The organism is Streptomyces sp. NPDC007084 (genome assembly GCF_040703595.1).
In the GTDB taxonomy this organism is placed as follows: domain Bacteria; phylum Actinomycetota; class Actinomycetes; order Streptomycetales; family Streptomycetaceae; genus Streptomyces.
In genome coordinates this window covers 1-57,289 of sequence record NZ_JBEYFY010000034.1, presented here as the reverse complement: position 1 = coordinate 57,289, position 57,289 = coordinate 1, and the positions used below count along the sequence as shown (strand labels likewise).

Annotated in this window: 50 protein-coding genes, 2 tRNA genes and 1 pseudogene (1 of these 53 cut by a window edge); 13 read left to right on the top strand and 40 right to left on the bottom strand. The window is 72.4% G+C overall.

Annotated features, from left to right (window positions below; genetic code table 11):
- From AB0912_RS24535 to hrcA, 10 genes are all read right to left on the bottom strand, one after another.
- A protein-coding gene (locus tag AB0912_RS24535; protein ID WP_366703210.1) for an adenosine deaminase crosses the window boundary here: on the bottom strand, positions 1-61 show its 5' end (the start). The gene continues 932 nt to the left of window position 1, outside the view; 61 of the gene's 993 nt are visible here — the first part of the coding sequence; its start codon is at positions 59-61; the stop codon falls past the left edge of the window.
- A 253-nt stretch (positions 62-314) separates the two neighbouring features.
- On the bottom strand, positions 315-1,220 hold the full coding sequence (locus AB0912_RS24530; RefSeq protein ID WP_366703208.1) for a ribonuclease Z: 906 nt from the start codon (positions 1,218-1,220) through the stop codon (positions 315-317).
- A gap of 6 nt (positions 1,221-1,226) precedes the next feature.
- Positions 1,227-1,580, bottom strand: a complete 354-nt coding sequence (locus AB0912_RS24525) for a histidine triad nucleotide-binding protein (protein WP_366703240.1) — start codon at positions 1,578-1,580, stop codon at positions 1,227-1,229.
- A gap of 184 nt (positions 1,581-1,764) precedes the next feature.
- The gene (locus AB0912_RS24520; protein ID WP_366703206.1) at positions 1,765-4,977 is read right to left on the bottom strand and encodes a S41 family peptidase; all 3,213 of its coding nucleotides are present in this window, start codon (positions 4,975-4,977) and stop codon (positions 1,765-1,767) included.
- A gap of 73 nt (positions 4,978-5,050) precedes the next feature.
- Positions 5,051-5,617 (bottom strand): hypothetical protein, encoded by a 567-nt coding sequence (locus tag AB0912_RS24515; protein WP_366703204.1) that lies wholly within the window; start codon positions 5,615-5,617, stop codon positions 5,051-5,053.
- Between the two features lie 94 nt (positions 5,618-5,711).
- A complete protein-coding gene (locus tag AB0912_RS24510) occupies positions 5,712-6,104 on the bottom strand; it encodes a VOC family protein (RefSeq protein ID WP_366703202.1) in 393 nt (130 codons plus the stop codon).
- Between the two features lie 74 nt (positions 6,105-6,178).
- Entirely contained in the window at positions 6,179-6,928 is a 750-nt protein-coding gene (locus AB0912_RS24505) for a 16S rRNA (uracil(1498)-N(3))-methyltransferase (protein ID WP_366703200.1), read from the bottom strand.
- A complete protein-coding gene (locus tag AB0912_RS24500; RefSeq protein WP_366703198.1) occupies positions 6,925-8,019 on the bottom strand; it encodes a nitronate monooxygenase in 1,095 nt (364 codons plus the stop codon). The genes AB0912_RS24505 and AB0912_RS24500 overlap by 4 nt, the downstream gene beginning before the upstream one ends.
- A 111-nt stretch (positions 8,020-8,130) precedes the next feature.
- Positions 8,131-9,267, bottom strand: a complete 1,137-nt coding sequence (gene dnaJ, locus AB0912_RS24495; RefSeq protein WP_366703196.1) for a molecular chaperone DnaJ — start codon at positions 9,265-9,267, stop codon at positions 8,131-8,133.
- Positions 9,268-10,284: a heat-inducible transcriptional repressor HrcA gene (gene hrcA, locus AB0912_RS24490; protein ID WP_366703194.1), complete on the bottom strand. Its 1,017-nt coding sequence runs from the start codon at positions 10,282-10,284 to the stop codon at positions 9,268-9,270.
- Positions 10,285-10,464: 180 nt separating this feature from the next.
- On the opposite strand from hrcA, the gene AB0912_RS24485 reads away from it, so the two are divergent.
- Together AB0912_RS24485 and AB0912_RS24480 are read left to right on the top strand one after the other, a co-directional pair.
- Positions 10,465-11,226 carry an MBL fold metallo-hydrolase gene (locus AB0912_RS24485; protein WP_366703192.1) on the top strand — a complete coding sequence of 254 codons (762 nt, stop codon included), beginning with the start codon at positions 10,465-10,467 and terminating at the stop codon, positions 11,224-11,226.
- A gap of 31 nt (positions 11,227-11,257) precedes the next feature.
- A complete protein-coding gene (locus AB0912_RS24480) occupies positions 11,258-12,064 on the top strand; it encodes a DUF3097 domain-containing protein (protein ID WP_366703190.1) in 807 nt (268 codons plus the stop codon).
- Positions 12,065-12,108: 44 nt separating this feature from the next.
- On the opposite strand, the gene hemW is transcribed toward AB0912_RS24480, so the two are convergent.
- Positions 12,109-13,350, bottom strand: coding sequence for a radical SAM family heme chaperone HemW (hemW, locus tag AB0912_RS24475; RefSeq protein WP_366703188.1), 1,242 nt, complete (start codon positions 13,348-13,350; stop codon positions 12,109-12,111).
- Positions 13,351-13,547: 197 nt separating this feature from the next.
- The gene (locus AB0912_RS24470) at positions 13,548-15,725 is read right to left on the bottom strand and encodes a SpoIIE family protein phosphatase (protein ID WP_366703186.1); all 2,178 of its coding nucleotides are present in this window, start codon (positions 15,723-15,725) and stop codon (positions 13,548-13,550) included.
- Positions 15,726-15,959: 234 nt separating this feature from the next.
- Here AB0912_RS24470 and AB0912_RS24465 point away from each other — a divergent pair, with 234 nt between their 5' ends.
- Positions 15,960-16,541: a response regulator gene (locus AB0912_RS24465; RefSeq protein ID WP_366703184.1), complete on the top strand. Its 582-nt coding sequence runs from the start codon at positions 15,960-15,962 to the stop codon at positions 16,539-16,541.
- 192 nt (positions 16,542-16,733) lie between these two features.
- On the opposite strand, the gene AB0912_RS24460 is transcribed toward AB0912_RS24465, so the two are convergent.
- Together AB0912_RS24460 and lepA are read right to left on the bottom strand one after the other, a co-directional pair.
- The gene (locus AB0912_RS24460; RefSeq protein WP_366703182.1) at positions 16,734-18,605 is read right to left on the bottom strand and encodes an AMP-dependent synthetase/ligase; all 1,872 of its coding nucleotides are present in this window, start codon (positions 18,603-18,605) and stop codon (positions 16,734-16,736) included.
- Positions 18,606-18,817: 212 nt separating this feature from the next.
- Complete coding sequence (gene lepA, locus AB0912_RS24455) at positions 18,818-20,686, bottom strand: translation elongation factor 4 (protein ID WP_366703180.1); 1,869 nt, start codon at positions 20,684-20,686, stop codon at positions 18,818-18,820.
- Between the two features lie 223 nt (positions 20,687-20,909).
- Here lepA and rpsT point away from each other — a divergent pair, with 223 nt between their 5' ends.
- Positions 20,910-21,176 carry a 30S ribosomal protein S20 gene (gene rpsT, locus AB0912_RS24450; protein WP_081217227.1) on the top strand — a complete coding sequence of 89 codons (267 nt, stop codon included), beginning with the start codon at positions 20,910-20,912 and terminating at the stop codon, positions 21,174-21,176.
- A 537-nt stretch (positions 21,177-21,713) separates the two neighbouring features.
- Here the strand turns inward: rpsT and holA are convergent.
- The 3 genes from holA to AB0912_RS24435 form a co-directional block, all read right to left on the bottom strand.
- Positions 21,714-22,700 (bottom strand): DNA polymerase III subunit delta, encoded by a 987-nt coding sequence (holA, locus tag AB0912_RS24445; protein ID WP_366703178.1) that lies wholly within the window; start codon positions 22,698-22,700, stop codon positions 21,714-21,716.
- A 71-nt stretch (positions 22,701-22,771) separates the two neighbouring features.
- Positions 22,772-23,017, bottom strand: coding sequence for a hypothetical protein (locus tag AB0912_RS24440; protein ID WP_366703176.1), 246 nt, complete (start codon positions 23,015-23,017; stop codon positions 22,772-22,774).
- A gap of 126 nt (positions 23,018-23,143) precedes the next feature.
- Positions 23,144-23,974 carry an arylamine N-acetyltransferase gene (locus AB0912_RS24435; protein ID WP_366703174.1) on the bottom strand — a complete coding sequence of 277 codons (831 nt, stop codon included), beginning with the start codon at positions 23,972-23,974 and terminating at the stop codon, positions 23,144-23,146.
- Positions 23,975-24,241: 267 nt separating this feature from the next.
- Between AB0912_RS24435 and AB0912_RS24430 the strand changes: the two genes are divergently transcribed.
- The 5 genes from AB0912_RS24430 to AB0912_RS24410 all read left to right on the top strand — a co-directional run bounded on the left by AB0912_RS24430 (position 24,242) and on the right by AB0912_RS24410 (position 26,613).
- Positions 24,242-24,475, top strand: a complete 234-nt coding sequence (locus AB0912_RS24430) for a hypothetical protein (protein ID WP_200677416.1) — start codon at positions 24,242-24,244, stop codon at positions 24,473-24,475.
- A gap of 43 nt (positions 24,476-24,518) precedes the next feature.
- Positions 24,519-24,965: a DUF6879 family protein gene (locus AB0912_RS24425; RefSeq protein ID WP_366703238.1), complete on the top strand. Its 447-nt coding sequence runs from the start codon at positions 24,519-24,521 to the stop codon at positions 24,963-24,965.
- Positions 24,966-24,984: 19 nt separating this feature from the next.
- Positions 24,985-25,833 carry a helix-turn-helix transcriptional regulator gene (locus AB0912_RS24420; protein WP_366703172.1) on the top strand — a complete coding sequence of 283 codons (849 nt, stop codon included), beginning with the start codon at positions 24,985-24,987 and terminating at the stop codon, positions 25,831-25,833.
- A 145-nt stretch (positions 25,834-25,978) separates the two neighbouring features.
- A complete protein-coding gene (locus AB0912_RS24415; RefSeq protein ID WP_366703170.1) occupies positions 25,979-26,401 on the top strand; it encodes an ATP-binding protein in 423 nt (140 codons plus the stop codon).
- A complete protein-coding gene (locus AB0912_RS24410) occupies positions 26,398-26,613 on the top strand; it encodes a hypothetical protein (protein WP_366703168.1) in 216 nt (71 codons plus the stop codon). The genes AB0912_RS24415 and AB0912_RS24410 overlap by 4 nt, the downstream gene beginning before the upstream one ends.
- A gap of 37 nt (positions 26,614-26,650) precedes the next feature.
- Here the strand turns inward: AB0912_RS24410 and AB0912_RS24405 are convergent, their stop codons facing one another.
- The 5 genes from AB0912_RS24405 to leuS form a co-directional block, all read right to left on the bottom strand.
- Positions 26,651-29,443, bottom strand: coding sequence for a ComEC/Rec2 family competence protein (locus tag AB0912_RS24405; RefSeq protein ID WP_366703236.1), 2,793 nt, complete (start codon positions 29,441-29,443; stop codon positions 26,651-26,653).
- 182 nt (positions 29,444-29,625) lie between these two features.
- Positions 29,626-30,453, bottom strand: coding sequence for a ComEA family DNA-binding protein (locus tag AB0912_RS24400; RefSeq protein ID WP_366703166.1), 828 nt, complete (start codon positions 30,451-30,453; stop codon positions 29,626-29,628).
- A 750-nt stretch (positions 30,454-31,203) separates the two neighbouring features.
- Complete coding sequence (locus tag AB0912_RS24395) at positions 31,204-32,049, bottom strand: DegV family protein (RefSeq protein ID WP_366703164.1); 846 nt, start codon at positions 32,047-32,049, stop codon at positions 31,204-31,206.
- Positions 32,050-32,121: 72 nt separating this feature from the next.
- Complete coding sequence (locus AB0912_RS24390) at positions 32,122-32,850, bottom strand: hypothetical protein (protein ID WP_366703162.1); 729 nt, start codon at positions 32,848-32,850, stop codon at positions 32,122-32,124.
- 247 nt (positions 32,851-33,097) lie between these two features.
- Positions 33,098-35,983 carry a leucine--tRNA ligase gene (gene leuS / locus AB0912_RS24385; RefSeq protein ID WP_366703160.1) on the bottom strand — a complete coding sequence of 962 codons (2,886 nt, stop codon included), beginning with the start codon at positions 35,981-35,983 and terminating at the stop codon, positions 33,098-33,100.
- A gap of 424 nt (positions 35,984-36,407) precedes the next feature.
- Between leuS and AB0912_RS24380 the strand changes: the two genes are divergently transcribed.
- Positions 36,408-37,715 (top strand): cytochrome b/b6 domain-containing protein, encoded by a 1,308-nt coding sequence (locus AB0912_RS24380; protein WP_366703158.1) that lies wholly within the window; start codon positions 36,408-36,410, stop codon positions 37,713-37,715.
- Positions 37,712-39,331, top strand: coding sequence for an NADH-ubiquinone oxidoreductase-F iron-sulfur binding region domain-containing protein (locus AB0912_RS24375; protein WP_366703156.1), 1,620 nt, complete (start codon positions 37,712-37,714; stop codon positions 39,329-39,331). Before AB0912_RS24380 ends, AB0912_RS24375 begins: the two co-directional genes overlap by 4 nt.
- A 100-nt stretch (positions 39,332-39,431) precedes the next feature.
- Here the strand turns inward: AB0912_RS24375 and AB0912_RS24370 are convergent.
- The 9 genes from AB0912_RS24370 to AB0912_RS24330 form a co-directional block, all read right to left on the bottom strand.
- Positions 39,432-39,504: transfer RNA gene (locus AB0912_RS24370), tRNA-Ala, on the bottom strand.
- A gap of 162 nt (positions 39,505-39,666) precedes the next feature.
- Positions 39,667-39,900: a hypothetical protein gene (locus AB0912_RS24365; protein ID WP_010986886.1), complete on the bottom strand. Its 234-nt coding sequence runs from the start codon at positions 39,898-39,900 to the stop codon at positions 39,667-39,669.
- Positions 39,901-40,255: 355 nt separating this feature from the next.
- Positions 40,256-40,328: transfer RNA gene (locus AB0912_RS24360), tRNA-Ala, on the bottom strand.
- Positions 40,329-40,481: 153 nt separating this feature from the next.
- The gene (locus AB0912_RS24355; RefSeq protein ID WP_366703154.1) at positions 40,482-41,171 is read right to left on the bottom strand and encodes a histidine phosphatase family protein; all 690 of its coding nucleotides are present in this window, start codon (positions 41,169-41,171) and stop codon (positions 40,482-40,484) included.
- Positions 41,168-41,611 (bottom strand): ribosome silencing factor, encoded by a 444-nt coding sequence (gene rsfS / locus AB0912_RS24350; RefSeq protein ID WP_366703152.1) that lies wholly within the window; start codon positions 41,609-41,611, stop codon positions 41,168-41,170. Before rsfS ends, AB0912_RS24355 begins: the two co-directional genes overlap by 4 nt.
- 112 nt (positions 41,612-41,723) lie before the next feature.
- Positions 41,724-43,574 carry a LytR C-terminal domain-containing protein gene (locus tag AB0912_RS24345; RefSeq protein ID WP_366703150.1) on the bottom strand — a complete coding sequence of 617 codons (1,851 nt, stop codon included), beginning with the start codon at positions 43,572-43,574 and terminating at the stop codon, positions 41,724-41,726.
- A gap of 16 nt (positions 43,575-43,590) precedes the next feature.
- Complete coding sequence (nadD, locus tag AB0912_RS24340; protein ID WP_366703148.1) at positions 43,591-44,322, bottom strand: nicotinate-nucleotide adenylyltransferase; 732 nt, start codon at positions 44,320-44,322, stop codon at positions 43,591-43,593.
- Positions 44,323-44,392: 70 nt separating this feature from the next.
- Positions 44,393-44,554: a hypothetical protein gene (locus AB0912_RS24335; RefSeq protein WP_366703146.1), complete on the bottom strand. Its 162-nt coding sequence runs from the start codon at positions 44,552-44,554 to the stop codon at positions 44,393-44,395.
- A 217-nt stretch (positions 44,555-44,771) separates the two neighbouring features.
- Positions 44,772-44,927 carry a hypothetical protein gene (locus tag AB0912_RS24330; protein ID WP_366703144.1) on the bottom strand — a complete coding sequence of 52 codons (156 nt, stop codon included), beginning with the start codon at positions 44,925-44,927 and terminating at the stop codon, positions 44,772-44,774.
- Positions 44,928-45,041: 114 nt separating this feature from the next.
- On the opposite strand from AB0912_RS24330, the gene AB0912_RS24325 reads away from it, so the two are divergent.
- Positions 45,042-46,202, top strand: a complete 1,161-nt coding sequence (locus AB0912_RS24325) for a M48 family metallopeptidase (RefSeq protein ID WP_366703142.1) — start codon at positions 45,042-45,044, stop codon at positions 46,200-46,202.
- A gap of 12 nt (positions 46,203-46,214) precedes the next feature.
- Here AB0912_RS24325 and AB0912_RS24320 read toward each other — a convergent pair whose 3' ends face one another.
- From AB0912_RS24320 to proB, 5 genes are all read right to left on the bottom strand, one after another.
- The gene (locus tag AB0912_RS24320; protein ID WP_366703140.1) at positions 46,215-47,282 is read right to left on the bottom strand and encodes a hypothetical protein; all 1,068 of its coding nucleotides are present in this window, start codon (positions 47,280-47,282) and stop codon (positions 46,215-46,217) included.
- Positions 47,283-47,360: 78 nt separating this feature from the next.
- Positions 47,361-47,993, bottom strand: coding sequence for a hypothetical protein (locus tag AB0912_RS24315; RefSeq protein WP_366703138.1), 633 nt, complete (start codon positions 47,991-47,993; stop codon positions 47,361-47,363).
- Between the two features lie 230 nt (positions 47,994-48,223).
- Complete coding sequence (locus tag AB0912_RS24310; protein ID WP_366703136.1) at positions 48,224-49,510, bottom strand: glutamate-5-semialdehyde dehydrogenase; 1,287 nt, start codon at positions 49,508-49,510, stop codon at positions 48,224-48,226.
- 61 nt (positions 49,511-49,571) lie between these two features.
- Positions 49,572-50,030, bottom strand: coding sequence for a hypothetical protein (locus AB0912_RS24305; RefSeq protein ID WP_366703234.1), 459 nt, complete (start codon positions 50,028-50,030; stop codon positions 49,572-49,574).
- Positions 50,031-50,225: 195 nt separating this feature from the next.
- Positions 50,226-51,332 carry a glutamate 5-kinase gene (gene proB / locus AB0912_RS24300; RefSeq protein WP_366703134.1) on the bottom strand — a complete coding sequence of 369 codons (1,107 nt, stop codon included), beginning with the start codon at positions 51,330-51,332 and terminating at the stop codon, positions 50,226-50,228.
- 513 nt (positions 51,333-51,845) lie between these two features.
- Between proB and AB0912_RS24295 the strand changes: the two genes are divergently transcribed.
- A complete protein-coding gene (locus tag AB0912_RS24295) occupies positions 51,846-53,963 on the top strand; it encodes a hypothetical protein (protein ID WP_366703132.1) in 2,118 nt (705 codons plus the stop codon).
- Between the two features lie 348 nt (positions 53,964-54,311).
- Here the strand turns inward: AB0912_RS24295 and obgE are convergent, their stop codons facing one another.
- The 4 genes and pseudogenes from obgE to AB0912_RS24275 all read right to left on the bottom strand — a co-directional run.
- Complete coding sequence (gene obgE, locus AB0912_RS24290) at positions 54,312-55,748, bottom strand: GTPase ObgE (RefSeq protein ID WP_366703130.1); 1,437 nt, start codon at positions 55,746-55,748, stop codon at positions 54,312-54,314.
- A 188-nt stretch (positions 55,749-55,936) separates the two neighbouring features.
- Positions 55,937-56,191, bottom strand: coding sequence for a 50S ribosomal protein L27 (rpmA, locus tag AB0912_RS24285; RefSeq protein ID WP_030362615.1), 255 nt, complete (start codon positions 56,189-56,191; stop codon positions 55,937-55,939).
- Between the two features lie 16 nt (positions 56,192-56,207).
- Entirely contained in the window at positions 56,208-56,528 is a 321-nt protein-coding gene (rplU, locus tag AB0912_RS24280; protein WP_030601628.1) for a 50S ribosomal protein L21, read from the bottom strand.
- 335 nt (positions 56,529-56,863) lie between these two features.
- Positions 56,864-57,289: pseudogene (locus tag AB0912_RS24275) on the bottom strand (ribonuclease E/G); the annotation flags it as partial.

Genomic DNA, 57,289 nt, shown 5'->3' with positions numbered 1-57,289 from the left:
CCAGCTCGGGTTCGAGGGTGCCTTCGATGTGGAGGTGCAGTTCAGCCTTGGGGAGGGACATCGAAGCATCGTACGGTCGGATACCGGACAGTCCGAAACCGGGACCTTCCCGGCGCTCCCCGCACGAGGCCCGGCACCTGACGGGTCCGGCACCCGCGCCTCGCCCGTCCGGCACCGGCACCTCGCCCGTCCGGCACCGGCACCTCGCCCATCCGGGACCGGCGCCTGACGGGTCCGGGCCCGGCGCCTCGCCCGTCCGGGACCGGCATCTCGCGCGTCCCGGTCCGTCGGGGCGGCCGGCGAGGGCCGTCCCTTCAACGACGCTTGGGAACCGGCACCCTCACCAGGTCGTGCGCCACGGTCAGTTCGCCGTCGAAGCCGGCCGCGCGAGCCTCCTGTTCGAAGGCGGCGGGGTCGGAGTAGCGCTGGCTGAAGTGGGTGAGCACGAGGTGGCGTACACCCGCCTCCTTGGCGACCCGGCCCGCCTGGCCGGCGGTGAGGTGGCCGTGGTCGGAGGCGAGCCGGTGGTCGCCGTCGAGGAACGTCGACTCGATGACGAGCAGGTCGCAGCCCTCGGCCAGCGCGTCCACGCCCTCGCACAGCCGGGTGTCCATGACGAACGCGAACCGCTGGCCGCGCCGCACCTCGCTGACGTCGTCGAGGGTGACCCTGCGCAGGGTGCCCTCGCGGTGCAGCACTCCGACGTCGGGTCCCTGGATGCCGTGGGCGGCCAGCCGCTCGGGCAGCATGCGCCGCCCGTCGGGTTCGACCAGCCGGTAGCCGAAGGACTCGACGGGGTGGGAGAGCCGGCGGGCCTCCAGCGTGTAAGCGGGGGTCGTGGCGATGACGCCGTCGGCGGAGACCGGCGCCTCGGTGATCGGAACGGTCTCCCGGTAGGCGGTGGAGTGGCGCAGCCGCTCGAAGAAGTGCTGCCCGGACAGCGGGTAATGGGCGGTCACCTCGTGCGGGACGCGGTCCAGGTTGACGCGCTGGATCACGCCGGGCAGGCCGAGCGCGTGGTCGCCGTGGAAGTGGGTGACCAGGAGGCGGTTGAGGTCGTGCGCGGCGATTCCGGCCCGCAGCATCTGACGCTGGGTGCCCTCGCCGGGGTCGAAGAGCAGGCCCTCGCCGTCCCAGCGGAGCAGATAGCCGTTGTGGTTGCGGTGCCGGGTCGGGACCTGGCTCGCGGTCCCGAGGACGACCAGTTCACGTGCGGACAAGGCGGGCTATCCGGGCGGCCACTGGAGTCCGCGGCCGCCCAGCAGGTGGGCGTGCGCGTGGAAGACGGTCTGTCCGGCGCCGCTGCCCGTGTTGAACACGATGCGGTAGCTGTCGAGCTTCTCCTCGGCCGCGATCTCGCCGGCGTCGCGCAGCACGTCCGCGGCGACCGTGGGTTCGGCGGCGGCGAGGGAGGCGGCGTCCGGGTAGTGCAGCTTGGGGATGACCAGGATGTGCGTCGGCGCCTGCGGGCTGATGTCGCGGAACGCCACGGTCGTGTCGGTCTCGCGTACCACCGTCGCCGGGATCTGTCCCGCCACGATCTTGCAGAACAGGCAGTCGTCCTGCGCCTCGCCCACCATGCGTGTGCTCCTCACGCCAGCCGATCATTACCCTGCGCATGCTAGGGCATGTCGTTTGGATCATGTGGCGGGTCGCGGGGCTCGGCCCAACCGACAAGGCGCCGCACTCGGGCGCCACCCGATCCGAACGGCACGCCCTGGCGGCCCGCGCGAGTGGGCGGCTCGCGGCCGCCCACTCCGCCGGTCACAGCGGGGGCAGCGCCGGCGCCGTCTTCGCCGGGTTCTCCTCCAGGGCCGCGAGCGCGATACGGACCGCCTCGTCGAGCTGGGTGTCGCGGCCGGCCGCGTGGTCCTGCGGTGCCTGGACGACCTCGACGTCCGGGTCTACGCCGTGGTTCTCCACGTTCCACTCGTAACCCTCCAGCCAGAAGGCGTACTTGGGCTGGGTGACCAGGGTGCCGTCGACGAGGCGGTAGCGGCTGTCGATGCCGATGACGCCGCCCCAGGTGCGGGTGCCGACCACGGGGCCGATGCCGAGCGCCTTGATCGCCGCGTTGACGATGTCGCCGTCGGAGCCGGAGAACTCGTTGGCGACACAGACGACGGGGCCGCGCGGGGCGTCCTCGGGGTAGCTGTAGGGGCGCAGGCCGCGGGGCAGGTCCCAGCCGACGATCCGGCGGGCGAGTTTCTCCACGACGAGCTGGGAGGTGTGGCCGCCGCGGTTCTCCCGGACGTCCACGACGAGGCCTTCGCGGGCCACCTCGATGCGCAGGTCGCGGTGGAGCTGCGCCCAGCCGGAGCCGACCATGTCGGGGACGTGCAGGTAGCCGAGGCGTCCGCCGGACTTCTCGTGGACGTAGGCGCGCCGGTCGGCGACCCAGGCGTGGTAGCGCAGCGGTTCCTCGTCGGCGAGGGGGACGACGACGGCGTGCCGGGGGTCGCCGCCGCCGGCCGGCGAGACGGTCAGCTCCACGGGTTTGCCGGCGGTGCCGACGAGGAGGGGGCCTGGGCCGGTGACCGGGTCGACGGGCCGGCCGCCGACGGCGACGACGGCGTCCCCGGCGCGCACCGCGACGCCGGGTGCGGCGAGCGGGGCGCGGGCGTCGGGGTCGGAGGTCTCCGAGGGGAGGATCCGGTCGATGCGCCAACTGCCGTCCTCGTGGCGGGAGATGTCCGCGCCGAGGAGTCCCTGTGCGAGGTCGGCGCCGCGGTGGACGCCGTGCGGGGTGACGTAGGCGTGGGAGGTGCCGAGTTCCCCCTGGACCTCCCAGAGCAGGTCCACGAGGTCGTCGTGGGTGGCGACGCGGTCGAGGACGGGCCGGTAGCGGTCGAGGACGGCGTCCCAGTCGACGCCGCCGAGGTCGGGCCGCCAGAAGTTGTCCCGCATGAGGCGGCCGGTCTCGTCGTACATCTGGCGCCACTCGGCGGCCGGGTCGACGGTCTGGCGGACGCGGGAGAGGTCGACGGTGATGTTGCTGTCGCTCTCGTCGTCGTTCGAGGCGCGCCGGTCGCTGGGGACGACCTTGAGCTTTCCGTCGGTCCACAGCAGGACCCGTTTGCCGTCGCCGGTGACGGTGAAGTGGTCGGCGTCGGCGGCGAGGTGTTCGATGCGCTGCTGGGCGAGGTCGTACCGCTCCAGTTCGGTCCTCGGGTCCGGGTCGTCCGGGGTGGCGCGGGAGGCGCCGAGCACGCCCCGGACGGGGTGGCGCAGCCAGAGCACGCCGTCCTTGGCGGCGCGCAGGGTGGAGTAGCGGGCGGCCTCGACGGGGAAGGGGACGATCCGGTCGGCGAGTCCGTCGAGGTCGATCCGGGTGCTGGGGGCGCCCTCGCTGTCGGGGGTCTCGTCCTTGTCGGGTGCCTCGAAGGGGCGGCCGTGCCGCTGCGGTCCGAAGGGGGACGGCGTGGTGGCGGCGAGGGTGATGAGGTAGGGGCGGGAGCCGCCGACGAAGGCCAGGTCGAAGACGTGCTCGTCGTAGACGGGGTCGAAGGCGCGGGCCGACAGGAACGCAAGGTGCTTGCCGTCGAGGGTGAAGGCGGGCGAGTAGTCGCGGAAGCGCAGCGGGGTCGCCTCGGTGACGGACAGGTCGGTGGTGTTGGCGACGCGGAGCTGGCGCAGCGGGCGCGGGCCGGGGTGGGACCAGGCGAGCCAGGCGGAGTCGGGTGAGAAGACCAGGCCGCTCGCCTCGCCGTCCTCGCTGCGGTCGACCTCGCGGACCTCGCCGGTCTCCCGTTCCACGAGCAGGACGCGTCCGTCGTGCGAGGCGACGGCGGCGCGGCTGCCGTCGGGTGAGACGGCGAGGCCGAGGACGCGGCCGAGGGCGCCGGCGGCGAGCCGGCGCGGGGTGGCTCCGGGGGCGACGCCGGTGGCGGGCGCGAACTCCAGGGCGTCGTCGCCCTCGGCGTCCGTCACCCACACGACGTACTCCTCGCCGTCGGCGCGGAAGGCGCGGGGCAGCCGGGCGCGGACGCCGGGTTCGGCGGCGAGCGCGCGGGCCGGTCCTGAGCGGTGGGTGATCCAGTGGACGGCGCCGCGTACGTTGACGGCGCTGCCGCGTCCGGTGTGGTCGGGGGCGGCGGCGGAGAACCAGCGGGCGGCGCTGACGGGGTGCGGCTGCTGGTCGGCGCGCTGGCCGCCGAGGCGGATGTCGAGGCGGCGCGGTTCGGCGCCGTCGAGGTCGTCCAGGAGCCAGAGTTCGCCCGCCGAGGAGTACACGACGCGGGTGCCGTCGGTGGAGGCGTGCCGGGCGTAGAACCCGTCGAGGGGGGTGTGGCGGCGCAGGTCGGTGCCGTCGGCGAGGGAGGAGTACAGGGCGCCGACGCCTTCGTGGTCGGAGAGGAAGGCGATGCGCTCGCCGGCCCAGAAGGGGTACTCGATGTTCCCGTCGAGGTCGTCGTGGAGGCGGACGAAGTCGCCCTCGCCTCCGCGGTCGATCCACAGCTTGCCGGCGGTGCCGCCGCGGTAGCGCTTCCACCAGGCGGCCTCGCGGCCCATCGGGGCGGACAGCAGGACGACGCCGGGCCCGCCGTGGGCGACGTCGCCGACGGGGCCGTAGGGCAGCAGGGTGGCGGGGCCGCCGTCGAGCGGGACGGCGCGGGCCCAGCTCCGGCGCAGGCTGGCCTGGCCCTGGGTGCTGAGGGCGAGGATGTGTCCCTCGGGGGTCCAGCCGCGGACCTGGGTGCGTGAACTGCCCCAGTAGGTCAGGCGTCTGGTGGGTCCGCCGGCCAGGGAGGCGGCGTGGACCTCGGGGGCGCCGTCGCGGGTGGACGTCCAGGCGACGGTGGTGCCGTCCGGGGAGACGCGGGGGTGGTTCACCGGGGCGTTGTCGGCGCTGACGCGCCAGGCCCGGCCGCCGCCGTCCAGGGGGGCGGCCCAGATGTCGTCCTCGGCCGTGAAGACGGCCAACTCGCCGTGCAGGTGCGGAAAGCGGAGATACGCGGGGGGTACGGACTCTGTCACCAGGTCACCCTACGCAGCCGGGGCGCGGCCCGGCAGGGGTTTGCGATCACTTGGCCGGCGGACGGCGGCCGGGTCACTTGCCCTGGGTGGGCCAGCAGGTGGGGTCGCCCTTGCACCACATGGTCTTCGTGACGGTGACCGTGACGGTGGGGGCCGGACCGTTCGGCGGGCGGTAGGTGGCGGGCGGGGTGGGGTTGCCGGCGGTGTCGCAGTTGCCGAGGCCGCTCACGTGGAACTTCTGCCGGCCGCCGACGGTGCCGGTCAGGTCGCCGCGTACACAGGCGCCGTTGACGGCGCGGGTGACCTTGCCCTTGACGACGATGTCCCGTCCGTCGCCGGTCTGGCCCCGGCAGTCGACGGAGGCGACGGTGTTCTCGGTCGGCGCGGGTGACTTGCCGGGGGTGTAGCCCTTGCCGGCGTTGCCGTAGTTGGCGGTGCAGGTGAGCCACCGCACGTCCACGTTCTGCCGTTCGAGCTGTCTGGTCGCCGTCTGGTCGGTGGTGTAGGCCACGGTGGCGGGGCTGAGTCCGCCGCCGGGTTCGCAGGCGGTCGCGCCGAACACGCCGGCCGCGCCCAGTGTGAGGGCGGCCAGTGTCCGCCCGCGTGCCGTCCGGCTCCTGATCCGTCTCAAAGCCCCCATGGACGGCAGCGTGCCACCGCCGGGCGCGGTGCGGTAGACCGCATGCGGCCATGAGCGGGACTTCCACCCGAAGGAGTCGTGGCCGGGGGCAGGTTCAGCCGCGCAGGAGCAGCCACTCCTGGAGTTCCACGAGGTTGCCCTCGGGGTCCTTGAGGTGGGCGACGCGCATCCGGTCGGTCAGGGGGGCGGGTCCGTGCAGCACGGTGGCGCCGCGGGCGGCGAGCTGTTCGCAGTAGGTGTCGAGGTCGTCCACCCGCAGGACGACCAGGGAGCGGTGTCCGGTGACGTCCTCGCGGATCTCGCCCAGGATCTCGGCCATCATCGCCCGGTCCTGGAGGGCGATGCCCGCGGAGCCGGTGACGGGGCTGAACTTCTCGTACGGGCCCTCGGTGGCGCCCGACTGGGGCTTGAGGCCGAGGACTTCGGAGTAGAAGCGGTAGCAGGCGGCGAAGTCGGAGACGAGCAGCCGTACCTGGGCGAGTTCCACGCGGATCTCCCGTGGGTGGCGGGCGGTTGGGTCGGGACCTGCGGGCGGCCGGGCGAGGGCCTGGTGCGGTCGGGTCAGGACCAGCGGCCGGTGCGGGCCAGCAGGAGGGCCGCGGCGACGGTTCCGGCCGTCGACGTACGCAGCACCGTACGCCCGAGGTGGTACGTCCTCGCGCCCGCCTCCGTGAAGAGGGCGACCTCCTCGGGGGAGATGCCGCCCTCGGGGCCGACGACCAGGACGATCTCGCCGGTGGCGGGCAGTTCGGCGGTCGCGAAGGGTTCGGTGCCCAGCTCGGGGTCCTCGTGCAGGACGGCGGCGAGGTCGGCGCCCGCGAGGAGCGCGGCGACCTGCTTGGTGGTCATGGCGTCCGCGACCTCGGGGAAGCGCACCCGGCGGGACTGCTTGCCGGACTCGCGGGCGGTGGCACGCCACTTGGCGAGCGCCTTGAGGCCCCGGTCGCCCTTCCACTGGGTGATGCAGCGGGAGGCGGCCCAGGGGACGATCGCGTCGACGCCGGTCTCCGTCATGGTCTCGACGGCCAGTTCGCCCCGGTCTCCCTTGGGGAGTGCCTGGACGACGGTGATCCGGGGCTGCTCGGCGGGCTCCTCGCTCACCGAGTCCATCCGGACGATCAGCCGGTCCTTGCCCTCGGTGTCGAGGACGACGCAGTCGGCCCAGCGGCCGGCCCCGTCGGTGAGGACGACGTCCTCGCCGGCGCGCAGCCGCTTCACGGAGACGGCGTGCCGCCCCTCGGGCCCGTCGAGGACGTAGCGTCCGCCGCCGCCCGCGTCGAAGTGCTCGACCAGGAACACGGGTGCCGTCATCGGGCCGTGCCCCCGTCCTCGGTGCCGTCGGACGACGACAACGCTGTCCTGGCGGCGGCGAGTTCGGCGGCCAGCACCTCCACGAGCCGCCCGGCGGGCAGGTCGCGGGCCATCCGGTGGCCCTGGCCCGCCCACAGCGCCATGCCCTGCGCGTCGGCGGCCTTCGCGGCGGCCTTGCGCAGCGGTGAGGTCAGGTGGTGGACGTCGGGGTACGCGGCGGGGGCATAGGGGCCGTGCTCGCGCAGGAACCGGTTGACCAGGCCGCGGGCCGGGCGCCCGGAGAAGGCGCGGGTCAGCTCGGTGCGCGCGAACAGCGGGTTGGTGAGCGCTTCCTTGTGGACGGCGTTGGCGCCGGACTCGGGGGTGGCGAGGAAGGCGGTGCCGAGCTGGGCGGCGTCCGCGCCGGCGGCGAGGACGGCGGCGATCTGGCTGCCGCGCATGATGCCTCCGGCGGCGACGACCGGGATGTCCACGCTCTCGCGGACCTGGGCGACCAGGGAGAGCAGTCCGACGCCCGCGCCGTCGGTCTCCGGGTTGTCGCGGTGGGTGCCCTGGTGTCCGCCCGCCTCGACGCCCTGCGCGACGACCGCGGCGGCGCCCGCCCGCTGTACGGCGAGGGCCTCCTCGGCGGTGGTCGCGGTGACCAGGGTGAGGGTGCCCGCGCGGTGCAGGGACTCCAGCACGTCCGGCGCCGGGACGCCGAAGTGGAAGGAGACCACCGGCACCGGGTTGTCGAGGAGGACGGCGAGTTTGGCGTCGTAGCCGTCGTCCCGGCCGCTGTCCGGGTCGCCGAGTTCGGTCTCGTACCAGGCCGCCTCGCCGGCGAGCTGGTTGGCGTAGACCTCGACGGCGGCGGGGTCCGCGTACTCGGGCTGCGGCATGAAGAGGTTGACGCCGAAGGGACGGCCGGTCAGCCCGCGCAGTTGTTTGATCTCCTGGTACATGCCGTCGGCGGTCTTGTACCCGGCGGCGAGGAAGCCGAGCCCGCCGGCCTCGGACACGGCGGCCGCGAGCTGGGGGACGGAGACGCCGCCCGCCATGGGGGCCTGCACGATCGGGTGAGGGAGGAGATCGGTCAGCGCGGAGGACATGACGGCATGTTGTCACGTCCTCCGTACAAGTCCGAATCCGGCCGTCCGCCGGTTCAGGGACCGCGCGGCGGGCCGGCACGGGGTGGCGGGCCACCCCGTGCCGCGCTTGGCTCAGCGGCCGTTGAAGGCGTCCTTCAGCCGGGAGAAGAGGCCCTGCTGACCGGGCTGGAACTGGCCGGTGGGCCGCTCCTCGCCGCGCAACTGGGCCAGCTCGCGCACCAGCCGCTCCTGCTCGGGGTCGAGCTTGGTCGGCGTGGTCACCTCGACGTGCACGATGAGGTCGCCGCGCCCGCCGCCGCGCAGATGCGTGACGCCCCGGCCGTGCAGCGGGATCGACTGGCCGGACTGGGTGCCCGGGCGGATGTCGACCTCCTCCATGCCGTCGAGGGTCTCCAGCGGCACCTTGGTGCCGAGGGCCGCGGCGGTCATCGGGATGGTGACCGTGCAGTGCAGGTCGTCGCCGCGGCGCTGGAAGGTGGAGTGCGGCAGCTCGTGGATCTCGACGTACAGGTCGCCGGCGGGGCCGCCGCCGGGGCCGACCTCGCCCTCGCCCGCGAGCTGGATGCGCGTGCCGTTGTCCACACCGGCCGGGATCTTGACCGTGAGGGTGCGGCGGGAGCGGACCCGGCCGTCGCCCGCGCACTCGGGGCACGGGGTGGGGACGACGGTGCCGAAGCCCTGGCACTGCGGGCAGGGCCGCGAGGTCATGACCTGGCCGAGGAAGGACCGCGTCACCTGGGACACCTCGCCGCGGCCGCGGCACATGTCACAGGTCTGCGCTGAGGTGCCGGGGGCGGCGCCCTCGCCGTTGCAGGTGGCGCAGACGACGGCCGTGTCGACCTGGATGTCCTTCGTGGTGCCGAAGGCCGCCTCGTCCAGCTCGATCTCCAGCCGGATCATGGCGTCCTGGCCGCGGCGGGTGCGCGAGCGCGGTCCGCGCTGCGACGCCGTGCCGAAGAACGCGTCCATGATGTCCGAGAAGTTCCCGAAGCCGCCCGCGCCGAAGCCGCCGGCCCCTCCGCCGCCCTGCTGGGACAGCGGGTCGCCGCCGAGGTCGTAGACCTGCTTCTTCTGCGGGTCCGACAGCACCTCGTAGGCGGCGTTGATCTCCTTGAAGCGCTCCTGCGTCTTCGGATCGGGATTGACGTCCGGGTGCAGCTCGCGCGCGAGCCTCCGGAACGCCTTCTTGATCTCGTCCTGGGACGCGTCGCGGCGCACGCCGAGTACGGCGTAGTAGTCCGTGGCCACTTACGACTCCGCCAGGATCTGTCCGACGTACCGTGCCACCGCTCGTACCGCTCCCATCGTTCCCGGGTAATCCATGCGGGTCGGGCCGACCACGCCGAGTTTGGCTACTGCCTCGCCGCCCGAACCGTAACCGACGGAGACCACGGACGTGGAGTTGAGTCCCTCATACGCGTTCTCGTGACCGATTCGCACGGTCATGCTCGAATCCCCGGCCTCCCCGAGCAGCTTGAGGAGCACGACCTGCTCCTCCAGCGCTTCGAGCACCGGCCGGATGGTGAGAGGGAAGTCATGTCCGAAACGGGTGAGATTGGCGGTCCCGCCGATCATCAGCCGCTCCTCGGTCTCCTCGACAAGCGTCTCCAGCAGGGTGGAGAGCACGGTCGAGACCGTACCCCGGTCCTCCGCCTCGAAGGCGTCCGGGAGGTCCTGCACGAGCTGCGGGACGTCCGCGAAGGGGCGGCCCGCGACCCGGCTGTTGAGCCGGGCCCGCAGATCGGCGAGCGATGCCTCACCGAACGGCGCGGGGCAGTTGATCATGCGTTGCTCGACCCGGCCGGTGTCCGTGATCAGCACGAGCATCACGCGCGCGGGGGCGAGTGACAGCAGCTCCACATGCCGCACGGTCGAGCGGGTCAGCGAGGGGTACTGCACGACGGCGACCTGCCGGGTGAGCTGCGCGAGCAGCCGCACGGTCCGGCCCACGACGTCGTCCAGGTCGACGGCGCCGTCCAGGAAGTTCTGGATGGCGCGGCGCTCGGGCGCGGTCATCGGCTTGACGCCCGCGAGCTTGTCGACGAAGAGCCGGTATCCCTTGTCGGTCGGGATGCGCCCGGCGCTGGTGTGCGGCTGGGCGATGTAGCCCTCGTCCTCCAGGACCGCCATGTCGTTGCGGACGGTCGCCGGCGAGACGCCGAGCCGGTGCCGCTCGGTGAGCGCCTTGGAGCCGACCGGCTCCTCGGTGCCCACGTAGTCCTGGACGATGGCACGGAGCACCTCAAGCCTGCGTTCACTGAGCATCGCGCACACCTCCAGAAGTCGGCTCCGTGGTCTTCGTGGCCTTCGTGGCTTTTCGCCTGGCACTCAACGCGCCCGAGTGCCAGCGTTCCCCGGGTCAGTGTACGGCGGTGAGGCACGGCCCCGGCAAGGGCGGGGCCCGCGATGTCGTGTGCGACACGCGGTGACGGTTAGCGTCGCCGTATGAGGGTGACTTGGGAAGAGCCGGGGTGGGAGCGGGTCGCGCCCGGGATCGGCCGGCGGCGGCTGCCGGGCTGGGACTGCACCGTCGGGCTGGTCGTCGGCGCGAGCGCGGCGCTGCTGGTCGACGCGGGCTCGCACCTGGCGGAGGGGGCGGCGCTGCGTGCCGGGGCGGGGCGGCTGCTCGGGCCGGGACGGCGGGTGACGCACCTCGCACTCACCCACCCGCATTTCGACCATGTCTTCGGCGCCGCCGCGTTCGCGGGGGCGGAGGTGTTCGGCGCGGCCGGGCTGGACGCGGCGCTCGCGGACGGGCGCGAGGAGCTGCGCGCGGACGCGGTGCGCAACGGTCTCGGCGCGGACGCGGCGGCCGAGGCGGCGGACCGGCTCGTGCGGCCCGGGCACCTCGTGCCGCCCGGGGGCGAGGTGGGCCTCGACCTGGGCGGCGGGGTGCGCGCGGTGCTGGCGAACGTGGGGCCCGGCCACACGGCCCACGATCTGGCGGTGCTGGTCCCGGGCGCGCCCGGGTCCGAGGGGGCAGAGGGGCCCGCGACGGTGTTCTGCGGCGATCTGGTGGAGGAGTCGGGCGAGCCCCAGGCGGGCCCCGACGCCGTGCCGTCCCGCTGGCCGGCCGCCCTCGACCGGCTGCTGGCGCTCGGCGGGCAGGACGCTGTGTACGTGCCCGGCCACGGAGCGCTGGTGGACGCGGCGTTCGTCCGGTCGCAGCGGGACGCGCTGGCCGCGCGTTTCGGCGTGTCGCGGTGAGCCCCGGCGGGCTTCTCCTATCGTCATGCGAATGCGCCAGTACTCTCCGGATCTGACCCCGCCGTGGAAGAAGCCCAAGCCCGTGCCCGAGGTCCCGGCGGACCCCGGTCTGGTGGTCGAGGAGCCAGGGACGGGTTTCTGCGGCGCGGTGATCGGCTGCGAGGCGGGCACGGTCACCCTGGAGGACCGCTTCGGCAAGCACCGGGTGTTCCCGATGGAGCCGCGCGGCTTCCTGCTGGAGGGCAGGGTGGTGACCCTGGTCCGCCCGACGGCGGCGGCGCCGGTACGTCCGAGCCGTACCGCGTCCGGCTCGGTGGCGGTGCCCGGCGCGCGTGCCCGGGTCGCGCGGGCCGGCCGTATCTATGTGGAGGGCCGGCACGACGCCGAGCTGGTCGAGCGGGTCTGGGGTGACGACCTGCGCGTCGAGGGGGTCGTCGTGGAGTACCTGGAGGGCGTGGACGACCTGCCCGCCATCGTCGAGGAGTTCGCGCCGGGCCCGGACGCCCGGCTCGGTGTGCTCGTCGACCACCTGGTGCCGGGCTCGAAGGAGTCCCGGATCGCGGCGGCGGTGACGAGCGAACACGCCCTGGTGCTCGGCCATCCCTACATCGACATCTGGGAGGCCGTGAAGCCGTCCTCGGTGGGCATCCCCGGCTGGCCCCGGGTCCCGCGCGGCCAGGACTGGAAGACGGGCGTGTGCCGGGCGCTGGGCTGGCCGGACAACACCGGCGCCGCCTGGCAGCACATCCTGTCCCGCGTCCGCTCCTACAAGGACCTTCAGCCCGAACTCCTGGGCCGGGTCGAGGAACTGATCGATTTCGTGACCGCCCCGGAGTAGCCCGGCCGGCCGGTCGGCCGGTCGGCCGGGGCCGGGCGCGGGGGTCAGTCGACCAGGTCCCGGACGACCGCGTCCGCGAGGAGCCGCCCGCGCAGGGTCAGGACGGCTCTTCCCTCGGCGTACGGCTCCGGGGCGAGGAGGCCGTCGGACAGGGCGCGGCGGGAAGCGGCGAGGCCGTCGGGGCGGAGCAGGGAGAGCGGGCAGCCCTCGCGCAGCCGCAGTTCGAGCAGGACGCGCTCGACGCGGCGGTCCTCGTCGGAGAGCAGTTCACGTCCGGCGCCCGGGGTGCGGCCGGAGGCCAGCGCCGCCGCGTACGCCCCGGGGTGCTTCACGTTCCACCAGCGCACCCCGCCGACGTGACTGTGGGCGCCGGGTCCGGCGCCCCACCAGTCGGCGCCGCGCCAGTACAGCTCGTTGTGCAGACAGCGGGCCGCCTCGGAGGTGGCCCAGTTCGACACCTCGTACCAGTCGAAGCCCGCCTTGGCCATCACCTCGTCGGCGATCAGGTAGCGGTCGGCGTGCACGTCGTCGTCGGTCATCGGGACCTCGCCGCGGCGGATCCGGCGGGCGAGCTGGGTCCCCTCCTCGACGATGAGCGCGTAGGCGGAGACATGGTCGGGGCCGGCGCCTAGGGCGGCTTCCAGGGAGGCCCGCCAGTCGTCGTCCGACTCCCCCGGGGTGCCGTAGATCAGGTCGAGGTTCACATGCTCGAAGCCGGCGGCGCGGGCCTCGGCGACACAGGCCTCGGGGCGGCCGGGGGTGTGCGTGCGGTCCAGCACCTTCAGCACGTGCTGCCGGGCGCTCTGCATGCCGAAGGAGACACGGTTGAAGCCGCCGGCGCGGAGCGTCGCGAGGTAGCCGGGGTCCACCGACTCCGGGTTCGCCTCCGTGGTGATCTCCGCGTCGTCCGCGAGCCCGAACTCGTCACGGACCGCTCCCAGCATCCGTACGAGATCGTCGGCGGCCAGCAGCGTGGGGGTGCCGCCGCCGACGAAGACCGTGCGGACGGGGCGCGGGTCGTCGCCGAGGACCTTGCGGGCGAGGCGGATCTCGTCGATCAGGGTGTCCGCGTAGTTGTCCCGGGAGGCGAGCACGCCGCCGGTGCCGCGCAGCTCGGTCGCCGTGTAGGTGTTGAAGTCGCAGTAGCCGCAGCGGGTCGCGCAGTACGGGACGTGCAGATAGAACCCGAGGGGGCGCTCGGCGGACCCGGCCAGGGCGTGCGCGGGCAGCGCCCCGTCGTCGGGGACGGGCTCGCCGTCGGGGAGTGCGGAAGGCATGCGTTCCATTGTCCAGCACCGGCGGAGTCCGCGTTCCCGGCCTGTGGACAACCGGGTTTCTTCGGGCCGTCGGGGTCCCGCGCGCCGTCGGGGTCCCGCGGGCCGTCGGGGTCCCGCGGGCCGTCGGGGTCCCGCGGGCCGTCGGGTTCCTGTGGACAACCGGGTGGCGTCCGCCGGAGGGCGGCGCGGTTGGCGCCGGGGGGCGGCTACTCGGCCTGGAGCACCAGCAGCGCCATGTCGTCCTCCGGCGGCCGGGCCCCGAACTCGTGGACGAGTCTGCGGATGCGTTCCGCGACCAGCTCGGCGTTCAGCCCCGTACAGCCGGCGAGGGCCTGGGCGAGACCGTCCTCGTCGTCGAACTGCCGGCTCCCGTCGCGCCGCTCCGTCACCCCGTCCGTGACGCACAGCAGGGTGTCGCCGGGGTGCAGGTCGAAGGACTCGGAGGTGTAGCCGGGGTCCTCGAAGACCCCGAGCAGGGTCTGCGGCCGGGCCGTCTCCCGTACCGCGCCGTCGGGGGCCAGCAGCAGCGGCAGCGGGTGCCCGGCCGAGGCGAGGGTGCAGCGGACGCCGCCCTCGAACGGCACCAGCTCGCCGTACAGCATGGAGAGGAAGCGGTTCTGCGGGCCGAGGTCGGTGCCGAGGCCGGGCCCGCCGGCCGCCACGAGGGCGCGGGCCGCCGCGTCGGCGGCCTCGGTGGCGTCGTCGAGGAGGAGCTGGTTGAGCCGGTCGAGGACGTCCGCGACGTCGTAGCCCTCGCGGGCGAGCAGCCGCAGCCAGGGCCGCGCGAGGCCGATCACGACGGCCGCCTCGGGCCCCTTGCCCTGGACGTCGCCGACGGCGAAGCACCAGCGGCCGTCCCCGGCCGGGAACACGTCGTAGAAGTCGCCGCTGGGGCCGCCTTTGTCGAGCGGCTCGTAGACGAGGGCGCTGCGCACCCCGGGGATCTCCGCGACGGCGCCGGGCAGCAGCCCGCGTTGCAGGATCCGGCTGATGGTGGCCTGCCGGGCGTACTGGCGGGCCGCGCCGATGGCGAGGGCGATCCGGCGGCTGAGGTCCTCGACCAGCCCGGTCACCTCGTCGGCGAAACCGGCGGGTCCGGCGCGCCCGATGACGAGCGTGCCGAGCGGCCGGCCGCCCGCGATCAGCCGGTACGCCAGTGCCGCGCCGCTCGCCCCGCGCGCGCCCAGCGCCCGGCCGGGCCAGGGCACGGGGACGGCGCGGGACCGGACGGCGTCCGGCAGCCGCGGCGGGTCGTTCTCCAGGGCGGCGCGCAGGTCCTCCACCAGGTGCTCGTTGCCGTGCCAGACGCGGGCCAGCCGGGGCCCGAGGGCGAGGCCGAGGCCGCCCGCCCGGTCGGTGGCCTCGTCCTCCAGCCAGACCGCGCACCAGTCGGCGAGCCGCGGCACGAGGAGTTGTCCGGCGAGCGCGGCGACCAGGTCCTCGTCGAGCTGACCGGCCAGCAGGTCGGAGGCCTCGGCGAGGAAGGACAGGGCCCCGCGGTTGAGCCAGTCCCGCCCCTCGGAGGCGTTCCGCGCACCTCCGGAGGGCACGCTTGGGGAGGGCGGCACGCTTCCGGAGGGCGCGCTTGCGTGGGTGGCGGTCGTACGGGGGCCGTGACTGTCGTTTCCGTCGTCAGCGCCGTCGCTCTGGTCACCGTCGCCGGTGTCGGAGCCGTACGGCCAGGAGGTGCCGCCCGCGTGGCCGGAACCGCCGGGGACGGCGAACGCGGGCCCGCCGGGCACGGCGAAGGCGGACCCGCCCGGGAGCGGCCCGTCCGGCGCATCCGGGACGCCCGAGGCACCGGGCACGCCCGCGACCGGGTCGTCGCCGTCCGCGAGACGGGTGCCCGGCATGACGCCGGGCAGGGCGTCGGCGCCCCCGTCGACCAGCAGCCGCGCCCAGACCGTCTTGACGCCCGGCCGGTAGGTGATCCCCCAGGCCTCGGAGAAAGCGGAGACGAGACGCAGGCCCCGCCCGTACTCCGGTGTCCCGTACGGGCGTTCGGGGCTGTCGTCGCGTATCCCGCGAGCCGGATGGTGGTCGGTCACCTCGACCACCAGCGGGCCCGGCGGTCCGTCGGGGGCGTTCTCCAGCCGGCACAGCAGCTCGATGTCGGTGCCGGCGTGCACGACGGCGTTGGTGACGAGTTCGCTCACCACGAGCGCGGCGTCGTCGGTGAGCCGCTGGTCGATGATCTCGGCGCCGGGCAGCGCCAGTTCGGACCAGCTCGCCAAGGTGTCGCGGAGATAGCGGCGGGCGGCGGCGGGAGCCGGCGGAGTGCCCGGCAGCGTCGTACGGGCCACGGCGTCCTGGCCGGCGCGGTGGTGCGCGGGCGCACCGGGGGCGCACGCCATGGACTCGCGTTGCGTCGGAATGGCCCCCACGGTGCGGCTCCCTGAACAGTTCGGACGAATACACCTCAGCCGATGCGGACAGGGTGACAGACTGACCGCGCCCATAAGCGCCGAGTCACCGAAGTGGGCCGCCATGAGTGAGAACAGTGGTATGCATGTGCTCGAAGCCGGACAGATCCGAGCAGCGGACCCGGCTCCGCTGCCCGCCGCGCGGACGCCGGGCGGGACGGTGACGTCCGCCGGTGCCGGTGGTGAGCCCCGGACATGAGTGAGGCGACGAACCGCGAGCGCGCGAGCATCCTCCTGGTGGACGACATGGAGGACAATCTGCTCGCGCTGGAAGCCGTGCTCGGTTCCCTCAACGAGCCGCTCGTGCGGGCGCGTTCGGGCGAGGAGGCGATGCGGGCGCTGCTGCGGCAGCGGTTCGCCGTGGTGCTGCTCGACATCGGGATGCCGGGCATGGACGGCTTCGAGACGGCCGCGCACATCAAGCGGCTCGACCAGACCAAGGACGTCCCCATCATCTTCCTGACCGGCGCGGACTCCGACGAGGGCTACGCCTTCCGCGGCTACGCGACCGGCGCCGCCGACTATCTGACGAAACCGTTCGACCCGTGGGTGCTGCGCGCCAAGGTCACCGTGTTCCTCGAACTGCACCGCAAGAACCGGCAGTTGGAGCGGCTGCTCGCGCGCGAGGAGGAACGGTTCGACGAACTCGCCGACCAGCTGCGCGCCATCGAGACCGGCATCACCTCCGGAGACCTCCGGGACGCCCCCGAACTCCGGGAACAGCTAAGCCAGTTGGAGACCCTGCTGCGGGACATGCGCGGGGACCGGGGCGCCTGACACCGGGAAGACGCGCGACACCCGCAAGGGCGGCCCACGACGGGGCGCTCACCCAAGTACGCGCACATGCCCACACGCCGCCGCCCCCGGCGGACCGAGGGCGGCGGCATACAGGCGGAGACGGAGACGGAGACGGGGGCGGGGGCGGGGACGGCTCCGGAGAAGCGACCCGGTGCGACCAGTCCGGGGTACTTACGCCTCGCGGGTGCCCGCATACATGTCGTCGATCAGGTGGCGGTACTCCCGCTCCACGACCGGCCGCTTGAGCTTGAGGCTCGGGGTGATCTCGCCGTGCTCGACGTCGAGGTCGCGGGGCAGCAGACGGAACTTCTTGATGGTCTGCCAGCGCTGGAGCCCCTCGTTCAGCTCCTTCACATAGCCCTCGACCATGGCGACCGTCGCGGGCGCGGCGACGACCTCGGCGTACGACCTGCCCTCCAGGCCGTTGTCCTTCGCCCACTCCAGGATCGACGGCTCGTCGAGCGCGATCAGGGCGGTGCAGAAGTTCCGGTCGGCGCCGTGCACGAGGATGTTGGAGACGTAGGGGCAGACCGCCTTGAACTGGCCCTCGACCTCGGCGGGCGCGATGTACTTGCCGCCCGAGGTCTTGATGAGGTCCTTCTTGCGGTCGGTGATCCGCAGATAGCCGTCCGGGGACAGCTCGCCGATGTCACCGGTGTGGAACCAGCCGTCGGCCTCCAGCACCTCGGCGGTCGTCTCGGGCAGCCCGTGGTAGCCCTCCATGATGCCGGGGCCGCGCAGCAGGATCTCGCCGTCGTCCGCGATGCGCACCTCGGTGCCGGGCAGCGGCTTGCCGACGGTGCCGGTGCGGTAGGCCTCGCCCGGGTTCACGAAGGAAGCGGCGGAGGACTCGGTGAGCCCGTAGCCCTCCAGGATGTGGATGCCGGCTCCGGCGAAGAAGTAGCCGATCTCGGGGGCGAGGGCGGCGGAGCCGGAGATGCAGGCGCGCAGGTTGCCGCCGAAGGCCTCGCGGATCTTGGCGAAGACGAGCGTGTCGGCGACCTTGTGCTTGGCGCCGAGCGCGAAGGGCACGGAGGCGGAGCCGGTGCGGCGGAAGTTGTCCTGGCTGACCTTCGCGTACTCGCGGGAGACCTCGGCGGCCCACTGGAAGATCTTGTACTTGGCGCCGCCGCCGGCCCGCGCCTTGGCCGCGACCCCGTTGTAGACCTTCTCGAAGATGCGCGGGACGGCCGCCATGTACGTCGGCTGCACGACCGGCAGGTTCTCGATGATCTTGTCGACGCGGCCGTCGACGGCGGTGACGTGCCCGACCTCGATCTGGCCGGAGGTGAGGACCTTGCCGAAGACGTGCGCGAGCGGCAGCCACAGGTACTGGACGTCGTCCTGGCCGACCAGTCCGGTCGCGGCGATCGCCTTGGCCATGTACGACCAGTTGTCGTGCGGCAGGCGGACGCCCTTGGGGCGGCCGGTGGTGCCGGAGGTGTAGATGAGCGTGGCGAGCTGGTCCGCGGTGATCGCGCCGACCCGCTCCTTGATCAGCTCGGGGTGCGTCTCCAGGTAGGCCGCGCCACGCCGCTCCAGCTCGGCGAGCGTGATGACCCAGTCGTCGCTCTCCACGCCCTCGGCATCGATGACCACGACATGGGACAGCTCGGGGAGGTCGGCCCGGCTGTCCCGGGCCTTGGCGAGCTGCGCCGCGTCCTCGGCGACGAGCACCTTGCTCTCGGAGTCGGAGAGGATGAACGCCGACTCCTCGGCGTTGGTCTGCGGGTAGACCGTCGTGGTGGCGGCGCCGGCGCACAGGATGCCGAGGTCGACGAGGATCCACTCGACGCGGGTGGAGGAGGCGAGCGCGACGCGCTGCTCGGGCCGCACGCCGAGTTCGATGAGACCGGCGGCGATGGCGAAGACCCGCTCGGCGGCCTGGCCCCAGCTCAGCGACTTCCAGTCGTCGGGTCCCTCGCCCTCGGCCGGTACCGGGTAGCGGTAGGCCTCGGCGTCCGGTGTCGCCGCCACGCGCTCCAGGAAGAGGGCCGCGACGGACGGCGGACGGTTCTCGATCAGGGTCTGTGTGTCGCTCACGACATCCTCCGGGCCCGCGGCGTTGCGGCTGGCTCAATTGCGGCTGTTGTTTAACTCGCGAGTAACTACCGAGCAGGGATCAGAGTAGAACGCGCCCGGCCGGTGCGTAAGAGGCGGTGGCCCCCCACTTCCACCAGGACACATCCAGCAGACAAGCACAGGGCCCGCCGCACCGAAGCGCGACGGGCCCTGAAATCCGGCATCCGGGGTGACTACTTCTTGCCCTTGGCGGAGCCGCCGCCGTCGTCGCTGGACAGCACGGCGATGAAGGCCTCTTGCGGAACCTCCACAGAGCCCACCATCTTCATCCGCTTCTTGCCTTCCTTCTGCTTCTCCAGCAGCTTCCGCTTACGGGAGATGTCACCGCCGTAGCACTTGGCGAGGACGTCCTTGCGGATGGCGCGGATGGTCTCGCGGGCGATGACCCGGGAGCCGATGGCCGCCTGGATGGGCACCTCGAAGGCCTGCCGGGGGATCAGCTCGCGCAGCTTGGCGACCAGCCGGACACCGTAGGCGTACGCCTGGTCCTTGTGCGTGATCGCCGAGAAGGCGTCGACCTTGTCGCCGTGCAGCAGGATGTCGACCTTGACCAGGCTGGAGGTCTGCTCGCCGGTGGGCTCGTAGTCCAGCGAGGCGTAGCCGCGGGTCTTGGACTTGAGCTGGTCGAAGAAGTCGAAGACGATCTCGGCGAGCGGCAGGGTGTAGCGGATCTCGACGCGGTCCTCGGAGAGGTAGTCCATGCCGAGCAGGGTGCCGCGCCGGGTCTGGCACAGCTCCATGATCGAGCCGATGAACTCCGAGGGCGCGAGGATGGTCGCGCGCACGACGGGCTCGTAGACCTTGTCGATCTTGCCCTCGGGGAACTCGCTCGGGTTGGTGACGATGTGCTCGCTGCGGTCCTCCATCTCGACGCGGTAGACCACGTTCGGGGCGGTGGCGATCAGGTCGAGGCCGAACTCGCGCTCCAGCCGCTCGCGGATCACGTCGAGGTGCAGCAGGCCGAGGAAGCCGACGCGGAAGCCGAAGCCGAGCGCCGCCGAGGTCTCCGGCTCGTAGACCAGCGCCGCGTCGTTGAGCTGGAGCTTGTCCAGCGCGTCGCGCAGCTCGGGGTAGTCGGAGCCGTCCAGCGGATACAGGCCCGAGAAGACCATCGGCTTGGGGTCCTTGTACCCGCCGAGGGCCTCGGTCGCGCCCTTGTTCAGGGTGGTGATGGTGTCACCGACCTTGGACTGGCGGACGTCCTTCACGCCGGTGATCAGATAGCCGACCTCGCCGACGCCGAGCCCGTCGGCGGGCAGCATCTCCGGGGAGTTGGTACCGATCTCCAGCAGCTCGTGGGTGGCGCCCGTGGACATCATCCGGATGCGCTCACGCTTGTTGAGCTGCCCGTCGATGACACGCACGTACGTCACGACGCCACGGTACGAGTCGTACACCGAGTCGAAGATCATCGCGCGGGCCGGGGCGTCCTGGACGCCGACCGGGGCGGGGATCTCGGCGACGACCTTGTCGAGCAGCGCCTCGACACCCAGGCCCGTCTTGGCGGAGACCTTGAGGACGTCCTCGGGGTCGCAGCCGATGAGGTTGGCCAGCTCCTCGGAGAACTTCTCCGGCTGGGCGGCCGGCAGGTCGATCTTGTTCAGTACGGGGATGATCTTGAGGTCGTTCTCCATCGCCAGGTAGAGGTTGGCGAGGGTCTGGGCCTCGATCCCCTGGGCGGCGTCGACGAGCAGGACCGTGCCCTCGCAGGCCGCCAGGGACCGCGACACCTCGTAGGTGAAGTCGACGTGTCCGGGGGTGTCGATCATGTTGAGGATGTGGGTGCGGCCCGGATCCTCGGACGGGGCCCAGGGCAGCCGGACCGCCTGGGACTTGATCGTGATCCCACGCTCGCGCTCGATGTCCATGCGGTCGAGGTACTGAGCGCGCATCTGCCGCTGCTCGACCACCCCGGTGAGCTGGAGCATCCGGTCGGCGAGAGTGGACTTGCCGTGGTCGATGTGCGCGATGATGCAGAAATTGCGGATCAGAGCCGGGTCGGTACGGCTCGGCTCGGGCGCGGTGTTAGGGGTCGCGGGCACGCAGGGTCCTGTCTCTTGAGGCGCCTGTCGCCTCGGGTCGGATCGATACGTAGGCTCCATGGTCCCACGCGCGGCGGACTGCGACCGGATTGGGCCGGTCGCAGGGGGGCTGGTAGCCTGGGTGGCTGTGTCTCGTGCCCTCTCAGCGGGAGACGCACCCAAGAAAATCAAACGGCGGGTGAGACGTGCTGTCTCGCCTGCCTGAACCTGTAGAGGCTCATTCGTGGCGAACATCAAGTCCCAGATCAAGCGGATCAAGACCAACGAGAAGGCCCGGCTGCGCAACAAGGCCGTCAAGTCTTCCCTGAAGACCGCGATCCGCAAGGCCCGCGAGGCTTCGGCCGCGGGTGACGTCGAGAAGGCCACCGAGTACACGCGCGCCGCGTCGCGCCAGCTCGACAAGGCCGTCTCGAAGGGCGTCATCCACAAGAACCAGGCCGCCAACAAGAAGTCGGCGCTTGCTTCGAAGGTCGCCGCCCTCAAGGGCTGAGTCGGCTGGGCCCCTCGGGCTCACCCTCTGACTTACTTGACGTGACCGTCGGCCGGACCCGAGCGGGCCCTCTCTCTCCGCTCCCGACCGACACCCCCGGACCCGCGCACGATCTGCGTTCGCCACGCGGGCGTGGGTCCACCCAGCACCAACCGAAGGCCCCGCTTGCTCCCCTGTCGGGAGACGAGCGGGGCCTTCGGCATGTACCGGCGTGTACCGGCGTGGGGGCCGGCCCTGGGTGGGGTGGGCCTGGGTGGGGGCTCTGGGTGGGGGTGGGGCCCTGGGTGGGGGTGGGACCCGGCTGGGGGCCCTGGGTGGAGGGCTGCCGGCCCTGGCTGGAGCCGGGGCCGGTGGTGAGCTGGCCGGGACCGGGAGTTTGCTGGCCGGGGCCGGGGGTGCGCTGGCCGGGACCGGGAGTTTGCTGGCCGGGGCCGGGGGTGCGCTGGCCGGGACCGAGGGTGTGCTAGCCGGACCGGGGGTGTGCTGGCCGGACCGGGGGTGTGTGCGTGCCGGCCGCGGCCAGGGCGGGCCGCGTCTCTAGCCGCGGCCGGAGCGGGCCGCGCGGGCGATGGTCACGACCGCCTTCTCCAACGCGTACTCCGGATCGTCGCCGCCGCCCTTGACGCCGGCGTCCGCCTCCGCGACGGCCCGCAGGGCCACGGAGACCCCGTCCGGTGTCCACCCGCGCATCTGCTGGCGCACACGGTCGATCTTCCAGGGCGGCATCCCCAGCTCACGGGCCAGGTCGGCGGGCCGGCCGCCGCGCGCCGAGGACAGCTTGCCGATCGCCCGGACGCCCTGCGCGAGCGCGCTGGTGATCAGGACGGGAGCCACCCCGGTCGACAGCGACCAGCGCAACGCCTCCAGCGCCTCCGCGGCCCGCCCCTCCACGGCCCGGTCGGCCACGGTGAAGCTGGAGGCCTCGGCGCGCCCGGTGTAGTAGCGGCCGACGATCGCCTCGTCGATGGTCCCCTCGACGTCCGCGGTGAGCTGCGCCACCGCCGACGCCAGCTCCCGCAGGTCGCTCCCGATGGAGTCCACCAGCGCCTGGCAGGCCTCCGGCGTGGCCGAACGCCCCACCGTCCGGAACTCTCCCCGCACGAACCCCAGCCGGTCCGCCGGCTTCGTCATCTTGGGGCACGCGACCTCCCGCGCCCCCGCCTTGCGCGCGGCGTCGAGCAGCCCCTTGCCCTTGGCGCCGCCCGCGTGCAGCAGCACGAGGGTGATCTCCTCGGCGGGCGCGTCGAGATACTTCTTGACGTCCTTGATCGTGTCCGCCGAGAGGTCCTGCGCGTTGCGTACGATCACGACCTTGCGCTCGGCGAAGAGCGACGGGCTCGTCAGCTCGTCCAGCGTGCCGGGCTGCAACTGGTCCGAGGCGAGGTCGCGCACGTCCGTGTCGGCGTCGGCGGCCCGAGCCGCGGCCACCACCTCGTGCACGGCACGGTCGAGCAGGAGATCCTCCTGGCCCACGGCGAGCGTGAGGGGGGCGAGGAAGTCGTCTTGAGCGGTCTTCTTGGCCATCCCCGAAAGCATCCCACGCCCTACTGACAACGCCCGCCCACCCGGGGTCGGTATCGGCGGCCAGCCCGGGGTCAGGGCTCCTCGCGCCAGCCGTCCCACTCCGCCGCGAACTCGTCCAGTTCCTTCGGGTCGAGGCGTTCGCCGGTGTCGGTCAGGACGACCAGCCACTGGGCGTCCTCGGCATCGTCCTCGCCGGCCAGCGCGTCCCGGACGAGCTGCGGCTCCTCGTGCAGCCCGAACCTGTCCCCGACGGCCTCCGCCACCTCTTCCGCGGCGTCACGGTCGGGCAGCACCAGCACATGTCTCACGTCACTCACGCGGCCATTTTGCGGTACGCCGCCGGGAGCCGTTCCCCAGGGCCACCTTCCGCGTGGGCCGACCCCCGGCCGACGGCCCCGTACCCGGCCCAGCCCGCCCCGCCCCGCCCCGCCCCGGAGGAGACGTCACCCCGCCGCCCTCACCTCGGGCACCCGGTCCAGCTCGATCCCGAAGCGCTCCCGGTACACCGCGAGCACCTCCTCGTCCGTGGCGACCTCCACCACGTCCTTCGTCCCGTCGGGGTCCGTCACCGTGAACTTCCTGCCGCTGAGCGTGATCCGGCCCCCGTCCTTGGTGACCCGCGAGCAGACCAGCGACCGGGCGAAGTGCGAGAGCGGCGACGTGCTGTGCCACCAGGCCCCGACCACGAAGTCCCCGAGGACGCGCGGCCGTTCCTCCAGCCGGTACTGGCGTTTGCCGCCCAGGAGGACGTCCAGGTCCTCGCTCTCCCGGCCGCCGCCGGCACCCCGGACGCCCGCCGCGTCGGGCCCGGACTCGACGACCCGGAACACCCCGCCGGGGTCGCGCTGTTCGCCCCGCTCGCCGAAGGCCAGCGGATAGTGGCTGTGCGCCCCGAACCCGACGTCGGTGAGCCAGTCGCCCCCGTCCACCGTCCGCACCCGCAGCGCGAGATGGTCGTACGGAATCCCGAGCTTCCCGTCCTCCCCGTACACCCGCGCCGCGAGCAGCGTCACGTCGAAGCCGAGCGAGCCCAGCAACGCCCCGAACGCGCCGTTCAGTTCGTAGCAGAAGCCCCCTCTGCGGGCGCCCACCAGTTTGTCGAGCAGCCTCTTCTCGTCCAGCACGATCTCCTCGCCGAGGTGGATCGACAGGTTCTCGAACGGCACCGTCCTCAGATGACGCGACTGAAGCTCGCGCAGCACGTCGGACGTGGGCCACGCGGGGTGCTGGGCCCCGATACGGCGGAGGTAGGCGTCGGCCTGTGCGGAATTCATGCCCTCAGTGTCCCGCCCCACTCCCCCCGACGCCCGCACCCACGACAAGGAGCACCCGCCTTCGCCGCCCGACAGCCAAGTGCTGGGCCTACGGGAAGGGTTGGAGCGGCCCTCATGGAGATCGGGGCTCTTCCGTACGTTCAGCCTACGGGTCACCAGGAGGCCGGGCCCTCATCCCGTGCAAGTTCGTGCAAGGCAGTGGGTTGGACGGCTGACGTGGAGCATGCTTGTGGAGACAGTTCGTACACGAACTCCGTGGAGGGGCTCATGACGCTGCACAAGCTGGGCAAGGACCCGGACAGCCCGGAGGGCAAGTCCCCCACCGTCTACTACGACGACGCGACGGACAACTACCTGTTGCAGGGATGGAAGGTGTTGGACGACGACCGCCTCGGACAGATGGACATCCCCGAGCATGAGACCGTGATCGAATTCCCGAAGCGCATGATGCAGTTCTTCCCGGAGGTCAACGGCAGTGGCGGCACCGGCACCGACTCTTGAGGATCGTCTCCGCGCCTGCACCCGCACCGCCGTGCATCTGGAGATGCGGGACGGGTACATGCGATCCGATCCCCGTTTCGTGGCCTGGCGGAAGGGAGTCCGGGAGGGCTTGGACGTGGCTGGTTCGTGGCTGACCCTGATCTCGGACGTCACCTCACGAGGCGTTCTCGTACGCCGGGCACGCATCGTGTCCGAGCCCGTGAGCGACTACGTCAGGTTTGAGCACCACCTGACCGGTGCCAACGTCGCTGCGGGCGAGGAGGTCCGCTGGCTGCCCCGGCGAAGGGCATCGGATCTGGCGTTGCCGGGGAACGACTTCTGGCTCTTCGACGACGAAGTTGCCGTCTTCCACCACTTCGACGGGGACGGAGAGCCGGCCCCCGACGACGAGGAAGTACGTACGGACAGCGCGGCCGTGAGGCTGTGTGCGGAAGCGTTCGCCGCCGTGTGGGCGCGCGCAGTCGCCCACGGCGACTACAAGGTCGCCTGAGAGGGCGAGTTCAAGGACAGTGGCGTCCCCGTCCTCCAGCATCCAGGAAGCACGTCGTGCGCTTGGCCTGCGTCTCCGTGAGATCCGGAAGGACTCGGGTCTCACCGGCAGGGAGCTGGCCAAGCGCGCCGGCTGGCACGAGTCGAAGACCTCGCGCCTGGAGCACGGCAGAACGCCTCCCTCCGACGCGGACATCCGCGCGTGGACGCTGATCTGCGGCACGGCCGATCAGGCGCCGGACCTCATCGCCACCGCGCGGGGCATCGAGGGGCAGTACGTCGAGTGGCGGCGCATGGAACAGGCCGGGCTCAAGCGCGCACAGGAGTCGGTGCGTCCCCTGTTCGATCGCACGCGCCGCTTCCGCACCTACCAGTCGTGGGTGATTCCCGGCCTGCTCCAGACAAGCGCCTACACACGTGCGGTGCTCAGCACAGTCAGCGAACTCCGCGACGTGCCGGACGACATCGACGAGGCCGTGGCGGTGCGGATGGACCGTCAGCGGATCCTTCATTCAGGCAACCACCGCTTCGCCATGCTGATCGAGGAGTGGGTACTCCGTACCGTCATCGGTGACGCGGAGACCACGGCCGGGCAACTGGGGCACCTCATCGCCGTCGCCTCACTGCCGTCGGTAAGTCTGGGGATCATCCCGCTGGGTCTGCCTCGCGGCGTCGGGTGGCCTGTCGAGTCCTTCACCATGTACGACGAGACACAGGTGAATGTGGAACTTGTGTCGGCCCATCTGACCGTGACGCAGCCACGGGAGATCGAGGAGTACGCGCGGGCCTTCACCGAACTGTCCGCTATCGCGGTGTACGGCGCTCCCGCGAGATCCCTCATCACCGCCGCCGTCGACGCACTCGGGTGAATCCGCGCAAGTCCGCGCAAGCTCGTTGAGCGGTTCACTGGCGCCTCCCTACGGTCAACAGGCATCGCCACGCGTTGACGCGCAAGCACGAACAGCGACAGCGCGGAGGTGCCGCCCAGCCCGACCAACACCGACCGAGGTCCTGATGCCTGTGAGCAGCGTCGTACGCCCTACAGGGCACCCCGGATACTCCGAGACCCTCCCCCGCGAGGCCGAGAGCGCGGCCACGGCCCGCAGGCTCGTCCGGACCGCTCTGGCCGTCTGGGGTCTGGAGGACCGGACAGAGGACGCCATGGTCGTCATCACTGAGCTGGTCTCCAACGCCGTCGACCACGGCCGCCTCCCCCACATCCGCGTGATCGTCTCCCGGCCCACGGAGAACCGGGTCCGCATCGGGGTCGTCGACCGCTCGAAGACCATCCCGATGCCGCGTACGGACTCCAACGGCGACCAGATCCGTGGCCGGGGTCTCCTGATCGTGGACTCCCTCACGGACCGCTGGGGCACCGACCTGTACCGGTGGGGCAAGCAGGTCTGGGGCGAGCTGAAGTGCGAGCCGGCCCCATGACCGCCGAGGAGCGCTCCGCGTGGGTCGGGGACCAGGTCTTCGACGAGGACGCGGGCAAGGAGGGCATCGTCTCCGACGTGAAGGCCGGGACCTTCGTCATCCGCGAGCTGTACGCCAGGCCCCTCACCTGGACCGCCCCCGGCCCCGAGCGCCTGCGGATCACGGTCACCCGCGAGGAGAGGATCAAGCAGCGCCAGGAACTAGGCTGGTGACCCAAGCCAAGCCCCTCACGGCGTAGAGGCCACCCCCTCAGTGTCCCGCCACACTCAACCCCGCTCCCGCACCCACGACGGCGAGCGACCCGTCCTGGTCGGTTCGCAGCACCACCGCGCCCCCGGCCCGCAGCGCCGCCACCGTGCTCGGAGCCGGGTGACCATAGACGTTGTCTCTGCCGCACGAGATGAGCGCGAGCCGCGGCGCCGCCAGGCGTATCAGCTCGGGATCCTGATAGGCGGACCCGTGGTGGGCGACCTTGAGTACGTCCACACCGGTCACCTCGGCCGCCGCCGGCGATCTCAACAAGGCCCGCTGCGCGGGTGGTTCCAGGTCTCCGAGCAACAGCAGCCGCAGCCCAGCCGAGCGGGCGAGCAGCGCGATGCTCGCGTCGTTGGGACCGTCCGGCGCCGGGGCCGGATCGGGCGGCGGCCACAGCACCTCCCAGTCGACGCTTCCGGTGCGCCGCCGCTCCCCCGCCACGGCCCGGGTCACCGGAATGTGCCGCGCCGCCGCCTCCCTCCGTACGAACTCGGCCTGGTCGTGCGGCTCTTCGAACCCCGTCGTCTCGATCGCCCCCACCGACCGCCCGTCGAGCACGCCGGTCAGTCCCGCCACATGGTCGGCGTGGAAGTGCGTCAGCAGGACGAGCGGAATCCTGGTGACGCCGAGCGCGCTCAGACAGCGGTCGACCAGGACCGGGTCCGGCCCCGCGTCCACCACCACCGCGCTGCCCTCGCCCGCCGCCAGCACCGTAGCGTCGCCCTGCCCCACGTCACACATCGCGAACCGCCAGCCCGGCGGCGGCCAGCCCGTGATCACCCGGGTCAACGGCGCCGGCTGCACCACGACCAGCAGGAACAGCACCCCGCAGGCAGTACTCAGCCAGGGATGCCGCAGCAGTCTCCGCCCGACGAGGACGACCACCAGCGTGACCAGGGCCAGCAGTCCCGCGCCCGCCCAACTGCCCGGCCAGTCCACTCCCGCGCCGGGCAGCGCCGCGCCGGTGCGCGCGATGTCCGCGATCCACCGGGCGGGCCAACTGGCGCACCACGCGCACACCTTGGCCACCGGCATCGCCACGCTCGCCGTCGCCAGCGTCCCGAAACCGAGCACGGTGGCCGGCGCGACCGCGAACTCCGCGAGCAGATTGCACGGCACCGCCACCAGACTGACCCGCGCCGACAGCACGGCGACCACGGGCGCGCAGAGTGCCTGCGCCGCGGCGGCCGCGGCGAGCGCCTCCGCGAGCCGGGGAGGAACCCGGCGCCGTCGCAGCGCCGCGCTCCAGCGCGGTGCGAGCGTCAGCAGCGCGCCGGTGGCCAGCACCGAGAGCAGGAACCCGTAACTACGGGACAGCCAGGGGTCGTACAGCACCAGCAGCAGCACCGCCGCGGCCAGCGCCGGGATCAGCGACCGGCGGCGCCCGGTCGCGATGGCGAGCAGCGCGATTGATCCGCAGGCCGCCGCCCGCAGCACGCTCGGGTCGGGCCGGCAGACGATCACGAACGCGAGCGTGAGCGCCCCGCCGAGCAGCGCGGTCGCTCGCAGCGGGACACCGAGCCGGGGTGCGAGGCCGCGCCGCTCCACCCGTTGCGCGAGTCCCGCCGGGCCGATGAACAGGGCCAGCAGCAGCGTGAAGTTGCCCCCGCTGACGGCCAGGAGATGAGTGAGGTCGGTCGCCTTGAACGCCTCGTCCAGCTCCGGCGTGACCCGCGCGGTGTCCCCGACGACCAGGCCCGGCAGCAGCGCCCGCGCGTCCGGCACCAGACCGTCGGTCGCCTCGCGCAGCCCCTCGCGGAGCCGCCCGGCGAACCGTTGCGCCCCCGACGGCTCCCCCACCACCTCCGGGCGCGCGCTCCCCCGCACCCGCAGCACCGCCGCGATGCCGTCCCCGCCCGACAGCGCCGGCACGACCCGCGCCGAGACCCGCACCCTGGTCGACGGCAACAGCGCCAACCAGGGCGAGCGCTCCCCCGCCCCCGCACCCACCCCCGGCGCCGCTCCTCGCCGCGAGCGCGCGTCGACGATCACGAGCACCGGTGTCCGGGTGGCGAGCACGCTCCCGTCGCGCTGCTCGATCCTCCGGACCCGTGCCTCGAAGAGCAACGCCGTCGGCGCCATGTGGTCCCCGGTGATCCGGGGCCGGGTGAACCGTGGATCGGAGGTGACCTCCACCTCCGCCGTCACCTGGGCGAACTCCCTGGCAAGCGCCGGTACAGGCCCGCGCCGCAGATCCGCCCCGTGCAACCCCGCGGAGGCGGCAGCCGCGGCGACACAGAGCAACACGGCCCCAACGGCCACCCGAGACCACCCGCGCCCCCGCGACCCCGGCCACCCAGGCCCTCTCGACTCCGGCGCAGCATTCGCCGTCGCCTCCGGCCACACGGGCACCCTCGACTCCGGCGCAGAATTCGCCGGCACCTCCGACGACACGGGCACCCTCGTCTCGGACCCAGCATCCGCCCGCGACCCCGGTAGCCGACTCGGCCCCACGGACCCCGGTCGCGCATCCGGCACAACAGCCGCTCGCGAGCCCGGTCGCATACCCGGCGGTGAGTCCGGCCCCACACCAGCCTCCCGCCTGCCCGCAGAAACCCGGCGCGCCCCTCTCCCCTCGCCCCACCCGTCACGCCGCCCGGCCGGCAACAGCACGCCCGCCGCGACCAGGGACACCACGACCACTGCCGTGACCCACCCCGGTGACGCCCCCACCGTCACCGCCGCCGTCGTCCAGACCGCGAGGGCGGGCGGGACGAGCCGGAGGTCCGCCGGGCCCTCGACCCGAGGGTGCGCGGCGCCCAGCCGCTTGCCGGAGTCGGCGTGCACGGCCGTACGGCTCACCGAACCGGGGTGAGCGGACCGCCCTCCCCCTGCCTCCTCCGCCGATCCCGAAGATCCCGACGTCCCCGGTGTTCCCGACGTCCCGAATGCTCCCGGCGTACCCCGGGGTCCTCGCCCGCCCGGCCGGGCGTCCCGCCCGCTGTCGGCGGCCCTCCCTCCGGAACCCCTCATGGCCGCACCAGGTCCCGGAGGTCGGAGAAGCGGCGGTCGCCGATGCCGTTCACCTCGCGGAGTTCGTCCACCGAGCGGAAACCGCCGTGTGCCGTGCGGTAGTCGATGATGTGCCGGGCCAGCACGGGCCCGACGCCGGGCAGAGTGTCCAGCTGGTCGACCGTGGCCGTGTTGAGGGAGACGGGGGCCGAGGCCCCGACACCGGCCGCACCCCCTACCACCCCTGCCCCTGCCCCCGCCGATCCCGCCCCGGCGAACGCCGCTCCACCCGCCCCCGCGCCCTCCGGCGGCGCCGACGCTCCGACCACGATCTGCTCACCGTCCACCAGCAGCCGCGCCCGGTTGAGCCCGTCGGTGTCCGTGCCGGGCCGCACACCACCGGCGGCCCGCAGCGCGTCCTCCACCCGGGACCCGGCCGGCAACCGTTGCAGGCCGGGGTCCCGCACCTTCCCGCCGACGTCCACGACAACCCGGCCCCCGGCGGCTCCGGCGGGACCGGCGGCACCCACGGAACCGGCGGCACCCGTCGAGGCACCCGATCCCCGTGCCGCGCCCGCCTGTTCCTGTTCCGCCTCCGCGCCCTTGCCTCCGAACGGCACCCCGGCCCGTACGACTTCGGGTGCCCGCACGGGCTGTGTCCTGCCGGCCCAGAAGTGCTGGACGGCGAAGAGGGCCGCCGCCACCAGGAGCACGGTCAGCGCGACCACGCTCCTGCGTTCAAGACCGCACCGCGCCTGAAGCCACAACGGCAACCTCTCCCGCACGGCGAGCCCGGCCCGCTCCCGCCAGGCCCCGACGCCCGAACCGGCCCGGGGCACCGGCACCGGCTCGGGCTCGGGCCCGACGCCGGCATCAACACCGGGCTCGGCCCCAGACCGGACACCAGCGCCAACACCGGCACCAACGCCAACACCGCCACCGGCACCGCCACCGGCACCGGCACCGGCACCGGCACCCTTCCCACGCCAAAGACCCAGAAGCAGCCCAGACCCCCCATCAGCAGCCCGACCAGAAACCCCACCGGAACCCCGACCAGACCCCCCGTTCCCCCCAAGCACCCCCGCCCCCCACACAGTGCTCCCCCGCAACCCCTGCGGCCCCCGCAACCCCTGCGGCTCGCACAACCCTTGCGGACCCGGCACGCCCAACGGCACGCCCAGCCCCTGCACCCCCCGCAGCCCCTGCGACTCCCCCGCTTCCTCCCCCACATCCCGATCCACCGCCGGCGGATCGCTCCCCAACTCCCCCCGCCCGGACCGGCGTTCCGTGCCGCGCTCGCCCAAGAGCGCCTCCGCCCGGAGACGAAGCGCCGCCGCCGATTCCTCATGGCGGCGGGGCCGGCCGCGTGGATGGAGACGGCGGTGGCGGCTGCGCCCGTCGGAGAGGGGGCCGCGGCCCGGGCCGCTGGTCGGTGTCGCTGTGCGTGAACTCGATCGAAGTGCCATGCGACGAGGATCAGGCACCCCGCCACTCTCGCGATGATCTTGCTCAATTCCCGTGGATGACGGCCCACTTGTGGATAACCCCGTCACCCGCCCGGGCGGCGCGGGCCACGAAGACCCGAGCGCCCCGCCTCACCGAGGCGAGACGACCACCCCTAGCAGCCCCGGCCCCGTATGCGCCCCGATCACCGCGCCCACCTCGCTCACATGCAGGTCGGAGAGGCCGGGTACGCGGGCGCGGAGGCGGTCCGCGAGGGCCGACGCGCGCTCGGGTGCCGCGAGATGGTGGACGGCGATGTCGACCTGGGTGCCGCCCGCGCGCTCCGCGGCGATCTCCTCCAGGCGGGCGATGGCCTTGGACGCGGTGCGGACCTTTTCGAGGAGTTCGATGCGGCCGTCGTCGAGCCGGAGGAGCGGCTTGACCGCGAGCGCGGAGCCCAGCAAGGCCTGCGCCGCGCCGATCCGGCCGCCCCGGCGAAGGTAGTCGAGGGTGTCGACGTAGAAGTAGGCGGCCGTGCCGGCGGCCCGCTTCTCGGCCGCCGTGACCGCTTCGTCGGCGGTGCCGCCCGCCTCCGCGGACTCGGCGGCGGCCAGGGCGCAGAAACCGAGGGCCATGGCGACCATCCCGGTGTCGACCACCCGCACCGGCACCGGTGCCTCCCGCCCGGCGAGCACCGCGGCGTCGTAGGTGCCGGAGAACTCGGAGGACAGGTGCAGGGAGACGATGCCGGTGGCGCCGGACGCGGCGACCCGGCGGTAGGTCTCGGCGAACACCTCGGGGCTGGGCCGGGAGGTCGTGACGGGTCGACGCTTCTGGAGCGCGAGGGCCAGGGAGCGGGCCGAGATCTCGGTGCCCTCTTCGTAGGCCTGGTCGCCGAGGACCACGGTCAGGGGGACCGCGGTGATGCCGTGGCGCTCCATCGTCCGCGTCGGCAGGTAGGCCGTGGAATCGGTGACGATCGCGACATGGCGGGACATGAGCTGGAGGTTACCTGCCGGGACGGGTGGGTGGCAGCCCGGCCCCGCGGGACCTGCGGCCGGGTGACGGGATCAGGTCGTGCTCTCGGGGCGGGGCTTCTTCTGCCAGGGGTAGGCGGGGCGTTGGCCCGGGGGCGTGATGGCCGAGCGGGCCGGCCGCTCCGCCGCGCGGGACCCCGGGGGCTCCGGCCAGGTCTGTCCGCCGGAGGTGCCGGCGTCCGCGGGGGCGTCGGGCCAGGGCGTGGTAGGCCTCGGCTCCGTCGTCCAGTGGCGCAGCGCTCCGGCCTCCATGTCGATCTGGCTGCTCAGGGTGTCCAGGTCGTCGTCGGCGAAGCGGTGGGCGCGGTCCCGGGCGGCCCAGCGCAGCGAGTCCGCCGAGTGCGTGATCCGCTCGGTGCGCTCGCGCAGTCCGGGCAGCCGGGTCGCGAGGGCGCCCCGGTCGGGCTCGGTCTCCAGGCGCTTCAGCTCGGCGTCCAGCTCGCGTCCGTGCGCGCTGAGCCGCTCGAAGAGGCTGAGGGACTCCTTGAGGGACTCGTCCTCGGCCACGCTCGCCTGAAGGGCTTCCTGGGTGGCCCGCATCGAGGTGCGCAGCTTCAGCCGGAGCTGGGCCAGCTCGCTCTGCGGGCCGAACTGGGCGAAGGTCTTCGCGCGCAGCGTGTGGTCCTCGACGGTGCGGCGGGCCTGCGTGATCGTGCGGTCGACTCCGCGCTTGGCGGCGCCTATGACCTTCACCGTCGCATACGCGCCCAGCACCACGAACAGCAGGAAGAGCAGGGCGATCACGCTGATCACTGTTCCCATCACACTCCTCCTCGGACCGGTCGCGGCAGCCCTCGCCGCGCTCTCAACGGTAAACGCTGCGGGCAGGTCCCGAGTTCCAGAAGAACCCCGAACCTGCCCGTAGGGGACTACCCCGATGCGTGCCGCCGACGCGTCGCGGCGCCGCACCCGTCGCCGGCCCGCGGCATCGCCACCGCCGCCGGCCCGCGGCATCGCCACCGCCGCCGGCCCGTGACATCCCCACCGCCGCCGGCCCCGGCGTCAGTACCTACCCGGTGACGATGTTCACCAGCTTCGGCGCTCGCACGACGACCTTGCGGATGTCCGCGCCGCCCAGGGCCGCGACGACCTTCTCGTCGGCCAGCGCCACCTTCTCCAGTTCCTCGTCGGAGATCGACGGGGAGACCTCCAGGCGGGCCTTGACCTTGCCCTTGACCTGCACGACACAGGTGACCGTCTCGTCCACGACGTAGGCCGGGTCGGCGACCGGGAAGTCCTGGTGGACGACCGAGTCGGTGTGGCCCAGCCTGCGCCACAGCTCCTCGGCGATGTGCGGGGCCAGCGGCGCGACCATCAGGACCAGGGCCTCGGCGACCGGGCGGGCGACCGGGCCGCCCGCCTTGGTCAGGTGGTTGTTCAGCTCGGTGACCTTGGCGATGGCGGTGTTGAACCGCATGCCCTCCAGGTCCTGGCGCACCCCGTCGATGGCCTTGTGCAGGGCGCGCAGCGTGGCCTCGTCGACGTCGGCCTCGGCGGTGTCGACGACGGTGACCTCGCCGGTCGTCTCGTCCACGACGTTGCGCCACAGCCGCTGCAGCAGCCGGTACTGGCCGACCACCGCGCGCGTGTCCCAGGGGCGGGACACGTCCAGGGGACCCATCGCCATCTCGTACAGGCGCAGGGTGTCGGCGCCGTACTCGGAGCAGATCTCGTCCGGAGTGACCGCGTTCTTCAGGGACTTGCCCATCTTGCCCAGCAGCCGGGAGACCTTCTCGCCCTGGTAGAAGTAGGCGCCGTCGCGCTCCTCCACCTCGGCGGCCGGGACGGCGATGCCGCGGCTGTCGCGGTACACGTAGGCCTGGATCATTCCCTGGTTGAACAGCTTGTGGAACGGCTCGGGGGACGAGATGTGCCCCAGGTCGAACAGCACCTTGGACCAGAAGCGGGCGTACAGCAGGTGCAGTACGGCGTGCTCGGCGCCGCCGACGTACAGGTCGACGCCGCCGTGCGGCATGCCCGCGCGGGGGCCCATCCAGTACTGCTCGATGGCGGGGTCGACCAGCTTCTGGTCGTTGTGCGGGTCCAGGTAGCGCAGCTCGTACCAGCAGGAACCGGCCCAGTTGGGCATGGTGTTGGTCTCGCGGCGGTACTTCCGGGGGCCGCGTCCGTCGCCCAGGTCCAGGGTGACGTTGACCCAGTCCTCGTTGCGGGACAGCGGGGTCTCCGGGGAGGTGTCCGCGTCGTCGGGGTCGAAGGTGCGCGGCGAGTAGTCCTCGACCTCGGGCAGCTCCAGGGGCAGCATCGACTCGGGCAGCGGGTGGGCGACGCCGTCCTCGTCGTAGACGATCGGGAAGGGCTCGCCCCAGTAGCGCTGGCGGCTGAACAGCCAGTCGCGCAGCCGGAAGTTGACGGTGCCGTGGCCGATGCCCCGGCGCTCCAGCCACTCGGTGATGCGCGCCTTGGCGTCGACGACGCCCAGGCCGTCCAGGGAGATCTCGTCACCGGCGGAGTTGACGATCTTCGCGTCGTACGAGGCGAAAGCGTCGTCCCAGGTGGACGGGTCGGTGCCGCGGTCGTCCGAGGGCTCGACCACGCAGCGCATGGGCAGCTCGAAGGCGCGCGCGAAGGCGAAGTCGCGGGTGTCGTGCGCCGGGACGGCCATGATCGCGCCGGTGCCGTAGCCCATCAGGACGTAGTCGGCGATGAAGACGGGGACGCGCTCGCCGTTGACCGGGTTGGTCGCGAACGTGCCGGTGAAGACGCCGGTCTTGTCCTTGGCCTCGGCCTGCCGCTCGACGTCGGACTTGGAGGCGGCCTGCGCGCGGTAGGCGGCGACGGCCTCGGCGGGTGTCGCGTAGCCGCCGGTCCACGCCTCGCGGGTGCCCTCGGGCCAGGTGTCCGGGGTGAACTTCTCGACCAGCGGGTGCTCGGGGGCCAGCACCATGTAGGTGGCGCCGAACAGGGTGTCCTGGCGGGTGGTGAAGACGGTGATGGCCTCTCCGTCGACGGGGAAGTCGACGCGGGCGCCCTCGGAGCGGCCGATCCAGTTGCGCTGCTGCAGCTTGATGGCCTCGGGCCAGTCCAGGGCGTCCAGGTCGTCCAGCAGGCGGTCCGCGTAGGCGGTGATGCGCATGTTCCACTGGCGCAGCTTGGCCTTGAAGACGGGGAAGTTGCCGCGCTCGCTGCGGCCGTCGGCGGTGACCTCCTCGTTGGCCAGCACGGTGCCCAGGCCCGGACACCAGTTGACCGGGGCGTCGGAGGCGTAGGCCAGCCGGTACTCGCTCAGGACGTCGGCGCGCTCGGCGGCGGTCAGCTCGTTCCAGGAGCGGTCGCCGCCGACACCGCGCTCACCGGACTCGAACTGCGCGACCAGTTCGGCGATCGGGCGCGCCTTGGCGGCCTCGTCGTCGTACCAGGAGTTGAAGATCTGCAGGAAGATCCACTGGGTCCACTTGTAGTACTCGGGGTCGATCGTGGCGAACGACCGGCGCTTGTCGTGGCCCAGGCCCAGCGCGCGCAGCTGGACCTTCATGTTCTCCATGTTGGCCTCGGTGGACACGCGCGGGTGCGTGCCGGTCTGCACGGCGTACTGCTCGGCGGGCAGGCCGAAGGCGTCGAAGCCCAGGGTGTGCAGGACGTTGTGCCCGGTCATGCGCTGGAAGCGGGCGAAGACGTCGGTGGCGATGTAGCCCAGCGGGTGGCCGACGTGCAGGCCCGCACCGGAGGGGTACGGGAACATGTCCATGATGAACTTCTTGGGCTTGGCGACCAGCTCCGGGTCGCCGGCCAGGTCCCCGACGGGGTTCGGCGCCTCGTACGTGCCCTCGGCGTCCCAGAAGTCCTGCCAGCGTGCCTCGATGTCGGCCGCCAGGGCGGCCGTGTAGCGGTGCGGCGCGGCCACTTCGGCGGTGGCAGCGGTGTTCGTCTCGCTCATGATCCTCAAAGCTCCATCGATCGTCTCTGCCAGCGGCTGACACTCGGGAAATGAAAAATCCCCTCGCACAGGAGGGGACCGCCGCGCCGATTCCGACCACGATGCGTCAGTGGTTCGGGACTGATCAGCGCGGCTCGCTAAGCAGAAGGCGTACGGCACGCATGGCGTCAGGGTACCGCAGGGCCGACGCGGGCCGCGACGGGCTTCGGGCGTCGTCCGGCACCCCGTGCCACCCGGTCTGACCACCGAAAAAGCTGAACAAAGTTCAAAGCTTACTTCGCGTAACAGGACACCAAGGGACAACACAAAGACCTCATTGCCCTTTGGTAACAACGCAATAACTGAAACCTCGAACTCGGCCCTATTTCTCGACCTAGAGTGCGGCTTCGGGACCGCTTCCCCGAACCGTTGGGAGTAACCCTCCATGAACCCTCGTCGCAACAACAGCTCGCTTCCCCGAGCGGGCCGTTCGGCCTACGGGGCGGCCACCGCCGCCGCCCTCCTCCTCATCCCCGTGGTCGTCCTGGTGGGAGGCAATGGAGTCCGTGACTTCCTGAACTTCGGCGCCGGCGTGCTGTCGCTGGTCGCCCTGTCGTGCTCGGTGATCTGGGGCCTGGTCGCCACCGACCGGATCTTCCTGAACACCCGCCAGCGGCTGGTGGCCCAGGCCGTGCACCGGACCACCGCCGTCTCCTCCGTCGCCTTCCTGCTGCTGCACATCACGGTCAAGTTGGCGCTCGACCACACGACCCTGCTCGCCGCCCTCGTCCCCTTCGGGCTCGGCGTCACCGGCACGGCCGGTCTCATCGGCTTCGGCTCGCTGGCCGCGCTGCTCATGGTCTTCACCGCGATCACCGGCGCGCTGCGCAGCGCCTTCGCCTCCCCCGCACCGGTCGCGGCCCGCTGGCGCGCGGTGCACATGCTGGCCTATCCCGCCTGGTGCGCGGCGCTCATCCACGGGCTCTACGCGGGTCGACAGGCGAAGCCGGTCTTCACCATCCTCTACTGCCTGTGCCTGGTCGCGGTCATGGGAGCACTGGCCCTGCGGGCGGCCCCCGCCCCCGTCAAGCGCAAGGTCGCCGCCCGTGTCCTCGCGGTCATGGGCGACAACAACGGCCCCGGCGCGCGCGCGTTCCGCGAGGACCTGGACGCCTCCCGCGCGGCCAACGCCGAGACCCCGCTCCCCGGCTTCGCGGCCCGCTCCGGCAGGGCGTCCCGGGACACCACCTTCGTCCCCTCCCAGCGCACCGACTCCCCCTCAGCGCCGTACGACAGCGCCGCCGACCCCACCGCGACGAACGCGAACACCGCCGGTTTCGCCGCCGCCTACCGGGCCGTGTCCACCCCCGGCTCCGACTCCGCGGCCGGCGGGACGCGGCAGTTCCCGATGCCGCCGATGGCACAGCCGACCGAGGTGTTCCCGCGCGTCGACACCGGCGGCCCGTCGGGCAGTTGGCCCATCCCCTCGCCGCCCCCCGTCGGCGAGGCCCCGCAGTCGGCGTACGACCCGCTGGCCGACACGGGATACACCATCCCGGTCTACGACAATCCGGCCGTCGACGCGTACGGCATGAGTGACGTGTACGACACCGGTGAGTCGAACGCGGCCTATCGCACGTACAACACCAACGACACGTACGACAGCGGTCCCACGACTGACGTACTGCCGGGCGCCTTCGACGCTCCTGGCTCCGGTGAATCATGGAACGCCCCTTCCGGAGGCTTTAAGTGAACGAGGCCCTGCCCGACGTCCCGGAGGTCCGCGTCGTCGGGCTCCCGCAGCTCACGTCGGGCTTCGACCTGGTTGAACGTCTTGATCTGCCCATGCACCTGAAGGTGCACGGGCCGCTCGAACCGATGGGCGGGGAACAGCTCGCGGGGCTCGCCGAGGCGATCTCCCTGAAGGGGCGCGGCGGCGCGGGCTTCCCCTTCGCCAAGAAACTGCGCTCGGTCGCGGAATCGGCCATCAAGAAGGGCATCCGCCCGGTGGTCGTCGTCAACGGAAGCGAGGACGAACCGGCCTGCCGCAAGGACACGGTGCTCATCAACCGCGCCCCGCACCTCATCCTGGACGGCGCCCTGCTGGCCGCGGAGGCCATGGGGGCGCGCACGCTGGTGATCGGGGTGACCCGCGAGTCCACCCAGCGCTCCATGGAGGCCGCGCTGGCCGAGCGCGGCCTGAGCAACCGGCGCGGCTCGCCGCTGCGCGCCCGCGTGCAGCGCAACCCGGTGCGGATGGTGACCGGCGCCGCCGCCTCGCTGATCCGCTCCATCGACGGCGGCCCCGCCATCCCGCCGGGCCGCAAGATCAGCGCCTCGCAGAGCGGGGTGGGCGGCGCGCCGACCCTGCTGTCGAACGCCGAGACGTTCGCGCAGCTCGCCATCGCCGCCCGCATCGGCCCGGACCGCTACCGCAACACCGGCCTGTACGACGAGCCCGGCACCGTCATGCTCACCGTCTCGGGCGCGGTCGCGCGCCCCATGGTGATCGAGGTGCCGACGGGCGTACCGCTGCGCTACGTCCTGCAGTTGGCCGGCGCCCCGCCGATGCCGCAGGGGGTGCTGACCGGGGGTTACCACGGCAAGTGGCTGGACGCGGCGGCGGTGGGCGAGGCGATCGTCTCGCGGGACTCGCTGGCCGCGGTGGGCGGCGCGCTCGGCGCCGGCGCGATCCTGCCGATCACCCAGCAGACCTGCCCGCTCGGCGAGTCGCTGCGGGTGGCCCAGTGGCTGGCCGAGGAGAGCGCGGGACAGTGCGGTCCCTGCTATCTCGGCCTGCCGGCCGCGGCCCGCGGTCTGGAGGACATTCTCAACGGCGGCGGCCCGGCGGCCCTGGAGGCCGTGAAGCAGGTCGCCAAGTCCGTGAAGCGGCGCGGCGCGTGCTCCCACCCGGACGGCTCGGCGATGTTCATCGAGTCGACCCTCAAGGCCTTCACGGACGACCTGGCCGCGCATGTCCTCGGGAACGGCTGCGGACGGCCCGTGGAGGGCGTTCTGCCGCTCTTCGAGGGGGGCAGAACGCCCACCGGCATCCCCGGCGGCCAGGGCGAGCAGGAGACGGGCGCCAGCCGCCAGAAGATCTTCGTCGACTGGACGCTGTGCCGCGGGCACGGCCTGTGCGCCGACATCCTCCCCGAGGTCTTCGAGCTGGGCGCCGACGGCTTCCCGACCGTCGCGCAGGCCGCCGTGCCGCGCTACGCCGAGGCGAAGGCGCTGCGGGCGGTGCGGCGCTGCCCGGCGCTGGCCCTGCGCATCGAGGAGGACACCCGGTCCGCTCCCCCGGCGCGCAACAACCTGCCGGTGCTGTCCCCGGGTCGTGGCCGCCGCGCGCTGGGCAGCGGCCGGTAGACGACAAGCGGGGCCGAACGACAAGCGGGGCCGAACGAGAAGCGGGGCCGCCAAACGAGAAGCGGGCCACCCGATCCGGGTGGCCCGCTTTCAACTGCTGTGGAGCTAAGGAGAATTGAACTCCTGACCTCCTGCATGCCATGCAGGCGCTCTACCAACTGAGCTATAGCCCCGCGCGACCTAGTGGGGAAACCCCCTCTCGGTCTTTCCGCCCGGTTTCCCCGGCGGCGACGCCAACATTACACGGTCCCCCTGGGGAACCGCCAAATCGTTTCCCGTACGCCCCGATTGGCGCCGTATGTCGGATTCCTCGACCGGGGCCGGGGTCTCCTCCGTCAGGCCGTGGCGAAGGAGTAGAACCGTTTGAGCGTGCAGTGCTCGTCGAGGAGCCGCCCGTAGATCGGCTCGCCCTCCAGCTCCCGGTACGTCTCGATCGGGTCGCCTTTTATGATCAGCGCCCGTGCGCATTCCTCGCACCAGTACTGGTAGTCGTGGTTGACCGGCTCCATGTCGCGGACGATGGGCGTACCACTGCCGCACCAATCGCACTTCCGCCTGTGTGCACCCATCGATCAGCTCCGGCTGTGGCCGCGGGCCGCTTCGGGGAGATCGTCGACCTCCGCGAGGATGCTGGCAGGCATCGGTTCTCCCTCCCGTCGGGCCGCGCCCCCTTCCGGCCGTTTGATTCTGCCACGGCGGGAGCGACGCGGTCAGCGACGCCTTCGTACCAGTCCGGACACGGCGCCCGGCGGGGCCGCCCGGACCGGCGCATACCCGCACGCCAGGACCGTGCCCGCAGAGATATACGCCCGGCGGGGCCCGGGGACTCAAGCGGGGCACAACGAAAAATCCCGCCCCCTGACGGGGACGGGATCTTCCGAGGTGATCCTCGACTCTTCGACAATTCGAAACCGAGTCGATCTGTGGAGCTAAGGAGAATTGAACTCCTGACCTCCTGCATGCCATGCAGGCGCTCTACCAACTGAGCTATAGCCCCGCGTGTTCTTCCCGCTCCGCGGGCCGAACAAGAAGAACTTTAGCCTGCGACCAGCCGGAAAGTGAAATCCGGTCCGTCCGGGCCCGCGGGACCGGACGGAGGGCCTTCCGGCGGCACCCGGCCGGCGCCCCCGAGCACCGCCTCCGGCGGCGCTCAGTCGTCGTCGCCGAGCACCGGTTCCGGCAGCGTGCCGGCGTTGTGCTCCAGCAGCCGCCAGCCGCGGGCGCCCTCGCCGAGGACGGACCAGCAGCAGTTGGACAGGCCGCCGAGGCTCTCCCAGTGCTGGGACTCCAGACCGAGCAGCCGGCCGATGGTGGTGCGGATCGTGCCGCCGTGGCTGACCACGACGAGCGTGCCGTCGTCCGGCAGCTTCTCGGCGTGCCGCAGCACCACGGGAGCGGCGCGGTCGGCGACCTCGCTCTCCAGCTCGCCCCCGCCGCGGCGGACCGCCTCGCCGCGCTTCCACGCGGCGTACTCGTCGCCGTACCGGGCGATGATCTCCTCGTGCGTCAGGCCCTGCCAGACGCCCGCGTAGGTCTCCCGCAGGCCCTCGTCGTGGGCCACCTCCAGGCCGGTCAGCGCGGCCAGCTCGGCGGCCGTGTTCGCGGCGCGCTGGAGGTCCGAGGCGACGATGGCGTCGGGCTTGAGCGAGGCGAGCAGCCGGGCGGCGCGCCTGGCCTGCTGGACGCCCGTCTCGGTCAGCGCGACGTCCGTGGTGCCCTGGAAGCGGCGCTGCACGTTCCAGGAGGTCTGGCCGTGCCGCCAGAGGATGAGGCGGCGGCCGCGTCCGGGCCTGCCGCCGCGCTCCGCGCCCGGCCTCTGCTGCTTCGCCCCGTCGCTCACCGCAGCTCCTCCAGTTCGGCGGAGTCCTCCTCGGCCTGGAGCTTGGCGTGCTCGGCGCCCTTGCCGCGGGTCGCCTTGGCCTCCTCGGGGAGGTCCAGCTCGGGGCAGTCCTTCCAGAGCCGCTCCAGGGCGTAGAAGACGCGCTCCTCGCTGTGCTGGACGTGCACCACGATGTCGACGTAGTCGAGCAGGACCCAGCGGGCCTCGCGGTCGCCCTCGCGGCGCACCGGCTTGACGCCCAGCTCCTTGTTCAGGCGCTCCTCGATCTCGTCGACGATCGACTTGACCTGGCGGTCGTTCGGGGCGGACGCCAGGAGGAAGGCGTCGGTGATGGAGAGCACATCGCTCACGTCGTAGGCGATGATGTCGTGCGCGAGCTTGTCTGCGGCCGCCTGCGCGGCGGTGTTGATGAGCTCGATGGAGCGGTCCGTGGCGGTCACTACGCGGCTTTCCGTCGGCGGTCAGTAATGACTCAAGGGTCTCACGGACCGCCGAGGAGCCCCCACGCCTTTGTCCGGCCCCGCCCCGGGCGCGCTCGGGGCGGGGTGCCGGTCACCCCTTCGAGGCGGTGTCGATCTTGTAGTCCGTGCCGAGGACCACGGACACGTCGGCGTTGTTGGTGACCGTGCCCTTCTTCACCGCGTCCGCCGGCAGGCCGAGCGTCTTGGCGACCTCCACGGCGTCGTCCTTCTTGGCCGCGTCGCCGTAGGTGATCCGCGACACGCTCTGGGCGGCGGCGGAACCGGCGTCCAGGTAGGTGTAGCCGCCGTTGACCAGGACGACGCGGGCCTGTGCCGTGGCCGCCTTGTCGCCGGTGGCGTTCTTGATGCCGACCCGGACCGCGGCGCCGGCCTCGGGGCTCTTGGCCGTACCGCCCAGGATGTCCTTGATCACGCTGTCGGAGGCGCTCTCGGCGAGGGTGCCGTCCCGCTGCACCGGCAGCAGGGCGGTCTTGTAGTCGCCGCCCTTGGCGAGGTCGGCGAGCTTGGCGAGGAAGGCGCCGAGGTCCTGGTCGGTCAGGGACGGGTCGAGGATCTGGGCCAGCGTCTGCACGGTGGTCGTCGCGGCCTGCTTGTCCGAGGACAGCTTGCGCAGGACGCCCTGCATGACCTGGCCGAACCGCTCCAACTGCGCGTTCTGCGCCTCGCCCGGCGCCCGGTAGGTGGCGTAGGCGACGGCCGCCTTGCCGCCGAGGGTCTGGTCCTCGCCCTTCCTGACGAGCGGGGTGCCGCCCTTCTTCTTCGACTCGGGGTCCGGCACGTCGGTGTTGGTGGTGATGTCGATGTTGCCGACGAGTTCCACGAGGTTGTCGAGGTAGGGGGTGTCGAGCCGCCAGGTGCCCTGGATGTTGGTGCCGAGCACGGTGTCGATGGCGTCCCGGGTGCCGGAGGAGCCGTCGCCGTCGACGGACTTGGCGAGGGTGGTGGTCGAGCCGTCGTCGTCCGTCAGGGCCAGGGAGTTGGGCAGCAGGACGGTGGTGCCCTGCCGGGTGGTGGTGTTGTCCACCAGCAGCGCGGTGGAGGTGCCGCCGCCCTTGGTGTTGTGCAGGTGGACGACGATCACGTCACGCTTCTGGGCGGTGGCGGGCGTCGCGGTCCCCGGCTTGGCGTCCGAGGAGGTGCCGGGCAGCTTGCCCGCGTACCAGAGGTAGCCCGCGCCGCCGACGACCACCAGGGCGAGGACCACGACCAGGGCGACGACCCGGCCGCGCGCGCGGCGCTTGGCCTCCTCGCGGCGCTCGGTGCGGTTCTCGGTGAACTTCAGCCAGTCGATGACGTCCTCGGACTCGGCTTCCGGCTCCTCCACGAAGGCGAACTGCTCGGTGCGGTAGTCCCGCCCCGCGCCGCTGTCGTCGTCCTCCGGGGGGCCGGCCTGCTGCGGGATGTACGCGGTCTGCTCGGCGACCCTCGGCTGCTGCCCGGTGCCCGCGCCCTGGCGGCCGTAGCCGTCGTACGGGGTCTGGGTGCCCGGCCCGGCAGCGGGCGCGCCGGTGCCGTAGGCGTCGTAGTCGTAGGAGCCGTACGCCGGGCCTCCCTGCTGCCCGCCCGTGTCGTAGGGAGGCACCGCCGGCTGCTGACCGGTGTCATAAGGGGACGCGGCCTGCTGCCGGCCGGTGTCGTAGGGGGATACCGGGGGCCGGCGGCCCGAGTCGTAGGGCTGGACGGGCTCCTGGGTGCCCGTCGCGTACGGGTCGTAGCCGTAGCCCTGTTGCTGCTGGGCGTTGTCGTAGCCCTGCTGCTGGGCGTTGTCGTAGCCCTGCTGCTGCCGGGTGTTGTCGTAGCCGTCGTACCCCTGGGCAGGCTGCTGTGGCACCTGCCGGTACACGGGCTGCCCGAACTCGTCGTAGCCGACGAGTTCGTACGGGTCGCCGCCGCCCGCGTATCCGTCGTATCGGTCGTTCACCGGTGCCCCTCTCGGCTCACTGGCCGCGGTACAGCTCACGCTTGTCGATGTAGCGCACCACACCGTCCGGCACCAGGTACCAGACGGGATCGCCCTTGGCGACTCTCGCACGGCAGTCTGTGGACGAGATGGCGAGCGCGGGAACCTCGACGAGCGAGACACCGCCCTCCGGGAGCCCCGGGTCGGTCAGGGTGTGGCCGGGCCGGGTGACCCCGATGAAGTGCGCGAGGGAGAACAGCTCTTCGGTGTAGCGCCAGGTGAGGATCTGGCCGAGCGCGTCGGCGCCGGTGATGAAGAACAGGTCCGCGTCGGGATTGAGCGAGCGCAGATCGCGCAGGGTGTCCGTGGTGTACGTCGGGCCGCCGCGGTCGATGTCGATGCGGCTCACCGAGAACTGCGGGTTCTCGGCGGTCGCGATGACCGTCATCAGATAGCGGTCCTCGGCCGGGGTGACCTTGCGGTCGGTCTTCTGCCACGGCTGCCCGGTCGGTACGAACACGACCTGGTCGAGGTGGAACTGGGCGGCGACCTCGCTGGCCGCCACCAGGTGACCGTGGTGGATCGGGTCGAAGGTGCCGCCCATGACGCCGAGGCGGCGCTTGCCCGGGTTCGAGGGGCCGCCCCGGGGGCCGGCCGTCAGCCGCTTCGCCGCGCCGCCGGCCGTGCCGCTCGCGCCGCCCGTGGCGGCGCCGTCGGCGCCACCGCCCGTGTCACTCGCCGGACCGGTAGGCATGTCCTGCTCTCCCATGCGTGCAGACCCTACCGGCCCGGCCGACGGGCTCCGGCCGACAGGGGCCCCCGAGCGGGGCCGGCGGGGCTCAGCGGTCGCGGTTGAAACGCGTGGTGATCCACAGCAGCAGGAGCAGGATGACCAGGGCACCACCGCCGGTCAGGAAGGGGCTGAGGCTCTCGTGGTTGCCGCCTTTCTCGCCCTCGGCGACGACGGTGACCAACTGGGCTGCGGTGCTGGGGAAGCTCATCTCGGCAGGACCTATCCGGTATCGGCGGGATAAAGACGTCGGCTCATCGTATGCGGGTGCCCTGGCCGCGAACACGCCGACTCCGCCGTTGGGGACGCCGGTTGCCGGGACCGCCCCCGCCGCGAGCGGCCACCGCCGCGCACCGGGCCGCTCTCGTCGCTCCCCGTGGGTCCCTGGGGATCCTCGCCGCCGGTCCCCGGTCGGTCCTCGCCGGTCCTCAGTCCTCGCGCTTGTACCCGCGCAGCAGGAACCAGGCGGCGAACACCACGCCGACGACCATGACGACCAGCACGACGCGGAGCAGATCGCCCGGGCCCTGCTTGTCCGCCGCGTGCGCGGCCTCCGTGAGCCAGGCGGCCCGAATGTGCTCCATGACGTACGACTCCTTCGCTGTACTGCCCGTCCACGGTATCTCCGCCTAGGCTGGGTCCTGCCTCGGGGGCACACAAGGCATTGGCGCGCACAGCAGACGCACATGGGGGAACACATGTCGGACGGTGGCCGGAACGGGCACGAGAAGGTGCCGAGCAGGCAGCGCAGGCGCTTCGAGGGGATCTCCTCGCGGGCGTACGAGCATCCGGCGGACCGCTCCGCCCTGGTGGCGCTGCGCCGGCTGAGCGGCTTCGACACGGTCTTCAAGGCGCTCAGCGGGCTGCTGCCCGAGCGGAGTCTGCGGCTGCTGTTCCTGTCCGACTCGGTGCGGGTCTCGGACGCCCAGTTCGCGCACCTCAACGACATGCTGCGGGACGCCTGTTACATCCTGGACCTGGAGAAGGTCCCGCCGATGTACGTGAACCAGGACCCCCAGCCCAACGCGATGTGCATCGGCCTGGACGACCCGATCATCGTCGTGACGACCGGACTCGTCGAGCTGCTGGACGAGGAGGAGATGCGGGCGGTCGTCGGCCACGAGGTCGGCCACGCGCTGTCCGGCCACTCCGTCTACCGGACGATCCTGCTGTTCCTCACCAGCCTCGCGGTCCGGGTCGCCTGGATCCCGCTGGGCAACCTCGCGATCACGGCGATCGTGACCGCGCTGCGCGAGTGGTTCCGCAAGTCGGAGCTGTCCGCGGACCGCGCGGGGCTGCTGGTCGGCCAGGACCTGCGGGCCTCGATGCGCGGCCTGATGAAGATCGCGGGCGGCAACCACCTGCACGAGATGAACGTGGACGCGTTCCTCGCGCAGGCCGAGGAGTACGAGGCGGCGGGCGACCTGCGCGACTCCGTGCTCAAGATCCTCAACGTGCTGCCCCGTACCCACCCCTTCACCGCGGTGCGCGCCGCCGAGCTGAAGAAGTGGGCCGAGTCCCGCGACCACCAGCGGATCATGGACGGCCACTACCCGCGGCGCGACGAGGACAAGGACACCTCGGTGTCGGACTCCTTCCGGCAGTCGGCCGCGAGCTACGCCGGTGACATCAAGAACTCCAAGGACCCGCTGATGAAGCTGGTCAGCGACATCGCGGGCGGCGCGGGCGACCTCGGCGGCCGGGTGATGCGCGGCTTCGGCGGCTTCGCGGGCGGCGGCAGCGGTACCGAGAAGGACGCCTCGGCGGGCAAGGGCACCGGCGCCGGCAGGGACGGCGGGGCCACGGACGGGCCGGGGGACGGCGGGGCGGACGACCAGGGCACCGACGGCCGGGACTGACCGGCTGACCGGCTACACCTTCGGCTGCGCGCTCCTGGCCAGCGTCCCGCACAGTGCCGTGGCGCTGCCGGTGGCGTACGGGTCGGTGCCCGCCGGGCCGCCCGCCCTGGCCGTCTGGCCGGCGAGCAGCGGGCGCAGCCGGCTCACCGAGTCGTCGGAGCAGGTGAGCGGGCCGGCCTGGACGTAGGACACCGCGAGCTGGAGCTGGTGCATGCGCAGGTCGTCCCGGTCGAAGCGGAAGTGCAGTTCGCGCCGGACGGTGAACAGGGACGCCTTGGCCGTGGCGGGGGCGCCGGCCGGCCGGAGGGCGTAGACGAAGGTGTGGTCGGCGATGACCTCCAGGGTGTTCGCGTCGAACTCGGCGGCCTGAAGGGTGCCCTGGACCCGGACGCGCTGGTCGGCGAGGCGGGCCCGGGTCGCGTCGAAGCGGACCAGCCAGCCGGTCGGGGCGTGCCGTCCGTCGGCCATGGGGTGCTCGAAGCTCTGGTCGAACTGGTCGAGCTGGCGCGGGTCGAGCAGGATCCGCACGGGCCGGGTGGCGCCGCCGGTCAGCACGCTCGGATCGAGGGCGGACTCGACCAGGTAGTCCTTGGCGGTGGTCAGGGCGCTGACGACCTGGCTGTCGGAGAAGTGGGCGGTGCGCCGGGAGGCGGGCAGGGTGATGCCGTCGGCGCCGACCCGGAACTGGGCGGCCGGGCTGTCCGCGTACAGCTCCTCGGGGCGGGCGGCGCCGGGCACCGGGGTCTGCGGGGCGAGCGGGATCACGGTCATCCGCAGCGGCTCGGCGGCCTGCGGGGCGGGGGTCTGGTAGGGGTGGCGCACGCCCATGTAGATCGCGGTGCCGAAGGCGATGGCGATCAGCAGGACGAGGACCAGCGCCTGCCGGGACAGTCCGCGCCGCAGGGGTGGCCGGCGGCGTACGGCCGGGCTGTGGTCGGTCATGCGCTCGCGGGCGGAGAACTCCTGGAGGCGGGCAGCACGGACGAACGACTCGTCGAAGACGACGGATCGGTATTCGTCCTCTCCACCGGCGGGAGCGCCCTCGGGTGTCCCCTCCGGTGGGTCTCCAGGCCCGCCCATACCTTCAGAGTAGGTCGCGGGGAGCTTCGGTAAACGCGGCGGTGTGCGACAAGTTCTGACAGGTTCTCACCAGGACGGTCAGGGGGTGCGCGGCACCGCCGAGACCGCCGGCTGGGAGTAGTCGGCCGAGGCCGAGGGGCCGGTGCCGGTGACTTTCTGGCGGCCCTGTTCGAGGCCGGTGGAGGCGGGCGAGGGGAACTGCTCGTCGCGGGCGCCGGACGCGCCGCGGTAGACCGCGGTGAAGGCGAGGGCGACCATGCCGACGCCCATGACGAGGGCGAGGATCCAGGCGACGGGGCGGTGCCAGCGGGTCTGCTTCCCGTACGGCCTGCCGTACGGCCCCGGGCCGTGGCGGCCGTCGAGGAGGTCGGCGTCTTCGAGGTCGTCCAGGTCGCCGTCGTGGCCGAAGTCGCCGTGGTCGTCCGGGCCGAAGCCGTCCTCGTAGTCGTCGGCGCGGGTGCCGCGGGCGTGCGCTCGGCGCGCCTCCGCCTCGGACGCCTCCGCCCGGGCCTGTGCGGCGGCGAGCAGTCTTTCCACGGCGGTCGGCTCGTGGATCACCGCCGCCCGGACGAAGTCCTCGTCGAAGACCACGGAGGCGAACTCTTCGTCCGCGCCCCCGCGGTCACGGTCGTCGTCGGGCTCCCAGCCGTCAGGGAACGGCGTGCCCCCCACGTCCTCCGGCACGGATCCAGAGTAGACCTGGGGGGTCAATTTGGGCAGACGGTATGGAAATTCATCCGCCTGCCGAGACACCCGGTGCGCGGGCGGCCGGACGCGCACCACCCGCCGCACGCCCCGCGCGCCCCCACCGCAGGAGCCCCGGAGTCCCGGGAGCCCTGGAGTCGCGGGAGCCCTGGAGTCGCGGGAGCCCTGAAGTCCCGGGAGCCCTGGAGTCGCGGGAGCCCTGGAGTCCCGGGAGCTGTGGGGCCCAGGGGGGCGGGTCAGCGGCGGATGTGGCCGTCGCCCGTGACGATGTACTTGGTGCTCGTCAGCTCCGGCAGCCCCATCGGGCCCCGGGCGTGCAGCTTCTGCGTGGAGATGCCGATCTCGGCGCCGAAGCCGAACTGGCCGCCGTCGGTGAACCGGGTCGAGGCGTTCACCGCGACCGTGGTGGAGTCGACGAGCTGGGTGAAGCGGCGGGCGGCCTGCTGGGAGGTGGTGACGATGGCCTCGGTGTGGCCGGAACTCCACAGCCGGATGTGGGTGACGGCCCGGTCGAGGGAGTCCACGACGGCGGCGGCGATGTCGTAGGACAGGTACTCGGTGTCCCAGTCCTCGGCGGTGGCCTCCACGACGGTGGCCTTGGAGTCCTTGGCGTAGGCGAGGACGCGCTCGTCGGCGTGCACGGTGACCCCGGCGTCCGCGAGGGCGTCCAGCGCGCGGGGCAGGAACTCGGCGGCGATGTCCTGGTGGACGAGGAGGGTCTCGGCGGAGTTGCAGACGCTGGGCCGCTGGGCCTTGGAGTTGATCAGGATGTCGACGGCCATGTCCAGGTCGGCCTGGGCGTCGACGTAGACGTGGCAGTTGCCGGTGCCGGTCTCGATGACCGGGACGGTGGACTCCTGGACGACCGTGCGGATCAGGGAGGCGCCGCCGCGCGGGATGAGGACGTCGACCAGGCCGCGGGCGCGCATCAGCTCGCGGACCGACTCGCGGCCCTCGCCGGGCACGAGCTGGATCGCGTCGGCGGGCAGCCCGGCCCCGCCCACGGCGTCCCGCAGGACCCGGACGAGGGCGGTGTTCGACTCGTAGGCGGAGGACGAGCCGCGCAGCAGGACCGCGTTGCCGGACTTCAGGCACAGGGCGGCGGCGTCGACGGTCACGTTCGGGCGGGCCTCGTAGATGATGCCGACGACGCCGAGCGGGACGCGGACCTGGCGCAGGTCGATGCCGTTCGGCAGGGTCGAGCCGCGGACGACCTCGCCGACCGGGTCGGGCAGGGCCACCACGTCGCGTACGTCGGAGGCGATGGCGCGGACCCGCTCGGGGGTCAGCGTGAGCCGGTCGACGACGGTCTCGCTGGTGCCGGCCTCGCGGGCCCTGGCGATGTCCTTGGCGTTGGCCGCGACGATCTCGCTCGTACGGACCTCCAGCGCGTCCGCGATCGCCAGCAGCGCGTCGTCCTTCTCGGCACGCGGCAGCGGCGCGAGGTCGGCGGCGGCGGACTTGGCGCGGTAGGCGGCCTGGGTGACCGGGGACATCGAGTCGTACGGCGAGAGCGTGGTCATGAGGGAAGCGTAGTGCGCGCGGCGGGACGGTTCAGCGCTTGTCCCACACCCCGAGACAGGCTCAAAAGGGGTGAACTCCGACGGGGGTGGCGGGCAGCGGCCCGTACCCCTCGGCGATGCGCTGGTGGTAGGTCTCGCGGTCGATGACCTCCAGGCCGACGATCTCCCAGGGCGGGAGCTGGGCGGTCTGCCGGTGCTCGCCCCACAGGCGCAGCGCGACCGCCGCCGCGTCGTGCAGGTCGCGGGCCTCCTCCCAGTAGCGGATCTCCGCGTGGTCGTTGGCGTACCGGCTGGTCAGCAGGAAGGGGTGGTCGTGCGCGAGCTGTTCGAGACCGCGTCTGACCTCGGTCAGCGGGGCCTCGCCGCCCGAGACGCTGAGCGTGACGTGCCACAGCCGGGGCTGCTCGGCGGGCTGCTCGCCCTCGTAGGTGTCACCGGCCGCGACGCTGGTGAGGGCCCGCTCCTCGCCCGCCGCACGGGAGGCGGGACCACCGCGGGACGCCGCCGCCCCAGGGCGCACTCGTCTCACGACGGCCTCCTTTACCCGATGGTCGTACCGAATCCCGGACTCTCCCTGTCACAAAGTTGAGCAGGTGAGAAGCCGTCGTGTGGCGGTTTTACGGAACGTCCCCCGGTGGGGGCGGCGGAATCAGCCGTTTACGTGTGTAGGGGACAGTTGTCCACGGGGGCTCCCCTGGCGGGCGGGGCGGCCGGTTCAGGGGGTGAGCAGGGCGAGGTCGTCGCGGTGGACGACCTCGCGCTCGTAGGCGGGTCCCAGTTCGCGGGCCAGCTCCCGGGTGGAGCGGCCGATGAGCTGGGGGATCTCCTTGGCGTCGAAGTTGACCAGTCCGCGGGCGACGGCCCGGCCGGTGCTGTCGCGCAGTTCTACGGGGTCGCCCGCGGTGAACTCGCCCTCGACGGCGGCGATGCCGGCCGGCAGCAGCGACTTGCGCCCCTCGACGACCGCGCGGACGGCACCGTCGTCGAGGGTGAGCGCGCCCTGCGGGGTGGAGGCGTGCTGGAGCCAGAGCAGCCGGTCGGCGGAGCGTTTGCCGGTGGCGTGGAAGTAGGTGCCGGTGTCCCGGCCGGCGAGGGCGTCGGCGGCGTGGACGGCGCTGGTCAGCACCACCGGGATGCCGGCGGCGGCGGCGATGCCGGCCGCCTCGACCTTGGTGGCCATGCCGCCGGTGCCGACGCCCGCCTTGCCGGCGCCGCCGGTCTCGACGCCGGCGAGGTCGGCCGGGCCGCGGACCTCCGCGATCCGGGAGGTGCCGGGCCTGCTGGGGTCGCCGTCGTAGACGCCGTCCACGTCGGAGAGCAGGACGAGCAGGTCGGCGTGGACGAGGTGGGCGACGAGGGCGGCGAGGCGGTCGTTGTCGCCGAAGCGGATCTCGTCCGTGGCGACGGTGTCGTTCTCGTTGACGACCGGGAGGGCGCCCATCGCGAGGAGCTTGTCGAGGGTGCGCGAGGCGTTGCGGTGGTGGGCGCGGCGGCTGGTGTCGTCGGAGGTGAGGAGCACCTGGCCGACGCGGATGCCGTAGCGGGCGCAGGAGGCGGTGTAGCGGGCCACCAGGAGGCCCTGCCCGACGCTGGCGGCGGCCTGCTGGCGGGCGAGGTCCTTGGGGCGGCGGCGCAGCCCGAGCGGCGCGAGTCCGGCGGCGATGGCTCCGGAGGAGACGAGGACGATCTCCCGGGCGCCGTTGCCGTGCGCCTTGGCGAGGACGTCGACGAGGGCGTCGACCCGGTCCGCGTCGAGGCCGCCGGAGGCGGTGGTGAGCGACGAGGAGCCCACCTTGACGACGATCCTGTGGGCCTCGGCCACGCCGGCCCGCACCGTATTCCTTGCCGCTGACACGCCATCCCCAATGTTCCGACCAGATGTTCCGACCAGCCCGGTGTGTGCAATCTACGCGAGCGGGGCGGTCCGGCGGTTGCCCGTTTCGACGGGCGGACGCGGACGGCCGCGGGACCCCGCCGCCGGGGCGGCTTCCGAGCCCGAGCGGGCCCTCACTCCCGGGGCCGCTTCCGACCCGCTCGGGTGCGCTCCCGACCCCGCTCGGGGCCGCTCCCGACACCGCCCGGGGGCCGCTCCCGGAGGCGCACGCGGGGCCGTTCCCGAGGTGCACGCGGGGCCGCTGGCGGAGGGCCCGGAAGGCCTCTGTTGAGGGCTCGCTCACAGGCTCGAAGGGCAATATGTGCCCTATGCAGTGATTGTTCCCACGGAAGATTGCTAGGCGGGTCTTCAGGTCATACGGTCAGTCGTCGGCCCCTCTGTTGGTGACAGTCCGGCCGCACCCTTCCCGTCCGCTGCATCCCCCTCGCAGGAGCCCAGCCCGTGCCCTCCGCAGGCCTCGCCCCCCGCCGCATCGTGCAGCTCTCCGCGCTGCTCGCGATGCTCGCCTTCCTCACGGCCCAGATCGTCTCAGCGCTGCTGCCGAACGTCCCGGTGTTCGTCGCCGCGAGCGCGGCCGGCCTGCTTCTGGACCTGTATCTGCAGTACCGCGACCCCGGTCTGCTCGCGGTCCTCGGCAAGGTGCGCTTCGACGTCACCGTCCGCCAGCTGCTGCGCGACATGCTGATCATGGTGGGGCTGCTGCGGATCGACGGCATCAACCCGACGCGCGAGCAGGCGCCCCTGCTGATCGCGATATGCGTGCTGTACGCCCTGCACTTCTCCTGCCACGCCCTGTCGGTCCTGGTCCGCCGCACCCGTACGCTGCCGATCGTCACCCGCAACATCGACGCGTCCGCGCTGCGGCTGACCGCCGCGCCGCCGCGCATCCTGGCCCGCCGCCAGGGCCACCGGCTGCTGGCCCTCTCCGTCCCGGCGACGGCCGGCCTGCTGGCCACGGCCGCGACCACGGACGCGCTGTGGGGCGGCATAGGCGAGGGCATCGCCGTCGCGCTGGCCCTCGGCGGCACCCTCTACCTCGGCACCTGGCTGCTTCCCCGGAAGCGCGCCAAGAGCGAGGCGAAGGTCATGGAGTGGGTCGACCAGTGGCTCGCGGAGTACCAGCCGACCGTGGCCATGTACTTCTCCGGCGGCACCACCTCCGCCTACCAGGCGAACATGTGGCTCTCGACGCTCTCGCAGATCGACGCCAAGCCGCTGATCGTGCTGCGTGAGCGTTTCATGGTGCAGAAGATCGACGCGACCGACGTCCCGATCATCTGCTTCCCGAAGGTCTCCACGATGTTCTCGCTGGAGAACTCGACGCTGAAGATGATGCTGCACCCGGCGAACGCCGCGAAGACCTCCCAGGTCCTGCGCATCCCCACCATCAAGCACGCCTTCATCAACCACGGCGAGAGCGACAAGCTGTCCTCCTGCAACCCGTACGCGAAGGCGTACGACGAGGTGTGGGTCGCCGGTCCCGCCGCCCGTGAGCGGTACGCGCTCGCCGAGGTCGGCGTCGAGGACAAGAACATCGTCGAGGTCGGCCGGCCGCAGCTCACGCCGATACGCCGCTACTCCGGCCCGCCGACGGGCCCGTACACCACCGTCCTGTACGCCCCCACCTGGGAGGGCTGGGACGGCAACCCGGGCAACACCTCGGTCGTGCTGGCCGGCGAGAACATCGTGCGCCACCTGCTCGCCGACGAGAAGGTGCGCCTGCTCTACAAGCCGCACCCGATGACCGGCTCCGTCGACCCGCGCGCCGGCGCCGCGAACGAGCGCATCATGGCGATGATCCGCGAGGCCAACACCCGGCGCTCCGGCGACCGCCCCGGCCCGCAGGCCGCCGCCGAACTGGCGCGCCGCACCGCCGAGTTGGACACGCTGACCTCGACCTCCTTCCGGCAGAGCGCGGACGAACTGGAGCGGATGCTGCTCCAGGGCGCGCCGCGCGGCGACCGCGAGGCGCAGATCGCCCGGGCCACGGAGGCCTGGGAGTCCGCCTACTGGGCGTCCTTCCCCGAGTGGGAGCACCAGATCGTCACGGGCCCGCGTCCGGCCATCTTCGCCTGCTTCAACGAGGCCGACCTGCTGATCAGCGACGTCTCCTCGGTCGTCTCGGACTGGCTGTCCAGCGAGAAGCCGTACGCGGTCGCCAACACCTCGGGCATGTCGGAGGCGGCCTTCCGCGCCGGGTTCCCGACGGTGTCCGCGGGCGCGATCCTCACCCCGGCGGCGGACGGCGTCCCGGCTCTGCTGGACGCGGTCCGGCACCCGGAGCGCGACGAGTTCACCGCGGCCCGCGCCGAGCTGAAGGAGCACCTCCTCGGCCCCTCGGACCCGCCGTCGCTGGCCCGCTTCGACGCGGCGATCGCGGACCTGTGCGCGAAGGCGGACGAGCGCCGGGTGCGGATGACCGCCCGGCTCGCCGCGGAGATCCCCACGCAGCGCGGGGCGGCCGAGGACTCCGCCCACGAGTCCGAGCAGGGCCTGGGCGCCGACGCGGACTCCACGGACAGCGAGGACAACGGCGCCGAGGACTCGGTCAACGCGTAGCACGCGACCACTGAGCCGGGCTGAACCGGGCTGAGCCGGGCTGGACTTGAGGAGGGCCGGCGACTCGATACGGGTCGCCGGCCCTCCCGTATACGCACGAGTCGCCGGCCCTCCCGGATACGCACGAGTCGCCGGCTCTGTCGCATACGCACGGGTCGCCGGACCTCTCGCTGTTCGCGGTCGCCCGCACTCCCCCGTCCGGCGCGGGGCGGCACAGCAGTACGGGCCCGGCCTCCGGAGAGGTCGGGCCCGTATCACTGGTCTCGTCTGGTCTCGCCTGGTCTCACCGGGCCCGCCGGTCCCGGGAACGCCCTGGGCTTCCCGGAAGCGGCCCGGAGCCTTCGCGGGCTAGAACGGCTCGAAGTCGTCGTACTCCTTCTCCGACTCGTCCCGCTCGGCCTGCCGGTCCCGGCGGCGCTGGGCGGCGGGGCGCGGAGCCTCGAAGCGGTGGTCCTCGCCGCGGCGGCCCAGCATCTCGGCGCCGGCCATGACGGTGGGCTCCCAGTCGAAGACGACCGCGTTCTCCTCGGGGCCGATCGCGACGCCGTCGCCGGAGCGGGCGCCCGCCTTCATCAGCTTCTCCTCGACACCGAGGCGGGCGAGGCGGTCGGCGAGGTAGCCGACGGCCTCGTCGTTGTTGAAGTCGGTCTGGCGCACCCAGCGTTCGGGCTTCTCGCCGCGCACGCGGAAGAGGCCGTCCTCTTCCTGGGCGACGGTGAACCCGGCGTCGTCGACCGCCTTCGGGCGGATGACGATACGGGTCGCCTCCTCCTTGGGCTTGGCCGCGCGCGACTGCGCGACCAGCTCGGCGAGGGCGAAGGACAGCTCCCGCAGGCCCGTGTGGGCGACCGCGGACACCTCGAAGACGCGGTAGCCGCGCGCCTCCAGGTCGGGGCGCACCATCTCGGCCAGGTCCTTGCCGTCCGGCACGTCGATCTTGTTGAGGACGACCAGACGGGGCCGGTTGCCCAGGCCGCCGTACTGCTTCAGCTCCTCCTCGATGATGTCGAGGTCGGTGACCGGGTCGCGCTCGGACTCCAGGGTGGCCGTGTCCAGGACGTGCACGAGGACGCTGCAGCGCTCGACGTGGCGCAGGAACTCGAGGCCGAGGCCCTTGCCCTGGCTGGCGCCGGGGATGAGGCCGGGGACGTCGGCGATGGTGTAGACGGTCTCGCCGGCGGTCACCACGCCCAGGTTCGGGACGAGGGTGGTGAAGGGGTAGTCCGCGATCTTCGGCTTGGCGGCGGACAGGACGGAGATGAGCGAGGACTTGCCGGCGCTCGGGTAGCCGACGAGGGCCACGTCGGCGACGGTCTTCAGCTCCAGGACGATGTCCTGGAGGCCGCCGGGCACGCCGAGCAGCGCGAAGCCGGGCGCCTTACGGCGGGCCGAGGCCAGCGCCGCGTTGCCGAGTCCGCCCCGGCCGCCCTCGGCGGCGACGAAGGAGGTGCCGTGTCCGACGAGGTCGGCGAGGACGTTGCCCTCGGTGTCGAGGACGACGGTGCCGTCCGGCACGGGCAGGATCAGGTCCTGGCCGTCCTTGCCGGAGCGGTTGCCGCCCTCGCCGGGCTTGCCGTTGGTCGCCTTGCGGTGGGGCGAGTGGTGGTAGTCGAGCAGCGTGGTGACGGACTGGTCGACGACCAGGATCACGTCACCGCCACGGCCGCCGTTGCCGCCGTCCGGGCCGCCGAGCGGCTTGAACTTCTCCCGGTGTACGGAGGCACAGCCGTGACCTCCGCTACCCGCGGCGACGTGCAGCTCGACGCGGTCCACGAAGGTGGTCATGTGGGGTGCCTCCAGCACTTCGGTACTGCTTGTACGTACGGAATGTCTCTTACGTAACACGCGAAAGGCGGACCCGCTTCCCGTGGGGGAAGTGAGGTCCGCCTCGCGAAGAACTCTGTTCTGCGGAGCCTGGGCCCCGAGGCCTGCGATCCGCCCGCGGGGGACGGATCAGCCTCGACGGGACTGGATCAGGCGACCGGAACGATGTTCACGACCTTGCGGCCGCGGTGCGTGCCGAACTCGACCGCACCGGCGTCCAGCGCGAACAGCGTGTCGTCCTTGCCACGGCCGACACCGGTGCCGGGGTGGAAGTGGGTGCCACGCTGGCGGACCAGGATCTCACCGGCGTTGACGGTCTGACCGCCGAAGCGCTTCACACCGAGCCGCTGAGCGTTGGAGTCGCGACCGTTCCGAGTGGACGATGCGCCCTTCTTGTGTGCCATGTCTCAGTCCCTACCCTTACTTCGCAGCCGCGGGGATCTCAGTGACCTTGATCGCCGTGTACTGCTGGCGGTGGCCCTGACGACGGCGGTAGCCGGTCTTGTTCTTGTAGCGAAGGATGTCGATCTTGACGCCCTTGTGGTGGTCCACGACCTCGGCCTGGACCTTGATGCCGGCCAGGACCCACGGGTCGCTCGTCACGGCTTCACCGTCGACAACGAGCAGGGTCGAGAGCTCGACCGTGTCGCCAACCTTGGCAGTGGAAATCTTGTCAACCTCAACGATGTCGCCGACAGCAACCTTGTGCTGGCGACCACCGCTGCGCACGATGGCGTACACGCGGATCTCTCTCTCGCTCGAAACGGGACCCCGCAGTCCAGCCGCCGGCTCACGCCAGCGGCCTCTCCCGGAGCACGAGACACCGGGAGGAAGAGGTTTACGGGGGTGTGGCGCGTCAGGGGACACGCCGACGGTCAAGGTTACGGGGCCACGGCCGAAAGGGTCAAACCAGCTCGGGCCCCGCGGGTGTGCGGACGGTCACTCCCGCCGTCCCGGGCCCCTGTACGAGCGGGCCCGGGACGTGCGGCGGGGTGTCGGTCCTCGTCGGCCGAGGCGCTGAATCAGTCCTCGTCGGCCGAGGCGCTGAATCAGTCCTCCTCCGCCGAGGCGCTGAATCAGTCCTCGTCGGCCGAGGCGGTGACGGCGGGCGCGGACTGCTCCGCGGCCACCGTTTTCTTCGCGGCGGACTTGGCGGCCGTCTTCTTGGCGGTCGCCTTCTTGGCCGTGGTGGTCTTCTTCGCGGCCGTCTTCTTGGCCGCCGCCGTCTTCTTGGCAGGGGCCTTCTTCGCGGGCGCCTTCTTGGCCGTCTTGCGCGCGGCCGTCTTCTTGGCGGCGGGCTCCTCGGCGTCGGCCTCGGGGGCCTGCGTCGCGGCGGGCTCGGCGGACTCGGCTGCGGGCTCGGCGGCCGGCTCCGCGGCGGCCGACGGGACGACCGTGACGGCCGCCTCCTCGGACGCGGTGGGCGCGGTCGCCTTGCGCACGGCGCGGCGGCGCGGACGGGCCGGAGCGGTCGTCCCGTCGGCCGCCGCGGAGCCGGCCGC

Bases quoted from the DNA above. Each gene is read 5' to 3' on its own strand.
- AB0912_RS24430 (WP_200677416.1), top strand. From the start codon at position 24,242: ATGACGCTGCACAAGCTGGGCAAGGACCCGGACAGCCCGGAGGGCAAG.
- AB0912_RS24435 (WP_366703174.1), bottom strand. From the start codon at position 23,974: ATGAATTCCGCACAGGCCGACGCCTACCTCCGCCGTATCGGGGCCCAG.
- AB0912_RS24395 (WP_366703164.1), bottom strand. From the start codon at position 32,049: ATGTCCCGCCATGTCGCGATCGTCACCGATTCCACGGCCTACCTGCCG.
- AB0912_RS24335 (WP_366703146.1), bottom strand. From the start codon at position 44,554: ATGAGCTTCCCCAGCACCGCAGCCCAGTTGGTCACCGTCGTCGCCGAG.
- AB0912_RS24425 (WP_366703238.1), top strand. From the start codon at position 24,519: ATGCGGGACGGGTACATGCGATCCGATCCCCGTTTCGTGGCCTGGCGG.
- nadD (WP_366703148.1), bottom strand. From the start codon at position 44,322: ATGGGAGAGCAGGACATGCCTACCGGTCCGGCGAGTGACACGGGCGGT.
- AB0912_RS24390 (WP_366703162.1), bottom strand. From the start codon at position 32,850: ATGGGAACAGTGATCAGCGTGATCGCCCTGCTCTTCCTGCTGTTCGTG.
- AB0912_RS24505 (WP_366703200.1), bottom strand. From the start codon at position 6,928: ATGACGGCACCCGTGTTCCTGGTCGAGCACTTCGACGCGGGCGGCGGC.
- AB0912_RS24485 (WP_366703192.1), top strand. From the start codon at position 10,465: ATGAGGGTGACTTGGGAAGAGCCGGGGTGGGAGCGGGTCGCGCCCGGG.
- AB0912_RS24500 (WP_366703198.1), bottom strand. From the start codon at position 8,019: ATGTCCTCCGCGCTGACCGATCTCCTCCCTCACCCGATCGTGCAGGCC.
- AB0912_RS24415 (WP_366703170.1), top strand. From the start codon at position 25,979: ATGCCTGTGAGCAGCGTCGTACGCCCTACAGGGCACCCCGGATACTCC.
- leuS (WP_366703160.1), bottom strand. From the start codon at position 35,983: ATGAGCGAGACGAACACCGCTGCCACCGCCGAAGTGGCCGCGCCGCAC.
- AB0912_RS24330 (WP_366703144.1), bottom strand. From the start codon at position 44,927: ATGGAGCACATTCGGGCCGCCTGGCTCACGGAGGCCGCGCACGCGGCG.
- AB0912_RS24410 (WP_366703168.1), top strand. From the start codon at position 26,398: ATGACCGCCGAGGAGCGCTCCGCGTGGGTCGGGGACCAGGTCTTCGAC.
- obgE (WP_366703130.1), bottom strand. From the start codon at position 55,748: ATGACCACCTTCGTGGACCGCGTCGAGCTGCACGTCGCCGCGGGTAGC.
- AB0912_RS24365 (WP_010986886.1), bottom strand. From the start codon at position 39,900: ATGGGTGCACACAGGCGGAAGTGCGATTGGTGCGGCAGTGGTACGCCC.
- AB0912_RS24515 (WP_366703204.1), bottom strand. From the start codon at position 5,617: ATGGGGGCTTTGAGACGGATCAGGAGCCGGACGGCACGCGGGCGGACA.
- AB0912_RS24465 (WP_366703184.1), top strand. From the start codon at position 15,960: ATGAGTGAGGCGACGAACCGCGAGCGCGCGAGCATCCTCCTGGTGGAC.
- AB0912_RS24525 (WP_366703240.1), bottom strand. From the start codon at position 1,580: ATGGTGGGCGAGGCGCAGGACGACTGCCTGTTCTGCAAGATCGTGGCG.
- hrcA (WP_366703194.1), bottom strand. From the start codon at position 10,284: ATGCTCAGTGAACGCAGGCTTGAGGTGCTCCGTGCCATCGTCCAGGAC.
- holA (WP_366703178.1), bottom strand. From the start codon at position 22,700: ATGGCCAAGAAGACCGCTCAAGACGACTTCCTCGCCCCCCTCACGCTC.
- AB0912_RS24325 (WP_366703142.1), top strand. From the start codon at position 45,042: ATGTCGGACGGTGGCCGGAACGGGCACGAGAAGGTGCCGAGCAGGCAG.
- AB0912_RS24320 (WP_366703140.1), bottom strand. From the start codon at position 47,282: ATGGGCGGGCCTGGAGACCCACCGGAGGGGACACCCGAGGGCGCTCCC.
- AB0912_RS24310 (WP_366703136.1), bottom strand. From the start codon at position 49,510: ATGACCACGCTCTCGCCGTACGACTCGATGTCCCCGGTCACCCAGGCC.
- rpmA (WP_030362615.1), bottom strand. From the start codon at position 56,191: ATGGCACACAAGAAGGGCGCATCGTCCACTCGGAACGGTCGCGACTCC.
- hemW (WP_366703188.1), bottom strand. From the start codon at position 13,350: ATGGAACGCATGCCTTCCGCACTCCCCGACGGCGAGCCCGTCCCCGAC.
- AB0912_RS24480 (WP_366703190.1), top strand. From the start codon at position 11,258: ATGCGCCAGTACTCTCCGGATCTGACCCCGCCGTGGAAGAAGCCCAAG.
- AB0912_RS24380 (WP_366703158.1), top strand. From the start codon at position 36,408: ATGAACCCTCGTCGCAACAACAGCTCGCTTCCCCGAGCGGGCCGTTCG.